Here is a 41,459-nt window from a genome sequence, read left to right on the forward strand (position 1 = left end):
GCTTTTTTAATTAATAATTTCAAGTACTTTAAGAAAATTAAATTCAAAAACAGCGGATCATCCGCAAATTAACTTGTAAAGTAAATTTATTAGAGATAATACAAGGAGATTTAAACGTGAGAAAATTGACAGTTGAAGAATATAAAGCATGCGTGCTAAATGTTCTTGAAAAAATCGATTATGTTTGTCGTGAAAACGGATATACATATATGATCTGCTATGGTACACTTCTTGGCGCAGTGCGTCACAAGGGTTTTATTCCTTGGGACGATGACATCGATATTGTGATGCCAAGAGAGGATTATTATAAATTAGGAAGTTACATTATTGAGCATCCAGAGTTAGAGCTGAATTATATTGATATCAGTAATCGAAATGATACATTTTACTACTGCGCAAAAGTATGTGATTCGAAAACAATTGTAAAAGAAGGAAGATACAGGGGGTTAAAGGGTTATGGCGCTTTTGTGGATATATTTCCACTTGATTATCTTCCAGAAGAAAAGAAAGAAAGGGAAAGATACTGTCGTGAAGAATTGTTCTGGGAAAGGATTGTTCAGCATTCGGCCGAATTGACGCCCGGAAAAAGTGAAAACTACAAACAAGAGATATTGAAGAAATTGGCTTTTGTATTCTCAAGGCTGTTTAGTTCAGAGCGGATTCTTCGTAAAATGCATCAGAGGTATATCGAATTCGACAAGATTAAAACAGCTTATATTGGAATTCCATGGGATTCGCATTTTTTTAAAACCGAATGGTTTGAACATATAATAGAACTTGAGTTTGAAGGAAAACTGTTTTTTGCACCGAAAGACTACGATAAAGTTCTTAAATCCTCATATGGTGATTATATGAAGTTGCCGCCCGAAAAAGATAGGCGGTACTCACACCATTTGGAGGGGTACCGAATTGATTGATGTAGTACGACATAATCAAAAGAGCATCTTGAAGGCATTCTGTTTGCGAGAAGGATGTTTCTTGGTTTTGTGTTCACTAAACGCAATGGAGGAGTGTACATGAATAAACAAGAAAGCGATATTCTGAACGCTCTGCTACTTGAGCCGTTTATCAATCAGCGTGTTTTAGCGGAGGTTTCGGGTCATTCCTTGGGAGTAGTAAACCGTTCCCTCAAGGAACTCATTAAGGCAGGGTATCTGAACGAAGCAATTTGTCCCACAGCCAAGGCTGTGTCGGAGTACAAGAATAAGACTCCCAAACGAGCAATTATTCTGGCAGCCGGTTTTGGTATGCGGATGGTTCCCATCAATACAGAAATGCCCAAGGGCCTTTTGGAAGTCAATGGGGAGCCTTTGATTGAGCGAATCATCAAGCAACTTCACGAAGTAGGTATTCAGGAAATCTATGTTATTGTAGGTTTCATGAAGGAAAAATATGAATACCTGATGGATGAGTACGGCGTAGAACTGGTGGTCAACCCGGACTACGCTGCAAAGAACAATCTACATTCCCTCAGACTGGTAAAAGAGCATTTGGAGAATGCGTACATCGTCCCTTGCGACATCTGGTGTGACCGCAATCCGTTTCACCGCCACGAGCTGTACTCATGGTATATGGTCAGCGATCTTGTGGAAAACGAGAGCAATGTCCGTGTAAACCGCAAGATGGAGCTGGTAACTGTACCAGAAAACGTCGGCGGTAATGCGATGATCGGTATCAGCTACCTTACAAAAGAGGACTCTGATACGGTTTCTACACGCATCAAGGAACTCTGCAAAAACCCACAGTATGATGGTTCGTTTTGGGAAGAAGCACTCTATAATAAGGATCGCATGATCGTCACAGCTCGAGTTGTGCATTCGGCAGATGTTGTGGAGATCAACACCTATGAGCAGCTCCGAGAAATCGACAGCGACTCCAACCAACTAAAAACGGATGCCATCCATCTAATTTGTGAGGCATTGTCTGCGAAACCGGAGGATATCACGGATATTACCGTCCTGAAAAAAGGCATGACCAATCGTTCCTTCCTGTTTACCTGTAAGGACAAAAAGTACATTATGCGCATTCCGGGAGAGGGTACGGATCAACTCATCAATCGCCGTCAGGAAGCAGCAGTGTATCATGCCATCGCTGATAAAAACATCTGTGACGATATCGCCTATATTAACCCAGAGAACGGCTATAAGATTACAGAATTTCTGGAGGGTGCCCGGGTATGCGACTCTACCGACTATGAGGATGTCAAGAAGTGCATGAACCGTCTGCGTGGCTTCCATGCGTTGAAGCTGAAGGTGGCGCATGAATTTGATATTTTCGGGCAGATGGAGTTCTACGAAAGCTTGTGGGATGGCACTCCTTCTGTCTACAAGGATTATGAGAAAACCAAAGCGAATGTCTGGTCTTTGAAGCCTTATATTGATGCTCATGCAGGTGAGAAGATTTTGACGCATATTGACGCAGTTCCGGACAACTTCCTGTTTGTCCAGAAGGATGGAAAAGAGGAAATTCGGCTAATCGACTGGGAGTATGCAGGTATGCAGGATCCCCATGTGGATATCGCAATGTTCTGCATTTATTCGCTTTACAATAAGCGGCAGGTGGATCGCTTGATTGCGGCATATTTTACAGACGGTTGCGATGATGCGACACGGATTAAGATTTACTGCTACATCGCTGCCTGTGGACTGCTGTGGAGCAACTGGTGTGAGTATAAGCGGAATCTGGGCGTGGAATTTGGCGAGTATTCCCTGCGGCAGTATCGCTACGCAAAAGACTACTACAGAATCGTTCAGGACGAGCTGAAGAAATTAGAGGAAGGTGGAGTGCGGGAAAATGCCTAAAGTAGAAAGAGCCATTATTATGGCGGCAGGGCTGGGAAAACGGATGCACCCGGTCACGCTGACAACACCGAAGCCGCTGGTCAAAGTAAATGGCAAGCGGATGATCGATACGGTAATTGAGGGGCTGCACAAAAACGGCATTTCGGAGATATACATCGTGGTGGGCTATCTGAAAGAACAGTTCGCTCCGCTGGTGACAGAGTATCCCGGCGTTCGACTGATTGAAAACCCCTACTATGATACCTGCAACAATATCGCATCCCTGTATGTAGCAAGAGATCGCATCGAAAATGCGATCATTCTGGATGGCGATCAAATTATCTATAATCCGGATATTCTGGCTCCGGAGTTTGAGCGTTCCGGCTACAACAGCGTATGGACGGACGAGGAAACGGACGAGTGGCTGCAAACCGTGGTGGATGGCATCGTGACCTCCTGCAGTCGTACAGGCGGCAAAGGTGGATGGCAGTTATATAGCATTTCTCGCTGGACAGCCGAGGATGGAAAAAAGCTGAAGCGCCATCTGGAAATCGAGTTTGAGCAGAAACAGAATCGCCAGATTTATTGGGATGATGTAGCATTATTCTGCTATCCAGAAGAATATCAACTGGGAATCCGTCCGATGAATAAGGACGATATCATCGAGGTGGACAACTTCAGTGAACTGGTTGCTGTGGATTCCAGCTATAAAAAATATGCGGAGGAAGGATAAATGAATCCAAAGAGAGTGCGTGGGAAAATTGATTGGATGATAACATTGGTACCCTTGGCAATTGTGGTGGCTCTGTGCATCCTGTTTTTCTTGGTGCCTGAACAGTCTAACGCCGTCCTGAGCCAGATTCGGTTCTTTTTCGGAGATACCTTTGGCACCTATTATCTGGTGATTGGACTGGGTATTTTCATCCTGTCACTGTACATTGCGTGTTCGAAGTACGGGGACATTGTTCTGGGTGAACCCAACGAAAAGCCTCAGTATTCCTTCTTTGCATGGGGCTCCATGATGTTTACTTGCGGTCTTGCTGCGGATATCCTGTTTTACTCTTTTTCGGAATGGGTGCTGTATGCAACCGACCCCCATCTGGCAGAGATGGGCAGCATTCAAGACTGGGCAGGGGTATATCCCTTGTTCCATTGGAGCTTTATCCCGTGGGGCTTCTATCTGGTGCTGGCGGTAGCATTCGGCTTTATGCTGCACGTAAGAAAAAGAACCCGCCAGAAATACTCGGAAGCCTGCCGCCCGATTCTGGGCAAGCACACCGATGGCTGGGCAGGTCGCATCATTGACCTGCTGGCGGTGTTCGCTTTGCTGGCGGGTACAGCCACTACTTTCAGCGTAGCAACACCGCTGATGGCAACCATCATCGGAGAGCTGTTCCATGTTGCTGTCAGTCGCACAGTCATCAATATCATCATCCTGTTGATCACCTGCGCCGTGTATACCTACTCTTTGCTGCATGGCTTCAAGGGTATCAGCAAATTGGCCAATATTTGCATCTATCTATTCTTCGGGCTGCTTGCCTTTGTGCTGTTGTTCGGCGGCGAGACACGTTATATCATTGAAACCGGATTTGCCTCGCTTGGTAAGATGGTTCAGAATTTTATTGACTTGTCTACTTTCACCGACCCACTTCGGACATCGAACTTTCCACAGAACTGGACGATTTATTATTGGGCCTACTGGATGGTGTGGTGTGTGGCTGCACCGTTCTTTATCGGTAGCATTTCCCGTGGCAGGACGGTACGGCAGACGATTCTCGGCGGTTATGTGTTCGGTGTTGGATCTACGCTGACCAGCTTCATTGTGCTGGGCAACTACTCTATGGGACTACAGATGACCGGCAAGGCGGATTTTATCGCCAAGTATCTGGAAAAAGGCGATATGTACGGCATGATCGTGGATATGATTAAAACCATGCCGGGTGCACCGGTCGTTATGGTGGCTGTTCTGGTTACGATGATCGCCTTCTACGCGACGTCTTTTGATTCCATCGCACTGACAGCCTCTTGTTATAGCTACCACGCCCTCGAGGACGATGAACAGCCCAATAAGGGCATCCAGTTGATGTGGTGCATCCTGCTGATTTTGCTGCCCATTGCATTGTTGTTTGCGGAAAGTTCTATGAACAACCTGCAATCGGTAAGCATCGTGGCGGCATTCCCGATTGGTGTTGTTATAGTAATGATTACAGTTAGCTTTTTGAAGGACGCAAAGAACTATATGGCCGAATCTACGCAGTAAGTGGTAGGTAACACAGCAATATGCCTAAGCTGTGAAGAATATAGTTGATTGAACAATGAGATAGTGCCTATACTGTAGAGCAAATCAAAGCTGTTGTTGCGCCGATGCTGGCGGGATAAGCATTATGTTACTGGATGAAGAGCGTGGCTATCTTTTTCCACAGATTACATAGACTTGGAGGTATAATCCTACAACTGGAGCTAAAGGAAGTAAGACCGACTTCAATGCATACTGACAAAGCAACAGGAAGAAGGGTACTGCCAAGACAGTCGCTAGATCAAGGAGCTGAAGAATCTGCTGGCCAAAGGCTTGAGTGCAGATGAAATCCTCGCAAAACTGAAATATCCATATCTGGGCGGAACTGCTCAAAAAATAGTGTAACCTACTATGGAAAACTGTTCCATATCGAATGATATTTCTGACCTCTCCCCGTACCCACCTTCAAACTCACTCCGGCGAAATTTCAATGGGCGCAGCATCCGGAAACGGGGCAGGGAAGCCACCCGAGATCATTCTTCCTGTTGCAGCAAACCGTGCAGTTTCCATCTATCCGAAATTATGGATCCTGAACTCTCGTTTATCATGGCTAATGAAAAAAAGTCCCGATTATAGTTCCGCAAAAAAGTGCGACAAAATGCGACAACTCGAAAATGCATGAGGGGCTGCTACAGGGCGGAGTAACGCAAAAAATGCCGTAAAATCGTGTGTTTCGTAACAGCTCGGAGCACAAAAGTCCATCAAAGTAAGCTTTTTAATCAGAGGGCCAGGGATTCGAGTTCCCTCAGACAATCAGGCCCCGGGTGGTGGCTTTGAATGACAACACGGTTTGCGGAGCAAAGTGATTGACCATCTGATAGAGATTTTCAAGCATTGAAAATCATGGTGATAAAGTGGATTTTTGTTACAAATCAATAAAAATGTTGAGGAAAAAATCCTTCTGTGGTAAAATAATTAAAAAGATGCTGCGAAATCGCGGAGGGAGGATCTGTGCTGTATGCACCAGCTCCATAAACGCCTTACAGGTGCAGCCAACAGTTCCATAGAAATCATCATTGCTTGGAGTGAGCTTTTGCAGATGCGTAAGAGACTGTTTGTTAGAAACTGGATCCGAAGGCTTTTAAGGTATCTTTGTATTCCGGTTGGGTTCTTCCTGGTCGTGGTTCCTCTGTATAGCCTGATGATCCGCCAGACGATCCAAGCGCAGTCCTCCAGCACGATGGAAATGCTGGCGATCGGCACCACCCAGTTGGAGCGATGCCTGAGCAACATTCGCAGTACAACGAACAAATTGTTCAGCGAAACGGAGTATACTCTGCTTGCCAGCAGTTATGATAACAGTATTCTGGGAGATTATCAGACACTGACGAGAGCAAGCAAATCGTTACAGGATAAGACCTACGATTCCTCTGTGATCACATACAGCTATATTACATTTGAGCGGAATGGCATCATATTGGATGACCGGAGCGCGTATGAAAGCCATAGCAATTTTTACCCGGGAGCACTTGAGTATGAGGATGTGTCTCAGGAGGAATGGGATGCACAGAATCAGATCGATGTCATGACGATAAAGCCCGCCCATGTTGTCAAACTGATGCATTCCAGCTATGGCAATTCGTATGTCACAGTATATCAGCCCTATGTGAACACGGCGGGCCGCCTTTGCGGCGCAATGACGGTGCTGATCAAGGAAAAAGATGTCGTTTCGATGTTTCTTTCGCAGCAGCAATGGCGCGAGGAAGGCCTTTTTTGCCTGATTTCCGATGATGGAACGATCCTGGCGGGAAACAACTATGACGGAACGACACTTTCCCTGACGAGTGATGATACGGGTTGGGAGACCTATCAGGGAAAGCGCTATCTGATGGCAACGCGATATGTGGCATCTCTGAATGCAACGGCGGTCATTGGAATGCCGCCGTCGCTCTACGAAGCGGGTCTGTTGGCAGTACAGCGTGCAATTTGTCTGTATCTGATCGTGGGCGTTCTGGGCTGTGTATTGATCAGCGTCTGCATGACACTGGAGGATATGAACAGCCTGCGTCCGATGCTGGACACGCTGGACGAATCGGATCTGGCATCACGGAAAGTGCTGAATGAGATCTTTCTCCGTAATGTAAACAGCCAGCATGAACTGGCGCGGGAACTGGAGCATTCACGCAGCGAGCTGGAACACGGCAAAATGGAAATCTTGCTGCGCACAGGATCTGTAAGTCAGGAATCCCTTCAGCAGCTGACGGATGCGGTGCAGCTGAAAGCCTATAACTTCCTGCTGCTGATCCCATCTCTTCAGGAAAACGCCGAGTGCTCACTGAAAGAAGAGCTGCGTACTGTGGTGGTGTCAGAGCAGATACGTCAAATTTACGGGCAGAGATTTTATGTACAGGCAACGGCAGATGACCTGATCCTGGTGATCCTGACGCAGGAAACGGATGAAGCAGAGGAACTGCGGGAAATGTGTTTCCGCACAGAGCAGCTGTATGATGCGCTGCATCTGACAACTCCCCTGATATTGAGCGATCCTTTTGAGAAAATGGAGCAGCTGTCAGATATTTATTGGAAGGCCCGCAATGTGGCGGCCTATGCGGATCCAACACAGAAGATCTGCTATTTGGGGAACAGCAGTGCGCAGCGCGGTACCACGGTCAATGCAACCAATGCAGCGCGGCTTCGGGAATATCTGCTTTCCGGATGCACGGAAGAAGCGGTTTCGCTTCTGAGTGAACTGTTCTCGGTGGATAATCTGGACCCGGAAAACTTCAAGCAGGATTTTTACACGGCAGGCGGCATTCTGCTGAACACGGCGGAAAGGGTATGCTGTCCGGATATCGCTTATCTGTGCAGTTATGACTCTAAACTGACTGCCCGCCAGATGCTGAGCCGGCTGCAGGACTGCTGTGTGGAGATCTGCAACCATGTGCAATTCTTGAAGCATAGCCACAATGATGCGCTTCAAAAGAATGTTCTGGACTGGCTGGCACAGAATTTCCAGAATCCGGAGATCAATGCGGCGATGACGGCGGAGCAGTTCAAGATCTCTAAAAAGTATCTTTCGCAATTCCTGAAGGAGCAAACCGGAAAGAGCTATACAGAGTATGTGGAAGAATTGCGTCTGGATCATGCGATGCAGCTGCTGAGAACGACAGATCTGAATATTACGGATGTTGCAGAACAGTGCGGCTTCTCCACGGCGAATACATTCTATAAGGCATTCCGGCGGAAGTATCAGCTCTCACCTTCTGCAGTTCGCAAAGGAGATAACTGATTTCAGCGCAAAAAAAAAACGAACGATGTCAGCCCATTCGGACAGACATCGTTCGTTTCTTTTTACAGGTGGATTCAGGGATGGATGCTTATGGTAACAGTGCAGGGAGCATCCAATGCAAAGGTCAGCTCAAGCAGCCCATCATGGCGTGTGGTTACGGTGCAGGGAACAGAGGCTGTAACAGCCTTGGAACCCGGCTGCAGAACAGCCAGAACAGTGCTGCGGCCCGCTGCGGTAAAATCCAGCGTGGCATTTAAGGCGCTGTTGTCCGGTGCCCAATCCGTATGCCGGACAAAGGTATCAAAACCGGTCGTGAGGGTGCCGGGGCGGTAGTAAGCGGAAAACCACTGTACAATGGGAGAAGAAAGCCCGCTGAACTGATGCCAGCCGGCACCACGGCGGCTTTCGATCATAAAGTGTTCAAAACAACAGTAGCTTTCGGCACACTCGTTCTGCCACAGGGTAAGAGCGGTGTCGGCAATGCGGTAAGCAAAATCGGCAAGGCCCGCATCCAGTGCAGATTTGAAGAACATCCACTGGTAAGGCATCCATACAGCGCCGTTCCAGTAGCCGTCACGCCGATAGTACGGCGCACTCTGATCTACGGTAGAAAGGCCGCAGGCACACCACAGGTGTTCCGGGCTCTGCAGCTTCTGCCACAGAAGTTCCTTCTGCGGTTCTGTACAGGCACCTGCAAACAGCGGCGAAGCGCCATCCATGCCCATATCGTAGTTCAAACCCTGCTCGGTGCGCAGAATATCTGCAGCATCACCAGAAGGATCGTGCAGGAGGTACCCGAAGTAACCGCTTTCCTCGTCCCATGCAGTCTGCAGGGAGCGCCCCAAGCGAAGCGCATCGGCATCAAAAGCATCTGCGTCGGTTGTCTCGCCCAGCAGGCGGGCGGTGTACGCCAGGATCTTTGCACAGCGTATCGCATGGGCAGTTGTGACCACGGGCGCGCAGCTGGCCTGCAAACGGCGGCGATGGACCTCCTGCTGTGGGGGATAATCGTCCCATCCACCAGAATTATAGAAATAATCCCAGGGACGCAGCAGGCCGCTGTGCAGGTTGGCGGTAGTGGAGCCGCCTTCCTGCCCGGTGAAGAAGCGGTAGTACAGCTTTAGGCGCGGATAGCAGTAGGCGGCAAGTTCTCTGCTGCTGGTGCGATTCAACAGCTCGGCATACAGATAAAACTGCGTTGGCACCATGGAGCCATGGTGCAAAAAAGCAGCATCCACAGAATCCGGGGGCATCAGGTAGGTGTTCAGGCAGTCAAAGGCATTGCGCAGGCTGGTCTGAGCCAGGCCCATTCCAATGAATCCGGAATCCCATGTGTAGACACAGTCCCACCAGCGTCCGGGAGTGTAGTGGCGGATATACTGTCCCCGCGTGTACACCGGATACACAACGTTGGTGCAGAGAACAGCATTCATCAACTGTTGGCCCAAGGCAAGCGATTCGGCAGCCGGTAGAGCGGATGGTGCTGCAAGGGAGGCAGAAGCCTGCTGCCATACATGCTCCCAATCGCTGCGCTGCGTCAGCAGCTCATGGCAGCGCAGCGCGGCGGCAGAAGCATCCGGAGCAGCACAGACCGCTCCATAGATCACTTTTGTCTGTCCTGCCTCCAAGGGGATCGGCCCCATAAAGAGATTGACGTAATGCCCTTTTCCGTTGCCGCGCAGCGTGGCATTTACATGGTCGTGTACGGTGTCACGCAGAAAGATATCCAGCTCATCGTTTTCGATCGTGCGAATATGGGTGGTGATATCATCCCACAGGATCCCGTAGCACTCCTGAATGTGGGGATACTGCAGGGTCAGATAGTTCTCATCTGCGGCGGGCTCGGCCTGAGGCCGGAAGCCATCTCCGCGCAGGGTAACGGTAAAGCTACCAGCGTCCGCTTGCTCGCACAGAGCGAGACAATCCAGCTTCGCCCCTCCAACACCGGCAGCAGTCAGGGCCAGAGTGAATTTCCCGGCGGGAATGGAAGCATTCAGCGGCAGGATGGCAATAGAAGGCTTCTGACAGGGCGGCAGCCGCAGCGTGTCCTGACCATTGACATCGTACTCGGAACTCTCATCTGCCGGATTCCAATACCGTACACAGAGACAGGGGGTATGCAGGGGCGCGGTAAGGGAAAGCGTAAAGGTAACGGTGTCCCCTTTTCCGTTGGGCACGACCTGTCCAAAAGGTCCTTTGCCTTCGGAACAGCCGAACCCCGTGCCAATGCCGTATCCCTGACCAAAGCCGGGAACGGCTTCTTCGCCCCGGCGCAGACCATCCCAGGTCAGACATTCATTGGGACGGTGGATGGAAAAATCCAGGGTGTCATAATCCTTTGCCCAGACAAAGGCCGCGTTTTCCGGCAGGGATACCTCACAGCCCGGCAGGGAGAAGCCGCGGTAGGAAGGAACGGGATCCCAGGCGGATGCCATATAATGAAGCACCAGATTCTGCGGAGCATCTGTATTGTTGTGGAGCTCGGCACGGATCAACCGGGCATCCTCCCCCAAGGGAGCAAAAGAGATGTCTGCATACAGCTGATCCTTCCACAGGAGCTCGTGGCGGAACGTGTAGCAGCTCAGATCCGGAGCCGCAGCCCAGGGGTGAAAGCCGCTCTCAAACCGTACATTGGGCACATCGACCCGGCGGCGATACATTCCCGGAAAAACGGACAGGTCAAATCGAACGCCATCGTTGGCCGCAGGAACATGGGAAATGCCGCTGTATCGTTTGGTGTAGGGGCCCCACGCAGGCAAGGAAAGATCATGTGATTGCATGGTGTGGTATCCTCCCATCAGCCCTTGACCGCGCCAATGGTAACACCGGCAACAAAGTACTTCTGCAGGAACGGATACAGGCACATGATCGGCAGGGTGGAAACCACCATGGTGGCATATTTCAGACCATCGCCGATGACCTCGACATCACCGGTGGAACCGGCCATGTTGCCGATGTCGCTTTGGATCAGGACCTCGCGCAGGATCATCTGCAAAGGGTACAGAGAACGATCCCGAATGTACAGCAATGCCGGGAACCAGCTGTTCCACTGCGCAACGCCGTAGAACAGCGCCATAACGGCGAACACTGCACCGGAAAGCGGAAGAACAATGCGGAAGAAGGTCGTGATATCGTTACAGCCGTCTAAGGCTGCGGCCTCGATCAGCTCATTCGGGATGGTGTTTTCAAAGAAGGTGCGCATGATGATCATGTTATAGGTACTGATGGCGGAAGGCAGCACCAGCGCCCAGATCTTATTCAGCATGCCCAGCTTCTGAATGATCAGGTAAGTGGGGATCATGCCGCCGTTGAAAAACATGGTAAAGATGAAAAGGCTGATAAAGATATTGCGACCGAACAGATCCTTGCGAGACAGGGGGTAGGCGGCGCAGGCGGTAAGGGTCACGCTGATCAGGGTGCCCAGCACGGTATACAGGATCGTGTTCAGATAACCCTTCCAGATGCTGGCATCCTTCAGAACCTTCTCATACATGGAGGTCGTAAAGCCTTTGGGCCAGAAGGAAACATTGCCTGTCAGCAGCTGCATGGGATCACTGAACGAGCCGCTGATGATGTGCAGAAGCGGCAGAATGATGGTTGCGCTGATCAGAATCAGCAGCAGATACACAACAATGGTATAGATTCGTTCCCCGATGCTTTCCTTCACTTTCGTGGGGTGATTCATCGCATCAATATTCTTTTTCATCACCACAGGCTCACCTCACTGATCTTTTTGCTGAACTTGTTGAACAGCATGATAATGGTAAAATTGATCACAGAATTGAACAGGCCCACAGCCGCGGAGAAGCTGTAATCGCCGCTCTCAAAGGCACGGCGGTAAACGTAAGTGGAGATCACATCGGCAGTCTCATAGGTTGCAGGGTTGTACATCAGCATGATCTTTTCATAGCCGACCGAGAAAATAGAGCCCATGCGGAGGATCAGCATGATGATGATCGTGGGCAGCAGGCCGGGCAGCGTGATGTGGATCAGCTTGTCCCATTTGGAAGCACCGTCAACGGTGGCGGCCTCGTAGAGAGAGGGGTCGATGCCGGTCAGTGCCGCCATGTACACAATGGAACCGTAGCCGGCGCTTTGCCAGATGTCAGAAAGAACATAGATCGTCTTGAAGTACTTGGGCTCGGCCATAAAGTGGATTGGCGTACCGCCAAAGGCGGTGATCAGCTGGTTGATCAGGCCGCTGGAAGGAGAAAGCAGGGCACTCAGAATACTGACAACGACCACAGCGGAGATGAAGTGGGGCAGATACACCACGGTCTGTACGCTGCGTTTGAAGAATTTACCGCGGACTTCGTTGATCAGCAGAGCCAGAATGATGGGAATGGGAAAGCCCACAATAATTGAATACAGGCTGATGCCAAGTGTGTTTTTGATCAGACGGCCAAAATACTCGGATTTAAAGAACTGGGTGAAATATTTGAAGCCGACCCACTTGCTGCCCGTGATGCCCAGTACGGGAGAGAAATCACGGAAAGCGATCTGCGCGCCGTACATGGGCGCGTACATGAACACGATATACCAGATCAGGGCGGGCAGCAGCATCAAAAGCAGATAGCGGCTGCGCCAGAACTTTTTGCAGGCATGATCAAGGCGATTCGCTGTTGGCAGTGTGATCGGTTTTGCTGCGGTGGCAGTTTTCATGGTGGTATTCTCCTGTTTTCGTTCTGAAGAACCCAGGAAAAAATAGGCCGGGAACAGGGTGTTCCTGCCCCGGCCGTTATTTTACTGGATCAAAAAATAGTTGCCTGCTGAGGCATCAGCCATTCAGAGTTTTCTGGTAGATATCGATGACCTCTGCAATGCCCATGCCATTGACCTTTTCAACGTAGGTGTCCCAGTTGGACAGCGGCTCACGGCCGGAAACAAACTTGATGATCATCTCGTCAACGTAAGTATCCACGTCGGCCATCACTGCACGACGGACGGCATCATCCTCAGAGGAGAAGGAGGTGGAGCCGGGAATGACGTACTTCTTGGATTCTTCCAGGAAGGGAATGATGCAGTCCTGCTTTGCGCGGTTGACAGAATCATCATCCAGCTGCGTGACCTCGTCCTGGCTCAGAATGAACGGGCCGGAGCTCTGTGCAAAGGTGAAGGTGCCGATCGCATTCTTGGGAGACAGGCCGTCAGGGTTCTTCATTACATAATCGGTGAAGATCGGCTTGCCGTTCTCCATGGTGTAGTGAGTGCCCTCAATACCCATGTTGATCAGCAGGGTGCCCTCGGCGCTGTACATGTAATCCAGCAGAGCGACCACGCGGTCAACGTTCTTGCAGCTTGCGGTGATGGTAGCCGCTGCGACTGCACGGGGCTCCTGATCGATATAGGAGTGGATCTGTGCATCGCCCTTGGGGGGCACGGTTGCTTCCACATGGAAGCCGGGGAAGGAAGCAGGCATGGTGGCGTTCTGTGCAGCCAGCATACCGCCCAGCGGGCCGTAGAAGGAAGCCACCGCGTTCTGGGCCAGCTTCGGCACGAAGGAAGCGTAGTCCATGGTGATGATCTCGGGATCAATATAGCCCTTCTCATACATATCGTGCATCCAGGTCACAGCCTTTTTATACTTGGGGTCAATGGGGCCGTAGTGGACCTTGCCGCCATCGTCCGGATCGGTATAAAAATCATCCAGGCAGCCGAATGCGGTGCAGAAATTCCGCAGGCCATCCATGTTGTAGGAGCTGAAGGGGATCTCATCGTTGGTGCCGTTGCCGTTCAGGTCGGTGGTCTTGACCAGATGCCAGTAGTTCTCCCAGTCCTCCAGGGTCACGGGGCTTTCGATGCCCAGCTTTTCCAGCCAGTCGGTGCGGACGATGTAGGGCATATTGCCGGAGACCTTCTCATCCAGCATGGGCATATAATAAATATTGCCGTCGCTGTAAGTCAGTGCTTTTTCGACACCGTCCCGCTTGTCGATCTCCTTCTTCAGGTTGGGCATGTTGTTCTCGATGTAATCGTTCAGGGACAGGATCACGCCGGACTCGCCGTATTTCAGCACCTCGGTGGTGGGCATATCCATAATGATATCCGGCAGCTGTGCATCCATCATCACGAGATTCAGGCGCTCGTTGTAATTGTCCTGCGGGGGGTTATCAAATTCAAAATCCATATTGAATTTTTCGCCCAGGACCTTCCAGACATCCATCTGCTCGGCAGCAACCTCGTTTGCGGCCTTGGATTTCAGGATGCGCACGGTGATGCGCTCGTTGGAAGCAGCTGCTCCGGAACCGGCAGCAGAAGAAGCAGTCGTAGAGGAAGAGCTGCCACAGCCCTCCAGAACACCCAATGCCAGAGAAGCAACCATAGCGCTGCATACGGCGCGTCTGCTGATTTTTCTTTCTTTCATAAAATCTTTTCCTCCTTGATTTATGGAATGGGACGGGGAAGATCCCCGTGCTTCCATAACCTCCGTTCAGCTCGTACGCTGCCGACCAGTGGTTTTTCTTTACTCAGAAGCATATCATGTTCTTTTTGGAATTGCAACATTTTTTGATACAAAACGCACAAAAGATTTTCTCATTTTTGAGCATGATTGTTGCACAATATCCACAAAGATGCGATTATTCTTCCTTTCGTCATGGTGTAGGATGAAATATCATGCTCCTTCACCTTGACGATTTCGGCACAAAAAGATATGCTGGAAACAAAATTGGAATCGGAGACCCATTCAAAAGAAAGGAAGAGAGAAACTATGAGGAAACAAATCACAGCCATCATCGTGGGCGCTGGCCATCGGGCGATCCTGTACAGCCTGTATGCGCTGGAACACCCGGACGAGCTGAAGATCGTGGGCGTAGCAGATCCGGATCCGATCCGGCGGAAAAAGGTTGCGGAGATGCATGGCTTCGGGGAGGAGATGTGCTTCAAGAACGCTGAGGAGCTGGCAGAAAGGCCCAAGCTGGCAGACGCGGTGATCAATGGAACCATGGACCGCCAGCATGTGCCCACTGCGGTTCCGCTCCTGCGTGCAGGATATGATATGCTGCTGGAAAAGCCCTTCGCGATCAGCGAGGAGGAAGTAAACTATTTATATAAGGTTGTAAAAGAGACCGGGCGGAAGGTGATGATCTGCCACGTTCTGCGGTATGCGCCCTTCTATGTCGCAATCAAGCAGAGACTGCTGAGCGGGGAGATCGGTGACATTATCAATATTCAGGCCACGGAGCATGTCAGCTACCATCACCTGGCTGTCTCCTTTGTGCGCGGCAAATGGGGCAACGAGGAAAAATGCGGGGCTCCGATGCTGCTGGCAAAGTGCTGCCATGACATGGATCTCATTATGTGGCTGAAGAGCGGCGTTTCGCCCAAACAGATCGCAAGCTTTGGAAGTGACTTCCAGTTTGATCCTGCCAAAAAGCCCGCAGGGGCAGGCAAGCGCTGCCTGGTGGATTGCCAGTGCGAGGAGACTTGTCTGTACTCTGCTAAAAAGCATTATCTGGATCACCCGGATCGGTGGGCGTTTTATGTATGGGACTGCCTGGAGAATATTGAGAATCCGACGCTGGAGGACAAGCGTAAGTCGCTGATGACAGACAATATCCATGGACGCTGTGTGTGGGATTGTGAACATACGGTGGTGGATCATCAATCGGTGCTGATGAATTTTGCGGATGGCGCAACTGCGACCCTGAACATGATCGGCGGCACAGCGAAACCGGAGCGCAATATCCACATCATTGGTACAAAGGGTGAGATCAAGGGCGTGTTTGACGATTCGGTTTTCACTGTGCGCACCATAGATACCGCCAGCGAGAAGGGCTGGAACGAGGAAGTGGTAGACCTGAAGATCGGTGGAGATAAGAGCGGCATGACAGGCTCTCATGGCGGCGGCGACCTGCGGCTGGTGGAGGACTTTGTTCATGTGCTTCAGGGGGAGGAGCCTTCCATCTCCTGCACAACGATCAAAGATTCGATCAATGGGCATCTGGGCGTTTTCTGCGCAGAGCGTGCTCGCAAGGAGAGCGCCGTCATAACGATGCCGGACATCAGATAATGCGGTGCTGACATAGAAAACGTCCCCGTGCAGTTTTGATATCCTGCACGGGGACGTTTTGTGATCTTTTTATTTCCTCATTTCCGCATTCACCCATTCCCGCACGCGGTCAGGCCGGTTGGTGACGATGCAGTCAGGGCCAAGGGGCAGCAGGGAACGGACTGCGTCCTGGGTGTCCACGGTCCAGAACGCGGCCTGGATGCCCATGGCGTGGAGCTGGTTCACAAGCTCGGGGTTGGAATAGGCGGTGTGATACTCGCAGCTGACGATATCCACGGGGAAATCCAGCGTTTTGATGTAGGCAGCCACATCCGCCTGCTCCTCCAGATGGCCGATGACCTGCTCCACGGTCTCGCCGGGGAAGTTGGCACGGAGCATATCGACCTTGTCAGCCACAGTGCGGTAGATGAGATTGTTCCGCAGGTCGATGCAGTTTTCCTCGCTGAAGGGCTCATCCATGCTGTTCACAAGACCCAGATCCTTCCACACCACCGGCGGAGGCAGCACCATGCTGAGGAAAGCGCCGTAGGTCAGCGCGCCTACCTTCAGCTCAGGCATCAGCTGCTTTGCCTGACGCAGCTGGGAGTGGTGGAAGGAGATGAGGGTGAGTCGGTCGGTGAGCCCGGCGGCGCGGACCGCATCCAGCACCCGGGGCACAAAGTCGGGGTCGTCCTGCAGTGGGCTTTTCAGTTCCAGCTGTACCTGCGTGCCCTCCATGTCGGCGCAGAGCTCCAGCGCTTCCTGCAGCGTTGCGATCCTCTCGTTGGCGTAGATGGCATCTTTCCAGCTGCCGAAATCCAGAGCCTTCAGCTCGCCCATGGTCAGGTCGTAGATCTGGCCGGAGATGTCGGTGTGCATGTCCACCATGTAGTCGTGGTGGATGACCAGCTCGTTGTCGTAGGTCTTCTGTACATCCATTTCCACGCCGTTTGCGCCGATCTCCATCGCCTTGCGGAAGGCGACCAGCGTGTTCTCAGGGGCCAGATAGGATGCACCGCGGTGCGCAATGATTTGGGGTGTCGTCATCTTGTGCTATGATTCCTTTCCTCACAGTTGGCTCAGGCCAGATCTTCGCCGTCGGAGGCGATGACCTTTTTATACCAGTAGAAGCTGTCCTTCCGGCTGCGGGCCAGCGTGCCCTTGCCCTCGTTGTCCTTGTCCACATAGATGAAGCCGTACCGCTTCTTCATCTCGCCGGTGGAAGCACTGACCAGGTCGATGGGGCCCCAGGTGGTGTAGCCCAGCAGGGGCAGGCCGTCCTCGTTGATGGCCTTTTCCATCTGCTCAATGTGGGCCCGCAGGTAGTCGATGCGGTAGGTGTCGTGGATGGAACCATCTGCTTCCACCTTGTCCACCGCACCCAGACCGTTCTCCACGATGAAGAGCGGTTTCTGGTAGCGGTCATACAGGCTGTTCATGGTGATGCGCAGGCCCACCGGGTCGATGGCCCAGCCCCAATCGCTGGCCTTGAGGTAGGGGTTCTTGACGGCATCCATGATGGCATTGCCGCTGGCCTTGTTCATCAGTTCGGGGTCCACAGTGGTGCAGCGGCTAGAATAGTAGCTGAAGGAGATGAAGTCCACCGTGCCCTCTTTCAGTAGCTGCTCGTCGCCCGGCTCCACCTGCAGGGCGATGCCTGCACGCTCCATCCGCTTTTTGGCCCAGACAGGGTATTCGCCGCGGGACTGGACATCAATGAAGAAGTAGTTGTCGCGGTCGGCCTCGGCAGCGGCCTGCACATCGGCAGGGGCGCAGGTGCGGGGGTAGAACTGACCGGCGGCCAGCATACAGCCCACCATGGCATCGGGCATGATGGCATGGGCTAGCTTGACGGCCTTTGCGCTGGCCACCAGCTCGTGGTGAGCGGCCTGATACTTGACCTGCTGCACGTTCTCGCCGGGCGCAAAGAGCAGACCTGCTCCCATAAAGGGCATGTGGAGCAGCATGTTGATCTCGTTGAAGGTCAGCCAGTACTTGACCTTGCCCCGGAAGCGCTGGAACAGCACCTCACAGTAGTGGGCGTAGGCATCCACCATCCGGCGGTCTTTCCAGCCGCCGTACTTTTTGATCAGGGCAATGGGGGTATCAAAGTGGCACAGGGTCACCAGCGGCTCAATGCCGTACTTGTGGCACTCATCAAAGAGCTCCTCATAGAAGCGCAGGCCCTCTTCGTTGGGCTGCGCGTCATCGCCGTTGGGCAGGATGCGGGTCCAGGCAATGGACAGGCGGTAGCAGCGGAAGCCCATCTCGGCAAAGAGCTTGATGTCCTCCTTGAAGTGGTGGTACATATCAATGGCTTCGTGGGAGGGGTAGAAGTGCTCGGCATCGCAGTCCAGCATCTTCAGCTGGCCCAGCGCCACGGGGAAGCGGTCGGGGCCAAAGGGTACCACGTCCACACTGGACAGGCCGCGCCCGCCCTCGTTGTAAGCGCCTTCGCACTGGTTGGCGGCAGTGGCACCGCCCCACAAAAAGTCTTTCGGGAATTTGCCCATAGGTCTTACCTCCTGATGCAGTTGAATTCTGATACTTCAATGATACCATGTTCTGAGCCGCTGTCAACCGGGAAAGTACGACTTTAGCCGTCAATTCGACGAAAAATGTTGCTGATTTTTGACACTTTTCACGAAGAAATCGAAAATTGCGGGCGATTTTCCTTGGAATCTGTTTCTTCCAAACGGACAGTAAGTGTGATAGACTGAATAGGTAAACGGAAAACGGCTCACCCTGCCCTTCGTTGCTTTGCAATGCCGGAGCGGGCGAGGACGTTGATGAAAGAGCTATCAGGAAAAATGGAGTGTTTGCTATGACTGAATTCAAGCCCATCAAGGAAGGCAAAGTCCGCGAGATCTATGACAATGGCGACAGCCTCATTATGGTTGCCACCGATCGTATCTCTGCATTTGATGTGATCCTGAAAAATAAAGTGACCAACAAGGGCAAGGTGCTGACCCAGATGAGCAGATTCTGGTTCGACTACACCAAGGATGTTCTGCCCAACCACATGCTGAGCGTGGATACCGCCGATATGCCCGAGTTCTTCCGCACGCCTGCCTTTGAGGGCCGGAGCATGAAGTGCCGCAAGCTGACCATGCTGCCCATCGAGTGCATCGTGCGCGGCTACATCACCGGCAGCGGCTGGGCCAGCTACCAGCAGAACGGCACCGTCTGCGGCATCCGCCTGCCCGAGGGCCTGCAGGAATCCCAGCAGCTGCCCGAGCCCATCTACACTCCTTCCACCAAGGCTGAGATCGGCGACCACGATGAGAACATCAGCTACGAAAAGAGCATTGAGGTGCTGGAAAAGCAGTTCCCCGGCCACGGCGAGGACTACGCCACCAAGCTGCGGGACTACACCATTGCCCTGTACAAGAAGTGCGCCGCGTATGCCCTGAGCCGCGGCATCATCATTGCCGACACCAAGTTCGAGTTTGGTCTGGATGAGAACGGCAACGTGGTGCTGGGCGATGAGATGCTCACCCCCGATTCCAGCCGCTTCTGGCCGCTGGAGGGCTATGAGGCCGGCCACGGCCAGCCCTCTTTCGATAAGCAGTTCGTCCGCAACTGGCTCAAGGCCAATCCCGACAGCAACTACGATCTGCCTCAGGATGTCATCGACAAGACCATTGCCAAGTACGAGGAAGCTTATGAGCTCCTGACTGGCAAAAAGCTGTAAACACTCTGATCTTCTTTCTCCCCTCTGCTGTATAACGGCAGGGGGGATTTTTATATCAGCAGACCTGCCCGGAGGGACGGCGGGGTGTTCCCCAAGCAAGTGTCCGGAGGGTGGGACCCGACTGCCGCAGGCAGTTGGGCGGGGGATGGAATGCCCCGTATCACTTGCGGGGGAATACACCGCTGGCCCGACAGTACGCTGTACCAAAAAAATCCCCCCGCCCATGAACAGATGAGGCGAGGGGAAAGCTAAGGGTTGGCAGTGTTACAGGATGCGCACCCGGATGACGGCAGGGATGGCGGCCAGCTTCTCAGCCAGCCTGCCGTCCACGGCACCGGTCGCGTCCAGCATGGTGTAAGCCATGTTCTTTTTGCTTTTGTTCACCATGTTTTCAATGTTCAGGCCCGCTTCGGTGGTCAGGGCGGTGATCTGGCTGATCATGCCGGGCTCGTTCTTGTGGATGATGCAGATGCGCTTGCCGCCTGCACGGGGCTGATGCACCTCGGGCATGTTCACCGAGTGGGTGATGTTGCCGTTCTTGAGGTAATCGCTGATCTCCTGCGCGGCCATTGCGGCACAGTTGTCCTCGGCTTCCGGCGTGGAAGCACCCAGATGCGGGGTGCAGACGATGCCGGGCTTGCCCAGAATGGCCTCAGTGGGGAAGTCGGTCATGTAGCCGGAGACCTTGCCCGTCTCCATGGCCTCCAGCAGGGCTGCGGTGTTCACCAGCTCACCGCGGGCGTAGTTCAGGATCTTCACGCCGTCCTTGCACAGGGCCAGGGTCTGGGTGTTGATGGTATCCTTGGTGGTGGGCAGGTAAGGAACATGGAGGGTGATGTAGTCGCACAGAGGGAGCATGTCGTTCAGGTTCACGCAGTGGTGTACCTGGCTGGAAAGGTTCCAGGCGGCATCAATAGAGATGTAGGGGTCGTAGCCGTAGACCTCCATGCCCAGCTCAATGGCGCAGTTGGCCACCCGGGAACCGATGGCACCCAGACCGATGACACCCAGCGTCTTGCCCTTGATCTCGTTGCCCACAAACTTTTTCTTGCCCTTTTCCACGGTCTTGGCCATGGCGGGGTCGCCGGTCAGGCCCTGGCACCACTGGGCGGCGGCGGCCACATTGCGGCTGCCTGCGATCAGCATCCCAATGACCAGCTCAGCCACGGCGTTGGCGTTGGCACCGGGGGTATTGAACACCACGATGCCCTGCTCCGAGCAGCGATCCAGCGGGATATTGTTCACACCGGCACCAGCACGGGCAATGGCCAGCAGGTTGTCGTTGAAGGTGGTGTTCAGCAGGTCAGCGCTGCGCACCAGAATGCCATCGGGGACATCGGTGTCCACCGAAACATCAAACAGGTTCTTGTTCAGCTTTGCCAGGCCCACCGGGCTGATGGCGTTCAGGGTCTTGATCGTAAACATACTTTCCTATCTCCTATACACAAATCAGGCATTTGCCTTGCGGAATTTCTCCATGAAGTCCACCAGCTTCTCTACGCCTTCGGTGGGCATTGCATTATAAATGGAAGCGCGCATACCGCCCACCAGACGGTGGCCCTTCAGGTTGACAAAACCGGCTTCGGCGGCTTCGGCGCAGAACTTCTTGTCCATGTCGGGGTCGGGGCTGGTAAAGGTGACATTCATCGTGCTGCGGTAGCGGTGCTCCACAGGGTTGTGGAAGAACTCCTGACCGTCCAGATAATCGTACAGGATCTTGGCCTTGGCTTCGTTGATCTTCTGCATGTTTTCCAGACCGCCGATGTCGTTTTCCAGATACTTGAGCACCAAGCCGGTCATGTAGATGCACCAGCAGGGGGGCGTGTTGTACATGCTGTCCTTGGCCAGCAGGGTGGTGTAGTTCATCATGGTGGGCACGGTGTCGGCGGCGTGGCCCAGCAGGTCGTCCCGGACAATGGCAATGGCCATGCCGGCGGGGGCTACGTTCTTCTGCACGCCAAAGTAGATGCAGCCATACTTGTTCACGTCCACAGGTTTGGAGAGGATCATCGAGCTCATGTCCGCCACCAGCGGCACACCCTCCACCTGAGGTACCTCAACGTACTGGGTGCCGAAGATGGTGTTGTTCTGGCAGATGTGGATGTAGCTTGCGTCCTTGTCGTAGTCGATGGCGTTGACATCGGGGATGTAGGTGAAGTTCTTGTCCTTGCTGGAAGCAACGATCTTCACCTCGCCGAACTTGGCGGCCTCCTTGGCAGCCAGATTCGAAAAATTGCCGGTGACCAGATAATCAGCCTTGCCAGTGGTCATAAAGTTCAGGGGCACCATGGCAAACTGCTGGGTGGCACCGCCCTGGAAGAAACCGACCTTGTAGTTGTCAGGGATGTTCATCACCCGGCGCAGGGTGGCTTCGGTTTCAGTGATGATGGCATCGAACCACTTGCTGCGGTGGCTCATCTCCATCACGCTCTGGCCGGAATCGCCGTATTCCAGCAGCTCTGCCTGTGCCTGACGGAGCACCTTTTCCGGTAACATGCTGGGGCCTGCGCTGAAGTTGTATACTCGTGCCATATGGAACTCTCCCTTTCCTATCCGTACCGCCGCTCTCATCTGCGGCAGATGTGTGCTTGATTTGTCCGTAGTATACCGGTTCCGGGGGTGCAAAAACAAGAGCATCTTTGCACAAAGATGGGACTGCTCTGCCTGCCTTGAACGCACAAAACACACAACTGTCCTTGAATAAAGAACACTTTTTAAGACAAATGTAAAAATATGCTGATTTTACCGCATGGCTCCTTACTTTTACTGCTTGTCTGTTTGTGCCGGGTGTGGTATAATCGTGCTGAAATAAGACAAATGTAAAAGCAAAAAATCGGAGGTGAAACCGGTGTACGGACTTTCAGACAGACTGAAACCACTCTCTGCCGCCGAGGAGCAGGTGCTGCTGGCGCTCTGGGACTGCCCCGCCCCGGCCACCCGGCGGGATATCAGCGAAAAGCTGACCGCCACCGGCTGGGCCCCGGCCACGGTGCTCAACTTTTTGTACCGTCTGGAGGAAAAGGGCTGGGTCAAGGGCGGCAAGGCGGGGAGCCAGAACACCTATCTGCCCACGGTCACCCGCCGGGCCTATTGCGTTGCGGCCATGCGCCAGCGGATGGACACCCTGTTCGGCGGCAGCCTGCCCGAAGCGGTCCGCGCCCTTGCCAGCGAGAGCGGCGCTTCCCAGAGCCAGCTGGAACAGGCCATCCGGGTGCTGGAGGAGCAGCATCAGGAGGCAGAAGAATACGACCTGTACGATCCCTATGGGTGACGGAAAAACGAAAAAGCTCCCATCACGGGAGCTTTTTCGTTGCATTCGGTCGAAAGATGTGTTAAAATCAAATGCGAAAAGGTACTGCACATAACGGCAGGCGGGGAGCCCACACTTCCGGAAGGAGGTGAGAGCAATGCCTATTACTTTGACGTTCCATATTTTTGGACTGGTATTTACCATCAAGGTGAAAAGCGAAAACCGCCACCCTGGCCGGTGACGGTTTTCTAGTTAAACCTCAAACCTAAAAGGGCTGACCGCTTGTCGCAGTGCCTTTTCTATTTGTAGTATAGTGATTTTTTCTTGTTTTGTCAAGAGGCGGAAGGATATACGATGGAGTGCAGATTGAAAGCAAAAAAATGCGGCGGTTGTCCAATGCTGGGGCTGGATTATGCCGAGCAGCTGAAACAGAAAGAGGCCGCTGTCCGTAAGCTGGTGGGAAAATACGGCCCGGTGGCTCCCATCCGGGGCGCGGAAAACCCCTGCCATTACCGCAATAAGGTGATCTCTACCTTTGCAGCGGGCCCCGGCGGGAAACTGGTGTCCGGCATCTATGCGGCAGGCACGCATAAAGTGCTGCCCGTGGAAAGCTGCCTGCTGCAGGACGAAGTGCTGGACACCGTGATGCAGGCGGTGCGGGCGGCGGCCAGCGCCTGCCGCTACCAGCCTTACAATGAGGACAAGGGCACCGGCCTGCTCCGCCACTGCCTGCTGCGGCGCGGCGTGGTGTCCGGGCAGGTGATGGTGGTATTGGTGACAGCCCAGCCGGTTCTGCCCGGGGCAAAAAACTTTGTCCGCGCCCTGCTGGCCGAAGCCGAAAAGCGCCATGTCCCCGTGACCACTGTGGTGCAGAACTACAACCCCCGCCGCACCAGCGTGGTGCTGGGCGAAGAGGAAAAGGTGCTCTACGGCAAGGGCTTCATTCTGGATACCCTCTGCGGCAAGACCTATGCCCTGAGCCCCCGGAGCTTCTACCAGATCAACCATGACCAGACCGAGGTGCTGTATGGTCTGGCTGTGGAAGCCGCCCGCCTGACCGGCAAAGAGGTGGTGCTGGATGCCTACTGCGGCATTGGTACCATCGGTCTGACCGCCAGCGGCAGGGCAAAGCAGGTGGTGGGCGTGGAGTTGAACCGGGATGCAGTCCGGGATGCCATCGGCAACGCAAGGCACAACGATGTGAAAAACGCCCGCTTCTTTGCCGCCGATGCCACCCAGTGGATCACAGAAGCGGCGGCCGCCGGGCAGAGAGCAGATGTCATTTTCATGGACCCGCCCCGCGAAGGCTCCACCCCCCAGTTCATCGAGAGCGTGGCCCGCATGGCCCCCAAACGGGTGGTCTATGTCAGCTGCAACCCCGAGACCATGGCCCGCGATCTTGCCCTCCTGACCGCCAAAGGCTACCGCGCCGAGGGCTTTACCCCTGTTGATCTCTTCCCCCAGACCGCCCATTGTGAGGTGGTCGGCGCGCTGACCAGATCACAGAAGTCCAAAGGGTGAAACAAGCCACAATGAATGGATATTTTTATGTATTAACGGCCATTGACCTTTTTGTGCTGAGCTTCATGTGCATCCTCACAAAGCTCAGCGAGTCCCTGAACAAAAAGCAGAAGCAGGGATTTTTCCTTGCTTTTGCGCTGATCGCGGCGATCTCGGTGCTGGAGGTGGTGACACTGGCGGTGGATGGCACCCCGGCGGGCTACCGCTGGCTGAACATCCTGTCCAACTATCTGGGGTTCGGCCTGTCCCCGGGAGTGTGTCTCTGTCTTGTGTATGTCATGGACCGGAAAAAGAGGATGAACCGCTGGTTCAGGGCGGCGGTGTGCTGCGAGGCGTGCTACCTGCTGTTCCTTGCTCTGTCCATCCCCGCCGGGCTGGTGTTCTCCGTCAGCGCCGACAACGTTTATTCCCGTGGGCAATACTTCTATATTTATATCATCCTGTATTTTGCGGCCATCGTGTATCTCTCGGTGTCCACCATTGTCACGGCGCGGGAATTTCAGAATCGCAGCCGGGCGCTGATCTACCCCCTGATGATCTTTCTGCTCATTGAGACCATCATTCAGGTGACACTGCCGGACCTCCACGTTACATGGCTGTGCGTTACCCTGTTGTCGGTGCTGTACTTTATCTACTGCAGCGAGATGTGGAACCAGCTGGATGCCCTTACCGGGCTGCTGAATCAGAACAGCTATCTGAACCGCACTGCTGAGATGCGCCGCCGCGGCGGGGTGCTGGTGGTGTTCGATGTGGACGACTTCAAGCAGATCAACGACCGCTACGGCCACCTGCAGGGAGATCTCTGCCTGGCCGAGATCGGCCGCTGCATCAAAAAAGTCTATGCCCGCAGCGGCTACTGCTACCGCACCGGCGGTGACGAGTTCTGTGTGCTGATGGAAAATGCAGACCGGGAGGCCCAGTGCGCGCAGGAGTTTGTGCGCCAGCTGGAACAGCGGCGAAAGGCCGTGGATTTTCTGCCCACGGTGTCCTTTGGTTCAGCTCCCTTTTTGGGGGAGGATGTGCTGGCTGTGAAGAATCGGGCCGACCGGGAGATGTACCGCTACAAAAAGGCCCGGAAACCCGATGCCGCTCATTGTTCTCCAAATCATACCCTCCTATGAAAAGGGACTGCTGCACTGGGGTCTCCCCCTGTGCGGCAGTCCCTTTCCTTGTTCTGGCAGGGCACGGTGCGCAATGGCGTGATTTGTACTGGCTTTTTTGCATTTCCTGTACTATAATAAAGAGCTGTGAAGTTTACACCCGCTATCACTGGGAAAGGAGAATCACCCCTTGAATAAAATGCTTACCCACCTGAACGGCTACAAGCGCGAGGCTGTGCTTGCACCGCTGTTCAAGATGCTGGAAGCCACGTTCGACCTGTTTGTGCCGCTGGTCATGGCAGACATCGTCAACGTGGGCATTACAGCACATGATTTCCACTATATCCTTGTGCGGTGCGGCATCCTGCTGCTGCTGGCCGTTGTGGGCCTTGCCTGCAGCCTGACGGCCCAGTATTTCTCGGCCAAGGCGGCGGTGGGCTACTCCACCTCCCTGCGCCATGCCCTGTTTGAGCACATCCAGAGGCTTGGCTTTACCGAGATGGACACCATGGGCACCAGCACCCTCATCACCCGCATGACCAGTGACATCAATCAGGTGCAGAGCGGTCTGAACCTCTTCCTGCGCCTGTTCCTGCGCAGCCCGTTCGTGGTGGTTGGTGCCATGATCATGGCGTTCACCGTGAATGTGCGGGCCGCCTGGATCTTTGTGGTCGCCATCCCGCTGCTGAGCGTGGTGGTGTTCGGGGTCATGGTCATCACCAACCCGCTGTACAAAACGGCCCAGGCCCGGCTGGACCGTGTGCTGGGCCTGACCCGCGAGAACCTGACCGGTGTGCGCGTGGTCCGCGCCTTTGATAAGGAGCAGAGCGAGATCGACCGCTTTGAGTCGGCCAACGACCTGCTGACCCGGATGCAGCTCCATGTGGGCCACATCTCCTCCCTGATGAGCCCGCTGACCTACGTCATCATCAATCTGGCCATTGTGGCTCTGCTCTATGTGGGCAGCATCGAGATCAATGTGGGCGGCATGGCCTCCGGTGATGTGATCGCGCTGGTGAACTACATGAACCAGATCCTGGTGGAGCTGGTCAAACTGGCAAACCTCATCGTGCAGGTGAGCAAGGCGCTGGCCTGTGCCGGCCGTGTGCAGGCTGTGCTGGACACCGAACCGGGCATGGAATTCCCCGCTGCGCTCAAGGGGGAGGCACCTGCAGACAAGGCCGGGGATGCTGTGCGGTTCGACCATGTCAGCCTGACCTACGCCGGTGCCGGTGCCCCCAGCCTGACCGATATCAGTTTTACCGCAAAGCGCGGCCAGACCATTGGTGTCATCGGCGGCACGGGCAGCGGCAAATCCAGCCTCATCAACCTGATCCCCCGCTTCTATGATGCCACGGAGGGCACCGTGGAGATCCTGGGCCGTCCGGCGCAGGAGTACCCCCGCGCGGCTCTGCGCGGCAGTGTGGCAGTCGTGATGCAGAAAGCCCAGCTGTTTGGCGGCACCATCCGCTCCAACCTGCTGTGGGGCAACAAAAACGCGGCGGACGCTGATCTGTGGGCCGCACTGGAGACTGCGCAGGCTGCGGATTTTGTCAGGGCAAAGCCCCTTGGGCTGGACGAGCCTGTGGAGCAGGGCGGCCGGAACCTGTCCGGCGGCCAGAAGCAGCGCCTGACCATTGCCCGTGCGCTGGTGGGCAAGCCCGAGATCCTGATCCTGGACGACAGCGCCAGCGCGCTGGATTACGCCACCGATGCGGCCCTGCGCAAGGCGCTGGCCGCTCTGCCCGGTGACCTGACCGTGTTCATCGTGAGCCAGCGTGCCGCCAGCCTGCAGCACGCCGACCAGATCATTGTGCTGGATGACGGCAGGATGGTGGGTCTGGGCAGGCACGCCGATCTGCTGAAGACCTGCCCCGTTTACGAGGAGATCTACGCCAGCCAGTTCAAGAAAGGGGATGCGCAGAAATGAGTGCAAAAGCAAAGAGTAAGCTGACCCCGGAACAGCGCAACGCAACGCTTCGGCGGGTGCTGGAAAAGATCCGCCCTTACGGCTTTTTTGTGGTGTGCAGTCTGATCGTGGCCGCTGTGAGCGTGGCTGCCCAGCTGTATATCCCCATCCTCTGCGGCAGTGCCATTGATATGATGCTGGGCAAGGGGAATGTGGACTTCAACGGTGTTCTGCGCATCGTGGTGGAAATCGTGATCGTGGCCGTGGTGGCTGCATTGGCCCAGTGGCTGCTGAGTGTCTGCAACAACCGCATCACCTTCTCGGTCAGCCGGGACCTGCGCAACGCCGCGCTCCGTAAGATCCAGACCCTGCCGCTCTCTTATCTGGACAGCCACCCCTCCGGCGATATCGTCAGCCGCATGGTCGCCGATGTGGACACCTTTGCGGACGGCCTGCTCATGGGCTTTACCCAGCTGTTCAGCGGCGTGCTGACCATCCTTGGTACCCTGCTGTTCATGCTCAGTGAGAATGTGCCCATCACGCTGGTGGTGGTCTGCATCACCCCGCTGAGCCTGGTGGTGGCAAGCTTCCTTGCCAAGCGTAGCTACAAGTATTTCCAGGGCCAGAGCACCGTGCGCGGTGAGCAGACCGCCCTGGTCAACGAGATGATCGAGGGGCAGAAAGTCGTGCAGGCCTTTGGCCATGAGGCCGAGAGCCTTGCCGCCTTTGACGAGGTGAATGGCCGCCTGCAGAGCGTGAGCCTGAAGGCCATCTTCTTCTCCAGCATGACCAACCCCGCTACCCGCTTTGTGAACAACATCGTTTATGCAGGTGTCGGTCTGGTGGGTGCCGTTTACGCTGTGGCGGGCGGCATCACCATCGGCCAGCTGAGCATCTTCCTGAACTATGCCAACCAGTACACCAAGCCCTTCAACGAGATCTCCGGCGTGGTCACCGAGCTGCAGAACGCACTGGCCTGCGCGGCCCGTGTGTTCGAGCTGCTGGATGCCGAGGACCAGGTGCCCGAGGCGGAGAACGCCAAGGTGCTGGAGACCGACGGCCATGTGGAGCTGAAGGACGTTTCCTTCCGCTACCTGCCGGACCGCCCCCTCATCGAGGGCCTGGATCTGGATGTGAAGCCCGGCCAGCGCATCGCCATCGTCGGCCCCACCGGCTGCGGCAAGACCACCCTCATCAACCTGCTCATGCGGTTCTACGATGTCAACGGCGGCTCCATTGAGGTGGCCGGGAACGATATCCGCAGCCTGACCCGCGCCTCCCTGCGCGGCAGCTACGGCATGGTGCTGCAGGAGACCTGGCTGCGTGCCGGTACTGTGCGGGAGAACATTGCCTACGGCAAGCCCGATGCCACTGAGGAAGAGATCGTTGCCGCCGCCAAAGCGGCCCACGCCGACAGCTTCATCCGCCGCCTGCCCAAGGGTTACGATACCGTCATTGCTGAGGACGGCGGCAACATCAGTCAGGGTCAGAAGCAGCTGCTCTGCATCGCCCGCGTGATGCTCTGCCTGCCCCCCATGCTGATTTTGGACGAGGCGACCTCCTCCATCGACACCCGCACCGAGGTGCGCATCCAGGCTGCCTTTGCCCGGATGATGCAGGGCCGCACCAGCTTTATCGTGGCCCACCGCCTGTCCACCATCCGTGAGGCCGATGTCATCCTTGTGATGAAGGATGGCCACATCGTGGAGCAGGGCGACCACGACACCCTGCTGGCGCAGGGCGGCTTCTATGCCAAGCTCTATAACAGCCAGTTCGAGGGCGTGGAGACCTGAAAAAACCAAAATGGGAGATGTCGGTACACGGCATCTCCCATTTTTTATGCGATGGTTTCCAGCACCGGTTCCTCCGGCGGGGGAAGCAGGGTGGAGTGGGCTTCCACGAACTCTGCCGCCCGCTGGCTGGCGATGCCCTGCCGCACCTTGCGGAAATCGTTGGCAGGGAAGGTGCGCTCACCCTTCCAGTGTGCCAGTGCGGCCTCCACCTCGGCATCGGTGGGCCAGAGGTGTTCCCGCTCGGCCACCATCAGAAGGCCCAGACTGCCCCGCAGCTTCTGCTCTGCCTGTGCGTGGAGCTCAGTGCGGAACTGTTCCACAGTCTGGCCCCGCACTTTGAGGTACTGGTCAAAGTTGACGTTGTTGGCCTGCAGCCGCAGGTTGAAGTTCCGCTGTTCAGCAAAATAGTTGCCAGAGACCAGGTCCTTGGGCAGGGTGCCCTTGACACAGCCGCCCAGCTGGAAGATAAGCTCCCGGCGGGCCAGTGCCTTGGCCTGCGCACAGCGCTGGGCATAGAGCTCCCGTGCAACCTGCTGGCGCAGGGCCGCCTTGCCTGCGGCATCGGCGGCGCGGTCTTCATCACCGTGCCGGGTGTTCACTTCCAACTCAATGCTCACCTGCCGGATGGGCCGGGGCTGGATGGGCTGGGTGAAGCCGGTGTAACGTTCCAGCTCCAGCGGCGGCAGGCAGTAGAACTCTGCCCCCGCCCGGAAGCCCTCGGCCCGGTTGACGGCCAGCAACTCAAAATCCGGATCGGTCACGGGCACCAGATGCTCTTTTTCCACAAGCTCCTGATATAATGTGGAAAAACCGGTCAGGATAGCCCGGTTCACGGCGGCGGTCAGCAGGTCCTCTTCCGTCTGCGGCGGGTTCTCTGTGGCCTGCTCGGCCTGAATGGACGCTTCCAGCTCTTCGGCGCTGGCGGAGAATACCACCCGGCAGTCCCCGGGCTGGGGCATTCCTACATGTTCCAATACCATTGCGGTGACCTCCTTTCAGCGGCTAAAGCTGACCATCAGTGCCAGCAGCACAACGGCCAGACAGAAATAGAGGATCTCGGCCCCCAGAACGGAGCGGTCGCCCTCCACATACATCTTCTCGGGATCTTCGGGGTCGTAGTACAGCGTGACCGTTTCCCCGCTGGCAAAGCCCTTGCCCTTGGCGGCTTTGGGGTAGTGCAGGCGGTGGCTGCCGCCCTCGGTCTCGAACTCAAGCAGATAAGCCGCGCCGTCCCGGCTCTGAACGGTGCCGGCCACCCGGGCCTCCACACGCTGGCCCTTCTGCTGTAAGCGGCGGCGCTGCTGCACACTGCGCAGGCCCATGTAGAACATGATGCCCGCGCCGATGATGAAGATCAGAACATTGAACATTCGGTTTCCCTCATTCCGTCATTACTCGCCCGGCGGCATACAGGCCGGACGGTCAGCTTTTATTGTACCATATTCCGGCCCAAATGCCCCTGTACGGAGTGCCCGAAATTTAGAACATTTTTTTGTCGAACAATTTTGAAAATAGTGCTTGACTTTTCTTGTGGCTGTGGTATAATAACTAACGTTCCGAGCCGAACGGCCCGCGAACAAAACAGAATATGCGGATATGGCGGAATTGGCAGACGCGTTAGATTCAGGTTCTAATCGGGGCAACTCGGTGGAGGTTCAAGTCCTCTTATCCGCACCAAACGATGAAAATCCGAACTTTTTTCCAATAGGAGAAGGGTTCGGATTTTTTGTTTTCCTTGCGCTGGAATTTTCTGATTTACAAACCTGAAGTGCTGTATTATAATAAAGTAATCACACAACAGGAGGCTCCTCAGAATGTCCCATTTGATCGAAACGGTATACAACCTGCTCTGGGGTGATCTGTTCACCCTGCCGGTGGGCGGCGGCATCGGCATTTCGCTGATGGCGGTGCTGCTGCTCACGGCAGGCGTGTTCTTCACCCTGCGCACCCGGCTGCTGCCCGTGCGGCTGTTCCGGGATATGATCGCCGCTGTCTGCGAAAAGAACCAGAGCAGGGACAGCCTTTCCTCTTTTCAGACGCTCATCGTCTCCACGGCCACCCGGGTAGGCATGGGCAATCTGGTGGGCGTGGTGGCGGCAGTGTCTGCCGGTGGTGCCGGTGCGGTGTTCTGGATGTGGGTCACGGCCCTGCTGGGGGCCTCCACCTCCTTTGTGGAATCCACACTGGCCCAGAAGTACCGGCAGCCCGACCCGCTCTATGGCGGTCAGCGCGGCGGCCCGGCCTACTACATCCATGTGCTGGCCGAGCGCAAGCGGGGCAAAAAGCTGCGTCATTCCATCATCGCGGTGTTGTTTGCCATTTCGGGCCTCATCTGCTGGTGCGGCATCAGCCAGGTCATCAGCAACTCGGTCAGCTCTGCCTTTGCCAATGCGTTCTCCATCCCGCCCATCGTGACCACGGTGGTGCTGGTGGTGCTCTCGGCGGTCATTGTCCTGCGCAAAGATGCCACCGTGAAAAGCCTGGATGTTATCGTGCCGATCATGGCGGTCTGCTATTTCGTGATGACGGTCATCATCATTGCGGTAAATTTCCGCCAGCTGCCCGCTGTGCTGGGCCGCATCTTCTCGGAAGCCTTCGGCCTGCGGCAGGTGGCCGCGGGCGGCTTTGGCGCGGTGCTGATGAACGGTGTCAAGCGCGGCCTGTTCTCCAATGAGGCAGGCAGCGGTTCGGCCCCCTGTGCGGCAGCGGCTGCCTCCTGCGATGATCCCGTGAAGATGGGCTTTGTGCAGGCACTGGGTGTCCTGATCGACACGGTGGTCATCTGCAGCTGCACTGCCTTTATGATGCTGCTGGCTCCCGCAAATGTCACCACTGGGCTGACCGGCATGGACCTGCTGCAGGCAGCGGCACAGTACCATCTGGGCAGCTTTGGCGTGGTGTTCATTGCCGTCACGCTGGCGCTGTTCAGCTTCTCCACCTTCATCGGCATCCTGTTCTATGCCCGCTCCAATGTGGCGTACCTCTTTGGCGACCGCTGGGGCTGGCAGACGGCCTATAAAGTGCTGGCCCTTGTCATGCTGATGGTGGGCGGTCTGGAAGCCTATACCGTGGTGTGGGACCTGGGCGACGTGGGCATCGGCCTGATGACCATATTCAATCTCATTGCCCTCTACCCCATGTCCGGCGAAGCCATTGCCGCCTTGCGGGATTACGAGCGCCGGAAACATCTGACCCAAAACTGACCCTGCCGACAGCTTCCGCAGAAAAGCTGCAAAAATCCGAAAAAAGTAGTTGACAAATCGCCCGCAGTCTGATAAAATAAACAAGTCGTCCGGCAACGGACGTGAACAGAATCTGGGCGTGTTCCCGAGTGGCCAATGGGGACAGACTGTAAATCTGCTGCTTTTCAGCTTCGGTGGTTCGAATCCACCCGCGCCCACCAAACAAGAAAAATCCGAACCTGTTTCCGATTGGAGAAGGGTTCGGATTTTTCGTTTTCTTCGGGTACAACAACGAAGGCTCCCGTGGACGGCGCAAAACTCCGATGCCTTGTCATAGACCGTAACCACACAACAAGAGTTTGGAGGACACGATGATGAAGTACGATGCAAGAGCTTGTTCGTTTAACATGGATACCGGGTGCGTGGAACTGCTGCTCCAAGATGGGCGCAAAATCTCCATCGACTGCACCGGGGTCGAGGATGCACTGGATGTTACCATGGCGCAGCAAACAGAACTGGACTACCTCATCTACAATGACCCGCTGGGCTATGCGGACTTGATTTTGAATGGCGACCCAGAGGAATATTTGAAAAATGCAGCCGGGAGCCATGGGCTAGAAGATTAAGGACAAAAAAATAAGAGGTGTGCCCAACTGGACACACCTCGGTGAGATACATCTATATAAGGCAGGGCGTTCCCTTTACTGGGAGCGTCCTGCTGTTTTTATGCGGCAACAGGCAAGGCTTGTAGAGCTTCCTGCTCTTTCAGCCATTCCTCGTATTCACGCTGGCCTTCCTCGCTGTTGAAAAACTCAACCATGGAAGGATAGAAACAACGTGCCAGCGACTTGATCGCTTCATCCGGGTAGCCGGACTTGTTTACAGACTTTTTCTTTTTGCTCAAATAGTGTCCTCCGAAAATCAAAGTTCCATATCCTGCCCACGCTTGCGGTTTCGCTGCGGCACATTTATGGTACGCTCCTGCTTGGGGGCAAGAATCTTTTCCAGAAAGCTGCGCACCAGTTCGGGCGCACGGTGGAGAGCATCCAGATAGGGCTTTACATCGTACCACAGGTCGTGGTACTTGTTGCTCCAATAAATGGCTTCCTTTTTGGCTGTGGAAAGTTCTTCTTTCAAGCGGCGGTTCTCCACATCCATCATATAGCCGTGGTCGGCCTGTTTTTTCAGCTTGGAGAATTCTTCTTCGGTCAGCGAGTAGTTGCCGAGGAAGGTGCGCTTGCCGATATAATCCAGATCACGCGCATGAATGAGGGCTTCTTTTGTGAGCGTGGCCTTTTTCTGCACAGCGGCAAGTTCCTTCTCCTTTTTGGAGAGGGTCTGACTGGTTTTGGCAAGCGACTGCGCCTTTTGGTCGGCTTGGGCGGTAAGGGTGTCCAGACGTTCCTGCTCCCGCTGGACTTTGAATTGGGTGACGGTCAGGTGTTCTTCAGTGCTGCCACGCTCACCGCGCTCTACATCGGTATACCCGGCGCTGCGCATATAGTTGAAGAAATCGTCTTGCAGGACACTGTACGACTTCTTCAGCACGGGCTTGCCGTTCTTTTGCAGGACAGGCTTTCCGGCATCGTCCAGCAGGGGCTTGGAAGCCCACTTCTTGCTCCGGCTGACCTGTATGACGGTCTCCTTGACTGTGCCGACCAGTGCCTTATCCTTGCAGCGTTTCGACCAGAGGATCTGCTTTTCCACCACAGGTACATAGACCACATGGAGGTGGTAGTGGTAGACCTCCCTGCCTAGTGCTTCGGTCATGGCACGGTTGATCTCATCAGCGTGCATGACTGCCGAGAGGATATACTGCTCACCACCCACGATTTGAACGGCTGCTTTGTAGGCATCCTCATAGAACTGCTTGGCGAACTCGTAGCCACCGTGATTGTCAAAATAGGCCGAGTTGACATCAAAGACAAGCTCGCAATAATGGGTGGCATCCGGCTTCAGGCCGCGCGTTGAAATCGTACCAGCGGTTTCCAGTTGGGCGAATAGGTCGGTGTAGCTGGCAGTGGGTTTCTTGAAATGAACGTTCCATTCGGCGCGGTGGGGAAGAATGTCGGGGTTTCGATAGCTGTCTTTTTCGCGTTCGTTGTGCTGCTGAGTGTTGCCAACGGCCTTGTCCGAAACGGCGAGATTCCGGACGCTTGTGCGGTCGATGCCATCGTTTCTTGCCAAAGGGCATCCCTCCTTTCAAGGTTCATCGAGAGGTGACGGGGAACGAAGATGCACTTCTGAGGAAGTGTAATAACCCACTATGACACTTTCATCCCTGCGGTCTGCAAAGTGTAGTGGGCTCTTCGAGGACTCTCCGAGGGGGAACGTCTCCTGCGGGAGAGCTAATCAAGTTCACGTTTGCGAAGCAATGAAAGCCCCAGTGGGGCTTTTAAGTGACCGAACGGTCTTGCGCCAGCAAGATGGAGGGGCCTCGCCCCGACAAGTTCGCACAATGCGAACTTGATTGCTCCGTACGCATCTGAAAAATTGCGTACGGACTTCAAATAACCTGTACGGTTCGTACGGCGTACAGAAATCTAAAATGCAAACGATAATACGATTTAATTTGCTTTAATTCGCCGTACAGGTGCGTACAAGTACAGACCGTACAGGTTGTACGAACTTCTTCCGTGAAAAAATACACTTTTTACGGGCAGGGGTGGACAAGCGGCTCGATGCCCACAAAGCCACGCACTCTGCGACCACCGGGCAGATAGATGTTGTTGGTGGCTTCAAGGTTATAGCGGCGGTCGTTCTGTCGCAGTTCTGCGCTGAAACGGATCGCCGATACGCTGTGGCAGGCGTTGTCCTCGCACCACTGCTTGTAAATGTCGTAGAACTCCTTGGAACTGATGGAGTAGTCCGCCTTGAAGCGGAAGTAACCCTCGGACTCCATGAAGTCGATGACGTTATTGCTGCTGCGCTTGATGGTGTCCACGTTGGCGGCGGCACGTTCGCTGACCGTGAAGCGGAAATCGTTCTGCACCAGCCGGTGCAGCCCTTCCAGACACCAGAGCAGGATGCCTTCCAACTCGGTGCACATCTTCTCCACAAGGAAGGGGTCATCCGTGCGGTCGGCAGGCTTGTCCTTGGTGGTCAGGATAAGCTGGCGGCGAAAGAAGCCATCCGAATGGTCGTATAGTGAGGTCAGCGCACCGTTGCCGAAACAGAGGAACCGGGCATAAATGTCCCGCTGGTAACTCTGGACACCCTTGCGTTCCAAGTCCAGCTTGGCTTCGGCGGTCACGATGGTCTTGATATAATTCGTCTTGGGCAGGGCGTTCATGTCCATATCATCGTCGATCATCAGCAGGCGGCGTTCCAGATCGGCACGGGCAAAGCGGTTGTTCTCCACTTTCTGGACGCTGCCATTGCTGGCGGCATCTCCCATGAGCCGCTTGAGCACCAGCCCAATGCGGGACTTGCCCTCGCCGCCCTTGCCGACAATGAGCATCATCTTCTGTCCCTTGGTGCTGGGAATCAGGCAGTAGCCCAGATACTCCTGCAAGGTGGGGATGTCGGCATCGTCCAGCAGCTCGTGCAGAAAGGTCAGCCAGCGGTCAGGGGTGGGGGCTTTTTGGTCATAGTTCACAGGCAGGCGGTTCTGGCAGAACAGACGGCTCTCCTGAAAAGAGCCGTCCGGCAGATGGTACACGCCGTTCTGGAGGTGGATGCAGTCCTGTTCGATGGGGAACGGGTCGGAAAAAGCCAGCAGCTTGATGGTCTCCAGAATGTTGGTGACCTTTTTGGACAGGCCGGAGGTGACATATTCCTCGATGTTCTCCAAGATGCGCTGCTTGATCTCGCTTTCGTCCTCCACCGGGCCGTCCAGCGTGTACAGCGTTCCGTTGACGCATTTCAGCGGCCACTGTTCCAGAAAGGCGCGGCCAAACTGGACTTCATCGATCTTCTTACCGTTGTACCAGTCCGGCCATAAAGGGTTGCGGGAAATGTTTTTCTTCATGTGGTGGTTCTCCTTTAAAAAAGTAAAGTGGTGATTATCATAATGATAAGCACCACTTTAGGTGAATGAATCGTCAGGCGCACTTTGCCAGAGCAAGGCGGTCGGTGCGCTCCTCCAGCATCAGCAGGTACGACCCGGACAGCAGCTGTGCGGCGGCAGCGGCCTTCTGCCGGGGCGTCCCAAATGCAACGCAGTCCGTCAGGTGCTCGATGGTCTCGGTCATGTGGAGGGCTTCTTCAAACCGTGGGTCATGCGGTTCCTCCGGGGTGGCGGGCTTGTAGCGCTCCTGCCAGTCGTGCAACAAGTCGAGATAATCGGTCAGCACCCGCAGACAGTAGGCGATGTCTGCCCACTGCTCGTCCGTCAGGCCACGCTTGGGCGGCGGCAGGGCGATGGCATTGGCGGGCGGCTTATCCGGGTCAAGCCCGAAGTCACTTGCGAGCTTCTCGGCGGCTTGCCGGGGGTTCAGGTCGAACAGCTTGGCGGTGAGGTCGATGGCATCTCCATTGGCCCCGCAAGCGAAGCAATAATAGTAGGTGTCGTTCAGCTTCATGCTGGGGTCACTGTCGGAATGGAACGGACAGCACACCATGCCATGGCGGTCTGGCTCCATGCCGTACATCTCTCCCACCTGCCGAACAGTGATGGCGGACTTGATCTTTTGATACAGGCTCAAGGGCATTCCTCCTTTGTTTCGTGCGTTGCACCAGAGTCCCTAGCGTGGGAACTCTGGTGTTTTTTGTTTCCTGCCTGAATATACGGGGAATTTTGCGGAAAGGGCAAAAAAGCAGCAGAACTGCAACGGAAAAAGAAAAAAGCCCTCACTGGTTGCAGGGCTGCAACAGCAAGGGCGGAGAAGAAACCGTATATTGAACAAAACGGCAGAGCGTATTATAATGAGGAAAAAGCTCAAAAAGGAGGGCCGACCACATGGCACAGGAATATCTGCCCGCACCATCCAACATCCGTCTTGCGGACTTGATGAAAGAACACAACATCAGCCAACCAGAGCTTGCCAAGGAGATCGGCTGCTCCAAGAGCACCATCAGCCGCTTCATCAGCGGTGCAAAAGGAACCCTGACCCATGAGCAGGTGCTGAGGATTGCAAGGCTGTTCAACGTGTCCACGGATTTCCTGCTGGGAGAAACCAACATCCCCGACCGCAAAAATTACGACATTGCCGAACTGGGCTTGTCCGTAGAAGCTGCAAAGAACCTCTACACAGGGCGTGTCAATACAGAGGTGGTCAATCTGCTGCTGGAAAACGCCCGCTTTGCAGAGCTTACTTACCGCATAGCGCAGTATTTTGATGATACCTTTGCATCCGGCATCGCAGCACAGAATGCCATGCTCACGACATTGAGCACCTTGCTGCGCACAAAGGTCAAGACCCCGGAAGCAGCCAAAGCCGCAAAGGACATCAGTCTCCGAAGAAAGCCAGTGTACCAAGGCGACCTTGATGACATTGAAATGTACTTTATGGCAGCGGTCAAGGAAATCAAAAAGGGAATCGGGAGCCATTACGCCAAACAGGAAGCCATGAGCAAGAAAGTGGCAGAGAAGATGTTCACCGAATTGACCAAAGGGCAGGATGTGCAGCACCCAACGATTACGGCAGAGCAGCTGACAGACGCAATGTTGGGTAGCGTTTCGGGCATGGAGGGAGCTACGCCGGAAGCACTGGAACAGCTGCGGAACGGTCTGCTGGGAATCTTGCAGTCTGCCGCAGAGCAGGAAAACGCCCATGAAGCAGACGAATGAACGGCTTTGTGCGCTGGCACAGAAAGGCGATGCAACTGCGCTGGACAGCCTGATCGACAACAACAAGTCCTTTATCGGCAAGGTGGCGAATGACCTTTTTCGCAGCATGAATCTGGCACAGGCTGGCCTGAACCTTGACACGGACGATTTGAAACAGGCAGGCAATCTGGGCTTATGGAAAGCCGTGCCAAAGTTCGATGCAGCGCGCGGCATGAAGTTCCTGACCTACGCAGCTCCGGCCATCCGCAACGCCATGATGGATATGGTTCGGGATGCCTTTACTGCTTTTGAACAGCGGATGGTAACGGAGGACAAGGATGGTATCTGTTACCAGCGTGTTTCGCTGGACGATGTTCTGCCGGGAGAGGAACAACTGCGGCGCATTGAAGCCATAGCCGACCCCTACGCCATGCAGCCGCAGATCATTATGGAGGAGCAGGAATCGCGCCGGGAACTGTACGATGGCCTGAAACGGCTGACCCAACGGGAGCAGACCTATCTGCTGTACCGCTATGGCTTTACTGATGGCAAGGAACATCCTTTGATTGGTACGGCGATATATTTCCACCTGACAAAAGGCCGCGCCCAAAAGACCGAGGAACAGGCTATGGATAACCTGTGGCTGGAATTGCCGTGGTGGTTTATCTGAGTGAAAAGAAAAATCGTGATTGTGCTACAAGTTTTCTGGAAATTTATGTGCAGCTATACGATTTTGAGGAATTTTGTAGACGGATGAAACAAAATAGGATTAAATCTAAGTATCTAAGGAACGTTGATTTCACGAAGCTGCTGATTACCGACTGTAGGATTTGAGGAGGATGCCGTTTTATGAAAATTGCACGAGATAAAATGCTTTTTTCAAAAGATCTTATTCATACACTGGCGTATGTCGGAATGTTCGTGGCGGCAATTATATCGCTTGGAGCGTGTAAGTCTGGTATTTGGGTGGCTGCGATATTAGCATGGATTGTAGCAGGTATAATTATCGGATTGGCGATTATTTCTGACTATAAAAAGGCAGAACTTTTGAAAAATGGAACAAGAATCACCGGAAAGGTTACAGCAACAAAACGAGTACATATAAAATTTCATATGAGTACCTACCACCTTGCCGATGAAGATGTAATCTATCCATATGTGGTACATTATCAGTATAAAGTTAAAGGTGAAACCTATAATGGCAAGTCGCAGTGGTTTTGGTTCAATCCATGTATTCCGAAAGGGACACCGATAAAAATTCTAGTAGACCCAAAGAATCCGGCCAGAAGTGCAGTTTTCAAACCAGAAAGCTGAAGATAGCCTTCAGTCGAAGTAGAGGTAAAATAAAAAGTTTGGCCGTATAGCGTGCTTATCTAAAAGAAGATTGTAATTGTGTTACAAATTTTCAGAAAATTTATGTGCATCTATACGATTTTGAAAAATTTTGTGGACAAACGAAATAAATTGGGCTTAAATTTCGTTATCTAAACAAAAAGCAAGGAGGGAGTTTTGATGACCTGTAAAAATTGCGGTTATGAAAACAAGCTGGGTGTTCGATATTGCCAGCGGTGCGGTCAGTATATTGAACCAAAACGGACATTGGCACAAGAAGTTAAATCGTGGGATTTTAGAAGTCTCGCTGGTGTTGGCCGTAGAGATGTGAATATTGCGCCGCTGTTTACTGCATCACCCGTTCAAACTCCAGCAAAAGCACACCAAACGCCCTCGCCTGTTGAACCGATGCCAGACGGAAGATGGTATTGCCCGGACTGCGGAACATTAAATGCTTCTTCTGAACGTTTTTGCAAAAGCTGTGGAAAAGTTCGATAACTATCGTTTAGCATTAAAAACTACGGAAGCTTTACGCTGAAAGCTGTAACTTTAAGCAGACCGGAAAGCTTATAATGAGGGTAGAACAGAAATATGACCAACGAAGATACCACTGATTTTGACGAGCACTTCGCTAAAATTTCGTCCTATATTGTGGACACATTGCACGGCGTTCCACTTGAGATGACCGAGGATGAAAAAGAACAATTTCGCATACAGGTTATTTCAAATCAGTATGCAGAACGGTTGCTAAGTGAAGCCGAAAAGACAGAAACGTATAGAGGTTTATCAAAAATTGATATTCTCCATACAGTTTCTATCCCTCAACTGGCTAGAACAATCCCACTTAAAGGTTTGAATCTCAGTTTAGAAAAATACAGAATGCCGGATGGTGTAATAATAGAGGTTGAGAGTTCGTCACATTATTTGGGGTCATTTAGTGAGAAAAATGATTCTTCCACAAATTGGATAGAAAAGATCATGGAGGGTGTCGGTATTCACTAGATGGATTCTCAAGAAGCATAAACAGCCCGCTATTTGCAGAGAATTCTGGAAGAAAATTGAAGAAAGCATCCTTCCGGCAACAGCACCCCGGACGTTTGTGAACTCTCACAACAGAGATCAAGAACCAATCCCTGCTTTGCGCTTACACCGTTTTGGTGACATTTTTTCTCCGTCTTGCTACAATATTGTGGATTTTTTCTATTTGTGCTTTGCTATTATCAACATCTAAAATGGAAACCGTGATGGAGGTGATTCCAATGCAGATAATTTCCTTGAAAACAAATTGAATGCTTTGGCAAACGGTGGCCAGTTCTCCATTTCCTACGACATCACGATTCCGTAATAAAAGCATTAGATAATGGGTATAAAAGCCACGATTCTTTAGAGTCGAAAGAAAAGAATCGTGGCTTTGTACGTTTGAATTATGGAGCAAGCCAAATGAATAAGAAATTGGAATTTTTTAGCAGTATGGCGGTTGCCTTTATAGTTTTGATATTGGTCTTTCTTTGCATTCGTTTTTCAGGTCAGGGAAAATTTGCTACACATGGAGGAACCAATCCGTCTGATGTAAAATGTATTTATACTTCAGTTTGGCCGGATAATGAATACACTAGGCTTATTTGTGAGCCGGAAAGTGGAACGATAGAATATATATTGGATGGTTCTAATGC

General features: G+C 53.8%; 34 protein-coding genes and 2 tRNA genes. 22 read left to right on the forward strand and 14 right to left on the reverse strand.

Annotated elements, in window-relative coordinates; genetic code table 11:
* The first annotated feature begins 116 nt into the window (after positions 1-116).
* From J3353_RS11245 to J3353_RS11265, 5 genes are all read left to right on the forward strand, one after another.
* Positions 117-917, forward strand: a complete 801-nt coding sequence (locus J3353_RS11245; RefSeq protein ID WP_156074597.1) for a phosphorylcholine transferase LicD — start codon at positions 117-119, stop codon at positions 915-917.
* Between the two features lie 99 nt (positions 918-1,016).
* Positions 1,017-2,801, forward strand: coding sequence for an NTP transferase domain-containing protein (locus J3353_RS11250; RefSeq protein ID WP_156074599.1), 1,785 nt, complete (start codon positions 1,017-1,019; stop codon positions 2,799-2,801).
* Positions 2,794-3,513, forward strand: a complete 720-nt coding sequence (locus J3353_RS11255; protein ID WP_156074601.1) for an NTP transferase domain-containing protein — start codon at positions 2,794-2,796, stop codon at positions 3,511-3,513. Before J3353_RS11250 ends, J3353_RS11255 begins: the two co-directional genes overlap by 8 nt.
* Positions 3,514-5,040 carry a BCCT family transporter gene (locus J3353_RS11260; protein WP_207684861.1) on the forward strand — a complete coding sequence of 509 codons (1,527 nt, stop codon included), beginning with the start codon at positions 3,514-3,516 and terminating at the stop codon, positions 5,038-5,040.
* A gap of 1,156 nt (positions 5,041-6,196) precedes the next feature.
* The gene (locus J3353_RS11265; RefSeq protein ID WP_207684862.1) at positions 6,197-8,305 is read left to right on the forward strand and encodes an AraC family transcriptional regulator; all 2,109 of its coding nucleotides are present in this window, start codon (positions 6,197-6,199) and stop codon (positions 8,303-8,305) included.
* Positions 8,306-8,379: 74 nt separating this feature from the next.
* Here the strand turns inward: J3353_RS11265 and J3353_RS11270 are convergent, their stop codons facing one another.
* From J3353_RS11270 to J3353_RS11285, 4 genes are all read right to left on the reverse strand, one after another.
* On the reverse strand, positions 8,380-11,085 hold the full coding sequence (locus J3353_RS11270) for a hypothetical protein (protein WP_207684863.1): 2,706 nt from the start codon (positions 11,083-11,085) through the stop codon (positions 8,380-8,382).
* 17 nt (positions 11,086-11,102) lie between these two features.
* On the reverse strand, positions 11,103-12,011 hold the full coding sequence (locus tag J3353_RS11275; protein WP_242700934.1) for a carbohydrate ABC transporter permease: 909 nt from the start codon (positions 12,009-12,011) through the stop codon (positions 11,103-11,105).
* Positions 12,011-12,967: a sugar ABC transporter permease gene (locus J3353_RS11280; protein WP_098923384.1), complete on the reverse strand. Its 957-nt coding sequence runs from the start codon at positions 12,965-12,967 to the stop codon at positions 12,011-12,013. Before J3353_RS11280 ends, J3353_RS11275 begins: the two co-directional genes overlap by 1 nt.
* 115 nt (positions 12,968-13,082) lie before the next feature.
* Complete coding sequence (locus tag J3353_RS11285; protein ID WP_207684864.1) at positions 13,083-14,669, reverse strand: extracellular solute-binding protein; 1,587 nt, start codon at positions 14,667-14,669, stop codon at positions 13,083-13,085.
* 345 nt (positions 14,670-15,014) lie between these two features.
* Between J3353_RS11285 and J3353_RS11290 the strand changes: the two genes are divergently transcribed.
* Positions 15,015-16,316, forward strand: a complete 1,302-nt coding sequence (locus J3353_RS11290; RefSeq protein WP_207684865.1) for a Gfo/Idh/MocA family protein — start codon at positions 15,015-15,017, stop codon at positions 16,314-16,316.
* Between the two features lie 69 nt (positions 16,317-16,385).
* Here the strand turns inward: J3353_RS11290 and J3353_RS11295 are convergent, their stop codons facing one another.
* Positions 16,386-17,342, reverse strand: a complete 957-nt coding sequence (locus J3353_RS11295; protein ID WP_207684866.1) for a glycerophosphodiester phosphodiesterase family protein — start codon at positions 17,340-17,342, stop codon at positions 16,386-16,388.
* 32 nt (positions 17,343-17,374) lie between these two features.
* The gene (locus J3353_RS11300) at positions 17,375-18,808 is read right to left on the reverse strand and encodes a 6-phospho-beta-glucosidase (RefSeq protein ID WP_097770042.1); all 1,434 of its coding nucleotides are present in this window, start codon (positions 18,806-18,808) and stop codon (positions 17,375-17,377) included.
* A gap of 311 nt (positions 18,809-19,119) precedes the next feature.
* Between J3353_RS11300 and J3353_RS11305 the strand changes: the two genes are divergently transcribed.
* The gene (locus tag J3353_RS11305; protein ID WP_097770041.1) at positions 19,120-19,989 is read left to right on the forward strand and encodes a phosphoribosylaminoimidazolesuccinocarboxamide synthase; all 870 of its coding nucleotides are present in this window, start codon (positions 19,120-19,122) and stop codon (positions 19,987-19,989) included.
* A gap of 264 nt (positions 19,990-20,253) precedes the next feature.
* Here the strand turns inward: J3353_RS11305 and J3353_RS11310 are convergent, their stop codons facing one another.
* Positions 20,254-21,414: a phosphoglycerate dehydrogenase gene (locus tag J3353_RS11310; protein WP_005929471.1), complete on the reverse strand. Its 1,161-nt coding sequence runs from the start codon at positions 21,412-21,414 to the stop codon at positions 20,254-20,256.
* Positions 21,415-21,438: 24 nt separating this feature from the next.
* Positions 21,439-22,521: a 3-phosphoserine/phosphohydroxythreonine transaminase gene (serC, locus tag J3353_RS11315; protein WP_117506064.1), complete on the reverse strand. Its 1,083-nt coding sequence runs from the start codon at positions 22,519-22,521 to the stop codon at positions 21,439-21,441.
* 316 nt (positions 22,522-22,837) lie between these two features.
* Between serC and J3353_RS11320 the strand changes: the two genes are divergently transcribed.
* The 5 genes from J3353_RS11320 to J3353_RS11340 all read left to right on the forward strand — a co-directional run bounded on the left by J3353_RS11320 (position 22,838) and on the right by J3353_RS11340 (position 29,562).
* The gene (locus tag J3353_RS11320; RefSeq protein ID WP_097770038.1) at positions 22,838-23,260 is read left to right on the forward strand and encodes a BlaI/MecI/CopY family transcriptional regulator; all 423 of its coding nucleotides are present in this window, start codon (positions 22,838-22,840) and stop codon (positions 23,258-23,260) included.
* A 333-nt stretch (positions 23,261-23,593) separates the two neighbouring features.
* Positions 23,594-24,760, forward strand: coding sequence for a 23S rRNA (uracil(1939)-C(5))-methyltransferase RlmD (gene rlmD, locus J3353_RS11325; RefSeq protein WP_207684867.1), 1,167 nt, complete (start codon positions 23,594-23,596; stop codon positions 24,758-24,760).
* A gap of 11 nt (positions 24,761-24,771) precedes the next feature.
* Positions 24,772-25,881 (forward strand): GGDEF domain-containing protein, encoded by a 1,110-nt coding sequence (locus J3353_RS11330; protein ID WP_207684868.1) that lies wholly within the window; start codon positions 24,772-24,774, stop codon positions 25,879-25,881.
* Between the two features lie 169 nt (positions 25,882-26,050).
* Positions 26,051-27,790 carry an ABC transporter ATP-binding protein gene (locus J3353_RS11335; RefSeq protein ID WP_301332400.1) on the forward strand — a complete coding sequence of 580 codons (1,740 nt, stop codon included), beginning with the start codon at positions 26,051-26,053 and terminating at the stop codon, positions 27,788-27,790.
* Entirely contained in the window at positions 27,787-29,562 is a 1,776-nt protein-coding gene (locus J3353_RS11340) for an ABC transporter ATP-binding protein (RefSeq protein ID WP_154277424.1), read from the forward strand. Before J3353_RS11335 ends, J3353_RS11340 begins: the two co-directional genes overlap by 4 nt.
* 44 nt (positions 29,563-29,606) lie before the next feature.
* On the opposite strand, the gene J3353_RS11345 is transcribed toward J3353_RS11340, so the two are convergent.
* Both J3353_RS11345 and J3353_RS11350 read right to left on the reverse strand, forming a co-directional pair.
* Positions 29,607-30,542: an FKBP-type peptidylprolyl isomerase gene (locus J3353_RS11345; RefSeq protein ID WP_207684869.1), complete on the reverse strand. Its 936-nt coding sequence runs from the start codon at positions 30,540-30,542 to the stop codon at positions 29,607-29,609.
* Positions 30,543-30,557: 15 nt separating this feature from the next.
* The gene (locus tag J3353_RS11350) at positions 30,558-30,932 is read right to left on the reverse strand and encodes a DUF3592 domain-containing protein (RefSeq protein WP_207684870.1); all 375 of its coding nucleotides are present in this window, start codon (positions 30,930-30,932) and stop codon (positions 30,558-30,560) included.
* A 220-nt stretch (positions 30,933-31,152) separates the two neighbouring features.
* Here J3353_RS11350 and J3353_RS11355 point away from each other — a divergent pair.
* The 4 genes from J3353_RS11355 to J3353_RS11370 all read left to right on the forward strand — a co-directional run bounded on the left by J3353_RS11355 (position 31,153) and on the right by J3353_RS11370 (position 33,370).
* Positions 31,153-31,239 (forward strand) — tRNA-Leu (locus J3353_RS11355).
* Positions 31,240-31,376: 137 nt separating this feature from the next.
* On the forward strand, positions 31,377-32,765 hold the full coding sequence (locus J3353_RS11360; protein WP_156062136.1) for a sodium:alanine symporter family protein: 1,389 nt from the start codon (positions 31,377-31,379) through the stop codon (positions 32,763-32,765).
* 114 nt (positions 32,766-32,879) lie between these two features.
* Positions 32,880-32,965: transfer RNA gene (locus J3353_RS11365), tRNA-Tyr, on the forward strand.
* 153 nt (positions 32,966-33,118) lie between these two features.
* Positions 33,119-33,370 (forward strand): DUF6061 family protein, encoded by a 252-nt coding sequence (locus J3353_RS11370; protein WP_207684879.1) that lies wholly within the window; start codon positions 33,119-33,121, stop codon positions 33,368-33,370.
* 98 nt (positions 33,371-33,468) lie between these two features.
* On the opposite strand, the gene J3353_RS11375 is transcribed toward J3353_RS11370, so the two are convergent.
* The 4 genes from J3353_RS11375 to J3353_RS11390 form a co-directional block, all read right to left on the reverse strand.
* Positions 33,469-33,648, reverse strand: a complete 180-nt coding sequence (locus J3353_RS11375; protein ID WP_242700935.1) for a hypothetical protein — start codon at positions 33,646-33,648, stop codon at positions 33,469-33,471.
* Between the two features lie 17 nt (positions 33,649-33,665).
* Positions 33,666-34,931, reverse strand: a complete 1,266-nt coding sequence (locus tag J3353_RS11380; protein WP_207684871.1) for a plasmid recombination protein — start codon at positions 34,929-34,931, stop codon at positions 33,666-33,668.
* A 466-nt stretch (positions 34,932-35,397) separates the two neighbouring features.
* A complete protein-coding gene (locus J3353_RS11385) occupies positions 35,398-36,714 on the reverse strand; it encodes a phage/plasmid primase, P4 family (protein ID WP_207684872.1) in 1,317 nt (438 codons plus the stop codon).
* Between the two features lie 73 nt (positions 36,715-36,787).
* The gene (locus J3353_RS11390; RefSeq protein WP_207684873.1) at positions 36,788-37,396 is read right to left on the reverse strand and encodes a CHC2 zinc finger domain-containing protein; all 609 of its coding nucleotides are present in this window, start codon (positions 37,394-37,396) and stop codon (positions 36,788-36,790) included.
* 248 nt (positions 37,397-37,644) lie between these two features.
* Between J3353_RS11390 and J3353_RS11395 the strand changes: the two genes are divergently transcribed.
* The 6 genes from J3353_RS11395 to J3353_RS11420 form a co-directional block, all read left to right on the forward strand.
* A complete protein-coding gene (locus J3353_RS11395) occupies positions 37,645-38,475 on the forward strand; it encodes a helix-turn-helix domain-containing protein (RefSeq protein ID WP_207684874.1) in 831 nt (276 codons plus the stop codon).
* Complete coding sequence (locus tag J3353_RS11400) at positions 38,459-39,124, forward strand: sigma-70 family RNA polymerase sigma factor (protein ID WP_207684875.1); 666 nt, start codon at positions 38,459-38,461, stop codon at positions 39,122-39,124. The genes J3353_RS11395 and J3353_RS11400 overlap by 17 nt, the downstream gene beginning before the upstream one ends.
* Before the next feature lie 179 nt (positions 39,125-39,303).
* On the forward strand, positions 39,304-39,768 hold the full coding sequence (locus J3353_RS11405) for a DUF3592 domain-containing protein (RefSeq protein ID WP_207684876.1): 465 nt from the start codon (positions 39,304-39,306) through the stop codon (positions 39,766-39,768).
* Positions 39,769-39,966: 198 nt separating this feature from the next.
* Complete coding sequence (locus J3353_RS11410) at positions 39,967-40,284, forward strand: zinc-ribbon domain-containing protein (RefSeq protein WP_117948353.1); 318 nt, start codon at positions 39,967-39,969, stop codon at positions 40,282-40,284.
* A gap of 93 nt (positions 40,285-40,377) precedes the next feature.
* Entirely contained in the window at positions 40,378-40,788 is a 411-nt protein-coding gene (locus J3353_RS11415; RefSeq protein ID WP_015564578.1) for a hypothetical protein, read from the forward strand.
* A 438-nt stretch (positions 40,789-41,226) separates the two neighbouring features.
* Positions 41,227-41,459 (forward strand): hypothetical protein (locus J3353_RS11420; RefSeq protein WP_207684877.1); only part of this gene is annotated, 233 nt, incomplete at its 3' end.

The organism is Faecalibacterium sp. Marseille-Q4137, from assembly GCF_017377535.1.
In the GTDB taxonomy this organism is placed as follows: Bacteria; Bacillota; Clostridia; order Oscillospirales; family Ruminococcaceae; genus Faecalibacterium; species Faecalibacterium duncaniae.

Excerpts from the sequence above, each read along its gene's own strand:
- J3353_RS11300 (WP_097770042.1), bottom strand. The coding sequence starts at position 18,808 with ATGGGCAAATTCCCGAAAGACTTTTTGTGGGGCGGTGCCACTGCCGCC.
- J3353_RS11400 (WP_207684875.1), top strand. The coding sequence starts at position 38,459 with ATGAAGCAGACGAATGAACGGCTTTGTGCGCTGGCACAGAAAGGCGAT.
- serC (WP_117506064.1), bottom strand. The coding sequence starts at position 22,521 with ATGGCACGAGTATACAACTTCAGCGCAGGCCCCAGCATGTTACCGGAA.
- J3353_RS11350 (WP_207684870.1), bottom strand. The coding sequence starts at position 30,932 with ATGTTCAATGTTCTGATCTTCATCATCGGCGCGGGCATCATGTTCTAC.
- J3353_RS11360 (WP_156062136.1), top strand. The coding sequence starts at position 31,377 with ATGTCCCATTTGATCGAAACGGTATACAACCTGCTCTGGGGTGATCTG.
- J3353_RS11305 (WP_097770041.1), top strand. The coding sequence starts at position 19,120 with ATGACTGAATTCAAGCCCATCAAGGAAGGCAAAGTCCGCGAGATCTAT.
- J3353_RS11340 (WP_154277424.1), top strand. The coding sequence starts at position 27,787 with ATGAGTGCAAAAGCAAAGAGTAAGCTGACCCCGGAACAGCGCAACGCA.
- J3353_RS11285 (WP_207684864.1), bottom strand. The coding sequence starts at position 14,669 with ATGAAAGAAAGAAAAATCAGCAGACGCGCCGTATGCAGCGCTATGGTT.
- J3353_RS11250 (WP_156074599.1), top strand. The coding sequence starts at position 1,017 with ATGAATAAACAAGAAAGCGATATTCTGAACGCTCTGCTACTTGAGCCG.
- J3353_RS11260 (WP_207684861.1), top strand. The coding sequence starts at position 3,514 with ATGAATCCAAAGAGAGTGCGTGGGAAAATTGATTGGATGATAACATTG.
- J3353_RS11415 (WP_015564578.1), top strand. The coding sequence starts at position 40,378 with ATGACCAACGAAGATACCACTGATTTTGACGAGCACTTCGCTAAAATT.
- J3353_RS11275 (WP_242700934.1), bottom strand. The coding sequence starts at position 12,011 with ATGAAAAAGAATATTGATGCGATGAATCACCCCACGAAAGTGAAGGAA.
- J3353_RS11410 (WP_117948353.1), top strand. The coding sequence starts at position 39,967 with ATGACCTGTAAAAATTGCGGTTATGAAAACAAGCTGGGTGTTCGATAT.
- J3353_RS11310 (WP_005929471.1), bottom strand. The coding sequence starts at position 21,414 with ATGTTTACGATCAAGACCCTGAACGCCATCAGCCCGGTGGGCCTGGCA.
- J3353_RS11270 (WP_207684863.1), bottom strand. The coding sequence starts at position 11,085 with ATGCAATCACATGATCTTTCCTTGCCTGCGTGGGGCCCCTACACCAAA.
- J3353_RS11280 (WP_098923384.1), bottom strand. The coding sequence starts at position 12,967 with ATGAAAACTGCCACCGCAGCAAAACCGATCACACTGCCAACAGCGAAT.
- J3353_RS11345 (WP_207684869.1), bottom strand. The coding sequence starts at position 30,542 with ATGGTATTGGAACATGTAGGAATGCCCCAGCCCGGGGACTGCCGGGTG.
- J3353_RS11385 (WP_207684872.1), bottom strand. The coding sequence starts at position 36,714 with ATGAAGAAAAACATTTCCCGCAACCCTTTATGGCCGGACTGGTACAAC.
- J3353_RS11330 (WP_207684868.1), top strand. The coding sequence starts at position 24,772 with ATGAATGGATATTTTTATGTATTAACGGCCATTGACCTTTTTGTGCTG.
- J3353_RS11295 (WP_207684866.1), bottom strand. The coding sequence starts at position 17,342 with ATGACGACACCCCAAATCATTGCGCACCGCGGTGCATCCTATCTGGCC.
- J3353_RS11405 (WP_207684876.1), top strand. The coding sequence starts at position 39,304 with ATGAAAATTGCACGAGATAAAATGCTTTTTTCAAAAGATCTTATTCAT.
- J3353_RS11370 (WP_207684879.1), top strand. The coding sequence starts at position 33,119 with ATGAAGTACGATGCAAGAGCTTGTTCGTTTAACATGGATACCGGGTGC.
- J3353_RS11390 (WP_207684873.1), bottom strand. The coding sequence starts at position 37,396 with ATGCCCTTGAGCCTGTATCAAAAGATCAAGTCCGCCATCACTGTTCGG.
- J3353_RS11395 (WP_207684874.1), top strand. The coding sequence starts at position 37,645 with ATGGCACAGGAATATCTGCCCGCACCATCCAACATCCGTCTTGCGGAC.
- J3353_RS11255 (WP_156074601.1), top strand. The coding sequence starts at position 2,794 with ATGCCTAAAGTAGAAAGAGCCATTATTATGGCGGCAGGGCTGGGAAAA.
- J3353_RS11290 (WP_207684865.1), top strand. The coding sequence starts at position 15,015 with ATGAGGAAACAAATCACAGCCATCATCGTGGGCGCTGGCCATCGGGCG.
- rlmD (WP_207684867.1), top strand. The coding sequence starts at position 23,594 with ATGGAGTGCAGATTGAAAGCAAAAAAATGCGGCGGTTGTCCAATGCTG.